Genomic DNA, 41,267 nt, shown 5'->3' with positions numbered 1-41,267 from the left:
TACCGTCGACGGCGCTGTACTCCGGTTATGACTTCGATTCTCTCCACCTTGGACACTCCTTTGCACTAGGTCTATGCCTAGGCCTTTGCTTCTACCAAGGTGTCCGGTTTAAATGGGGGCTACTACATAAGCTCACACCATCCGTGTCGCTGTATGCAAGCTACATAGAAGGACTGACCAAAGGTAAGAGAGCACCCGCCCAGACTTCCAATGGAGATCCCGTAATCAACGCAGGCGAAGCTCTGGAACCGTTCGAGACTAAACAGAGTGAAGTGGGCGTTAAGTTTGACCGAGGACAGCTGGGAGGCAGCCTCACGGTTTTCCGTAGCCGTACCCCCATAGCAGGCTTGAATTCCGATGATGTTTACAAAATCGTCGGCCACCAGGAAAACACCGGCGTTGAATTGATGGCCTACGGCAACCTCACCCGTGACCTCACCGTGCTCGGTGGCGTCAGCTTCCTGGACGCGGATGTGGACGGGAACGACGCCATTGGCTCACCGGAAACCCAGGCCAACCTGAACCTGGAATATCGGGTGCCTCAGCTACCGGATCTGGCGTTGGATGGCCGGGTGATCTACACCAGCTCGCAGTACGCGGACGAAGCCAACACCCAGAAAGTGGATGCCTGGACCCGGCTGGATCTGGGCGCCCGTTACCTGATCGCTCTCAATGATTCCATGTTCCTGACCCTGCGCGGACGGGTGGAGAACGTCACCGGCGAGGACTATTGGGCTTCCGCTGGCGGTTTTCCAGGTGCCGGCTATCTGACCATCGGAGCGCCTCGCACCGTCCTGGTGTCAGCAACCTTGAACTATTAAGCTCCCCTGACCCGACACCCAGGTGCCCCGCTGCGGGGCGCCCAGGCAGTTCCCCGTTATGAAAAAGAAAACCCTGACGCTCTGGTCCGCCATCCACAAGTGGACCAGCCTGATTTGCACCGCCTTCATGCTGATGCTGTGCCTCACCGGCCTGCCGTTGATTTTTCATGATGAAATCGACGCCCTGACGGACAGTGATGACTGGCAACCGGCCCATCCCGAGGGACCGATGCTGTCCCTGGACCGGATGCTGGACGCGGCGCTGGCCCAGCGGCCAGACGAAGTGCCCCTGTTCATGAGCTTCGACATCGACCGGCCGGTGGTCAATGTCACCACCGGCCCGACCCCGGACGCCGCCGCCGGCGACATGCACTTCGCTTCCTTCGATCGCACCAGCGGCGAGTTGGTACCGGGGCACGAAGGCGGCGTCATGGACTTCATTCTGCAGTTGCACACCGATATGTTCCTCGGCCTGCCCGGCATGCTGTTCCTCGGCGCCATGGGCTTGCTGCTGGTGCTCGCCATCGTTTCTGGCGTGGTGCTCTACGCTCCGTTCATGCGCAAGCTGGACTTCGGCACGCTGCGGACCAAGCGCTCAAAACGGCTCAAATGGCTGGACTATCACAATCTGCTCGGTATCGTCACCGTGGCCTGGCTCACCGTGGTGGGCCTCACCGGTGTGGTCAACACACTCGCCAATCCGATCCTGGAAACCTGGAAGAATCAGTCCCTGGCCGACCTCACCGCCGGCTACCAGGGCGCCGCCGTACCCACGCCGGAACAAATGGCATCGCTGGACGACGCGGTGGCCCAGGCTCGGCAGGCGGCTGCGGATATGACCTTGCAGTTCGTGGCCTTCCCCGGCGGCGACTGGTCCACGGATTACCATTACGCGGTGTTTCTGCACGGCAACACAGCGCTGACTTCTCACATCGTCACGCCAGCGCTGGTGGACGCCCGCACCGGAGCGTTCGCGGCCATGCGCGAAATGCCCTGGTACAACAAGACCCTGGCTCTGTCCGGACCACTGCATTTCGGTGACTATGGCGGTTTGCCGCTGAAAATCCTCTGGGCGCTGCTCGACGTGATCACCATCGTCGTGCTAATCAGCGGCCTTTACTTATGGCTCGCCCGCCGCTCCCCCGTCGCTGGCGCCGCGCACCGCCAGACACAAGCGCCCCCTACGGGAGGCGCCTCATGAGCCGGCTGTCACCCAAGCGGCGCCATAATACGCCGGCGCGCATCTTCGCGGTGCCAGCAATGATCGCCCTCACCAGCCTGATCGGCCTGATCGCGGCGCTGCTGGGAGACGGTGTCCTGGACGTGGTGTCGTGGGTGGGATTGGCGGTGCCGGTGGTGATGATCGGATGGGCGATGGTGAAGCGGCGCTGACCATGCCGGGCAGCCGCTGTGGGAATCCCCCGAAGAGCGGCCCTTGGTCTGGAACAAGGGCCGCGATTCCGGCGAGAAGGACTTCAATTAATTGAAAACGGTGAAGCTTTCCGCATTGATCCACAGGTGGGCAACCACGCTGGCGGCGTAGCCCAGAGCAATCACCGGGCTCCACTTCAGGTGCCCCATGAAAGTATAAAGGCCACGCGCCTGCCCCATCAGCGCCACCCCGGCGGCGGAACCGATGGACAGCAGGCTGCCACCGACGCCGGCGGTGAGAGTGATCAGCAGCCAGTGGCCATGGGACATTTCCGGTTCCATGGTCAGCACCGCGAACATCACCGGAATGTTATCCACCACCGCGGAAATGATACCCAGGGCAATATTGGCCCAGGTCGCGTTCCAGCCGGTGTAAAGTGCTTCGGACAACATGCCCAGGTAGCCCATGAAACCCAGGCCGCCCACGCACATCACCACGCCGTAGAAGAACAGCAGGGTGTCCCACTCGGCCCGCGCCACCCGGTTGAACACATCGAATGGCACGATGCTGCCCAGCTGCGACAGGCGCTTCTCGTCACCCCGGCGCAAGTAATGGCGGCGTTTTTTCTCCAGGGAACGCGGCAGGGTCCGGCGCAAGAAATAACCGAAGAACTGCAGATACCCCAGACCGGTCATCATCCCCAGCACCGGCGGCAGATGCAGCACGGAGTGACAAGCCACCGCGGTGGCCACGGTGAGCAGGAACAGGGCGATGATACGGCGGGCGCCGCGCTTGAGCTCGACCTCTTCCTTCACGCCGCCAGGCTTGTGGCTTTTGATGAACAGGCTCATCACCACCGCCGGGATCAGATAGTTGATCAGCGACGGGATCAACAGCTCGAAGAATTCGGTGAAGTGAATCAGGCCCGCCTGCCACACCATCAGGGTGGTGATATCGCCGAACGGACTGAAGGCGCCACCGGCGTTGGCGGCCACCACAATATTGATACAGGCCACATTGATGAAAGGTTTGTCCCCTTCCGCCACCTTGGTCACCACCGCGCACATCAACAGCGCGGTGGTCAGGTTGTCGGCCACCGGCGAGATCAGAAAGGCCAGGATGCCGGTGATCCAGAACAGCTGCCGGTAGCTGAAGCCCTTGCGCACCATCCAGGCACGCAACGCATCAAACACCCGGCGCTCGTCCATGGCGTTGATATAGGTCATCGCCACCAGCAGGAACAGCATCAGTTCGGTGAACTCGAGCAGGGTGTGGCGGAACGCATGCTCGGCCTCATCGGGCATGCCGGACTGGACGTAAACCCAGCCGATCAACGCCCAGATAATACCGGCGGCCACCAATACCGGCTTGGACTTGCGCATGTGCAGCTTTTCCTCCGCCATCACCAGGGCATAGGCGAGGACGAAGATGGTGAGGGCAACGAACCCGGCCACCGAGCCGGTCAGATCAAGGCCGCCAGTAGCGGCCAGGGCACCGGGAGCAAACAGCAGAGCCAGGATGGCGAACAGGATCCGGCCTGCTCCGCCGGGAAGAAATCGATATTGGGAGATGTCCAGAGGTCTCAACATGACAAGCCTTTCTGAATCAGAGATACGCGCACGGAAACAAAGCGGGGCGATGCTACCATGGATTGACGCATTCCAGTATTGATATGGGAACGTTCCGTAACGGAACCCGCCACCACGTCCACGGCCCCGGACGGGGATGAACTGATGAAATGGTTGTTGGCGATTGCAGTGTTGATCCTCGCTGTGCCGGCCCACGCCGACCACGAAGAACCTTTGCTGGTGGTACGGCACCGTTGGCATACCGGACTGGTGATACCCGCCGACAAACTCGTCCCTGACCTGCGGTTTCTGCGCGACCATCTGCCAGACAGCCGTTATTACGAGTTCGGCTGGGGCGACACCGATTTCTATCAACACGACAACAGTGCCCCGCGTCTGTTAAAAGCGCTGTTCTGGCCCACCGACAGCGTGCTGCACGTGGTGGCCCTGGAGCGACATCCGTCACAATTGCCGCACAAGGACCTGGCGGCGCTGTGCCCATCATCGGATCACTGGCACCAACTGACCCGGGCACTGGCGGCGGACTTTCGACGGAACGCGGACGGAACAGTGCGGACGGTGGGCCCCGGTTTGTATGGCGCCAGCCTGTTCTTCCATGCCGAGGGCACCTTCTGGCTCGGCCGCACCTGCAATCGCTGGAGCTCGCAACGGCTGCGGCAAGCCGGAGCGCCAATACGCGGGGCCCTCACCGCCGACGGCCTGATGCGCCAGCTCAAGGCACTGCCGGCAATCTGCGATACGCCCCTTAGCGGCCAACATTCCCGGGAAAATAATTAACCTTTTGGTTGACAATAAAAAAGATCACCCCTAAATTCAACCACATGGTTAACAATAAATCCGATACCCTTGATGCCGTTTTCCAGGCCCTGGCCGACCCCACCCGCCGCGCCATGCTGGCACTGCTCGCGGATGGCGAGCGCAAGGTGGGAGAGCTGGCGGCGCCCTTCTCGATGAGCCTGGCCGGCGCCTCGAAGCACATCAAGGCGCTGGAACAGGCGGGATTGCTGACCCGGGAAAAGCAGGGGCGCGTCCACGTCTGCCGGCTGAACGCCGACCCCATGGCCGGGGCCATGGACTGGCTGCGCCATTATCAGGCGTTCTGGAATGAACGGCTGGACGCTCTGGAGCAAGCCCTGCGCCAGAGTGATTGATCTTCAACCCGACCAAGAACGGCCTTTAAGGAGAACACCATGGACGATCACGCCAAGCTGACCCGGCCCGATACCCTGACACTGGAACGGCTGCTGCCCGGTCCTGTGGAACGGATCTGGGCCTATCTGACCGAATCCGGGAAACGCGCCCGCTGGCTGGCCGCCGGCCCCATGGGGCTGTTCACCGGCGGCTCGGTCACCCTGGAGTTTCACCATAATGACCTGTCGGAACCCGGCGACATCGCCCCTGAACGCCACGCCGACGCCGAGGGCGCGGTGCTGAAAGGCACCGTTACCCGCTGTGAGGCCCCGCGCCTTCTGGCATTCACCTGGGGAGAAGGCGGCTCGGAAGTGACCTTTGAGCTGACCCCCGAGGACGATCAGGTGCGTCTGCGAGTGACTCATCAGCGCCTGAGCGACAGCGAAAAAACCAGCGTGGCGACGGGTTGGCATACTCATCTGGCTATTCTTGTGGCGGAACTGAACGAGACCACACCGCCGTCATTCTGGGCATTGCACACTGAGTTGGAAGCCTGTTACCGGAAGCAATTATCGATGAATTGATTCCAGCGCGGACACCGTATTCGCTGGCGAGCCAGCTTCCCACAGCGGCGTCGTAATCCCCCGATGGGAAGCTGCTTGAGCGGCGAGTGAGTGGTTCAAACAGGCCAGAGTGTTGCGCGTATGCGGACGGTTTGACAACCGTGGCTCCTGATGGAGAGCAATCCTGTTTCCCTCCAGACCGCTACGACTCTTTCCGGGACCGTCGCTGGCGCTCCGCCTGCAACCAACGCTGCGCCAATAGCCGGCGGGATCCCGGATAGCTTTCCTCCATGACCCGCAGCTCGGCAATGCGATCAGTACGGAAGTGACGAAAATCCTCGCGCAACTCGCACCAGGCCGCCAGGATCCGGGCGCCTTCGAAAAATGCCAACGTCAAAGGCCAGACGGTACGCTCGGTTTCCCGCCCCTCCACATCCCGGTAGACGATCCGCAGCTTCAGTTCCTCACGCAAGGCGCGGCGCAATACGAACAGCGGCTCGCCGCGCCGGGGGGCGCTGGAGGGGCCGGCCCACAGCCCGGTGTCCTCCAGCACTTCACGCAACGTCGGCGGCACCGCCGTGGCGATCTTGTCCAGCGCGCTGTTGGCGGCATCAGCCAGTTCCTCATCGCCTTGCTGTCCGACCCAGCGTGCCCCAAGCAACAACGCCTCCAGTTCCACCGGACTGAACATCAACGGCGGCATGAAAAACCCTTTGCGCAGCAGATAGCCCACCCCGGCTTCCCCATCGATCGGCGCGCCCAGGGCGATCAGACTCTGAATGTCGCGATAGATGGTGCGGGTGGATACCCCGAGTTGCTCGCTGAGAGCGCCGGCGGTCACCGGCCAGCGATGTCGGCGCAAAGTGTCGATCAATACGATCAACCGCTCCGCTCTTTGCATGGTCTCAATCCTTGGAGCGGGCCTTGGAACGGCTATGCTCGATGAGATCCTCCACCACCGCCTGCTCCTGGCGCAGATCGGTCACCACCGGATCCCGGCCAGGCAGCAGCAGATTCAACAGCACCGCCAGCAGTCCACAGAGACTGATCCCCTGCAGGGTAAAGCCGCCGCCGCTGACCACCATGCCGCCGATACCGAACACCAGCGTGGTGGCGACGATCACCAGATTCCTCTGCCGCGCCAGATCCACCCCCGCCTTGATCAGGGTGTTCATGCCGACACTGGCGATGGAACCGAACATAAGAATCAGGATGCCGCCCATCACCGGCGCCGGGATGCTTTGCAACAGCCCTCCGAAGCGGGACAGGAAGGACAACGCGATGGCGAATACGGCGGCCCACACCATTACCCGGGGATCGAATACCCGGGTCAGCATCACCGCGCCTGTCACCTCCGAATAAGTGGTGTTCGGCGGCCCGCCGACCAGGGCCGCGCCCACGCTGGCGACGCCGTCCCCGAGCAGGGTGCGATGCAAACCCGGCTTGCGCACATAATCCCGGCCGGTGACATTGCTGATCGCCAGCACGTCACCTACGTGTTCGATGGCCGGCGCCAGCGCCACCGGCACCATGAAGATGATCGCCTGCCACTCGAATGTCGGCAGCACGAATTCCGGCGGCGCCAGCCAGGCACGTTCGGTAACCACGGAAAAGTCCACCATGCCCAGCATCACGGCGGAGAGGTAGCCGCACAGTACCCCGACCATGATCGGCAACAACCGGAAGAACCCTTTCGCCAGGGTGGCCACCAGCAAGGTAGTGGCCAGCGATACCATCGACACCGTTAGCGCCGGTCCGTAAGCAAACAGCCTCTCCTCGCCAGTGCCGTTCATTCCCATGGCCATGTTCACCGCGGTCGGCGCCAGACTCAGACCGATCACCATGATGATCGGCCCGGTCACCACCGGCGGCATCAATACATGCAGGAATCCCGGCCCGCGCCAGCGCACCAGCGCCGCCAGCACCACATAGACCACGGCGGTGACCATCAGCGCGCCCATGGTGGCGGGCAATCCCCAGGCCTGCACGCCATGAGAGATCGGCGCGATGAAGACGAACGAGGAGGCCAGGAACACCGGGATCGAGAAACCGGTGATACATTGGAACAACAAGGTGCCGACCCCGGCGGTGAACAGCGCCACGCTCGGGTCCAGCCCGGTGAGCAATGGCATCAGGACCAGCGCACCGAAGGCAACGAACAACATCTGCGCGCCCACCAGGACGGTGCGCGGCGCGAAGAATCCGGGAGTCGCGGACATGGTGTCTCCGTGACGTGATCGGTTAACGGGTACCGAAAATACGGTCGCCGGCATCACCCAGGCCCGGCACGATATAGCCGTCCTGGTTCAGCCCCTCATCCACCGAGGCGGTATAGATGTCCACGTCCGGATGGGCCTTCGCCACTTTTTGAATTCCCTCCGGGGCCGCCACCAGCACCAAGGCGCGGAGCCGTTCACAGCCCGCCGCCTTGAGCATGTCGATGGTGGCCATCAGGGAGCCGCCGGTGGCCAGCATCGGATCGATGATCAGGGCGGTGCGCTCATGAATGTCATGGGCCAGCTTCTCGAAATAGGCCACCGGCTGCAGGGTTTCTTCATTGCGATAAAGGCCTACCACGCTGACCTTGGCGCTGGGGATCAGCTCCAGCACGCCATCGAGCATGCCGATTCCGGCACGCAGGATCGGTACCACGGTGACCTTTTTACCCTTGATTCGCTGCACTTCCACTGGTCCGGACCAACCCTCCACGGTGGCCGGCTCCAACTCCATATCGGCGGTGGCTTCATAGGTCAGCAGGACCGCCAATTCACTGGTGATCTGGCGGAAACCACGGGTGCTCAATTTGTGCTGCCGCAACAGTCCCAGTTTATGCTTCACCAGCGGATGGGCAACTTCTTTCACACTCATCGAATGGAGGCTCCGTTTTCAGCGCTTTGGATAGGGGATACAGGCGGCTATTGTGTCGGGTTATCCGCCGCTGAACAAACCCCAAAGCCAGGCATGCCGGGCATTTGCGCTTTTCGGCCGGTCATTTTGACCGGGCATGACGTCGGTACTTTTGGCTATTAGCCAGCGCCGCTCCACGGTTGCTATAATCCGCGCCCATTGTCGATTTGACCTTGAAACCTCGCTGAAAGGACCGATTCATGGATTTTACCAAGGTACCCGCCGGGAAAGAGATTCCCGAAGACATCTACGTGGCGATCGAAATCCCGGCCAATGCCGACCCGATCAAGTATGAGATCGACAAGGACAGCAACGCCGTCTTCGTTGACCGCTTCATGGCCACCCCGATGTTCTACCCGGCCAACTACGGCTATATCCCCAACACCCTGTCCGAGGACGGCGATCCCCTGGACGTGCTGGTGGTGACCCCGTACCCGGTGGTACCCGGCTCCGTGATCCGCTGCCGCCCGGTGGGCATCCTGAACATGACCGACGAAGCCGGCAAGGACGCCAAGCTGGTGGCGGTACCGCACACCAAGCTGACCAAACTGTACGACAACGTCAAGGACATCAACGACCTGCCCGAGCTGCTGCTGGCCCAGATCAAGCACTTCTTCGAGAACTACAAGGATCTCGAAGCCGGCAAATGGGTGAAAGTGGACGGCTGGGACGGCGCCGAAGCCGCCAAGAAGGAAATCCTCAAGTCCGTGGATGCCTTCAACAGCAAATAAGAGTCCCAAGTCCGCGACCGGTCCCCTCCGGTCGCGGCCCCCTCCGCTGTCCGCCCCTCAATACCCCCTTTCCCGGAACTGCTTCGGCGTCTCCCCGCTCCAGCGTTTGAAAGCCCGGGAAAAATTCGCCACATCGTTATAGCCCAAGGCGTAGGCCACATCGCTGACCCGCTGATGGCGGTCCTTGAGCAGCGTCCGGGCCCGTTCATAAAGCACTTCGTCCTGGACTTGCCGGTAGCTTGACCCGGCCTGCTGGAGGTGCCGTTTCAGTGTCCGTGGCGACACCGCCATGCGTTCCGCCATGGCCGCCAGATCCGGTAACGGCGCCGCCGTATCGCGCAGCACCGCCCTGACCCGCTCGGCCAGCGGCCCCTCCTGTTCCGACCGCCAGCGGCTGACCTCCGCCTCGCATTGTTCCCGCGCCAGCGCGGCGGTCTGCGGATCCGCCAACAACGGCGCCACCGACAGCAGCGCTTGCGGCAAAACCAGGGCATCCTCATCCTGATTGAAGCGAACCGGCACCGGCACTTCCCCCCTCAGCGCCATGGCATGGGGTGGCGGCGGTTGCCGGAAGTGCAGTTCCGCGCCCTCCGGTACCGCTTCCAGCAACTGTTCCAGCATATGGATGAACCCCACCAGCATGGCCTCCACCACGAAGGCATGGATCCGTCCGGGGTCGGCCGTGGCCACCAGCGGGAAAATCACCCGGCTCTCCTCCCGGCGCCGGTCCATGTGCCAGAACGGCGCCCGCAGACCCAGATAGCGCCGGGCGGCATCGAGGCCATCACCAATCGTGGCACTGGAGAGCGCCAGCAGACCCACCGGCCCATGCAAGGTAATGCGCATGGCACGGGCATAGCGGAATCCCAGCCCGGCGGCGCCGGCCATGTCCAGCGCCTGTTCCGCGCAACGCTGGGCCTGTTCCAGCGGCACCCGGCACTGCGGCGCCAGCAGTTGCTCACGGCTGGCACCGACACCGCCCAACAAAACAGCGGGGTCCTTGCCCAGCCCCTTCATCACGTCACACAACAGCACCACATAGATGCCGGGGATACCGGCATCGAACCAGGCGCGGCCCGAAGTCACCACAGGTTGGCCCTCCACGACAAGACCCGTCGCCGCTACTGGAGCATATTGACGGACAACCCACATTGGCAGAATCGCCAGGAGAGCCCGATGCGATTGTTTTCCCGTCGACGTAGCGCATCACGCCAACCGATTAAGGTTCGGCGCATGAACTTCGACTTCAAAGGTCTGGAGAACGCCGGTTATTGGTATGGCAATGATCCGGTGGCCACCCATCTTTTGAATGTACTCTCCATCACCTTCCCCGACGGCGAGCGCTTTTTCGTCGACGCGGTGCGCGCTTTCCGCGACCGCGTCGACGACCCGCAACGGCAGAAGGACATCTCCGGCTTCATCGGCCAGGAGGCCATGCACTCCCTGGAGCACAAGGCTTTCAACGAATTGGTGGCGGGACAGGGTTACGACGCCCTGGTCGAACGTGCCTTGAACGTCACGCGGAAGCTGCTGGCCGGCGCCCGCAAGCACTTGCCGCCGGAGCGGCAACTGGCCGCCACCGCCGGCCTGGAACACATCACCGCGATCCTCGCCGACACCATTCTCGGCCACAAGGACGTGATCGAGAGCATGGATCCCTCCGTGCGCCCCTTATGGGTCTGGCACGCCATCGAGGAGACCGAACACAAAGCGGTGGCCTTTGATCTGTACCAGGACGTGGACGGCGATTATTGGCAGCGCCAGCGGGCCTTCCTGATCAGCACGGCTTATCTGATCACCTTCACCAGCTACTTCACCTGGCAGTTCCTCAAGCAGGACGGTGTCCACCGGCAACCACTGACGCTGGCCAAGGGCTTGTGGCGGCTGTTCGGTTACCGTGGCGTGATCAGTTCCACCGTCCCGGCCTGGTTCCGCTACCTGAGCCCGCGCTTCCACCCCTGGGACGACGACAACACCGACCTGGTGGCGCAATGGCGGGACACCCTGCCGGAGCCGGCGGTCAGTTCGGTGGCGTGAGAGACAGTGGACAATTGATAGTGGACAGTTGACAGCGAAAACAAAAGGCCAGACCTCTGTGGGGAGCTTGCTTGCAAGCGAATGGGATTCGCTCAGGCGTTTAGCCGTTTAGCAATATTCGCTTGCAAGCAAGCTCCCACAGAAACCGCGTGGATCACATTTTTTGCTTTCCCAAGATACTCACTTCAGAACCAGGTGGCGGGCAGGCTGATCAGTATCAGTGGCATCCACAGCCCCAGTGCCGCCAACGCCGCGCCGTCGGTTTTCGTGGCCAGAAAGACATGGTCCACATCGGCCTCGGGCTGGTCCGGATCGCCGTACAGAAAGGCGGCGGAGAAATAGCAGGCCGGCACCAGCGCCAGCCACGGCACCGGGGTGAACAGCCAGGCCAGAACCAGAGCACCGCCCTCGACCAGACGCCGGAAGCGCACGCTGTTCCAGAATCCGCGCAGCGCCACCATCGTCAGCAGCGCCACCGCCAGTGATATCACCCCCGGCCCTCGATCCAGATGCCATTCCGGAATCCCCGGACCGGACCAGGCCATCTCCACCGCCAGCAGCGCCACCACCATCGCCGATACGATCACGCCCCGGACCGGATGACGCAGCGTCCACAGCGGCAGAATGGAGGCCCGCCTTTTAGTGATCTCACCCGCCGCCCGGGACAGAAAGTGAAAGAACAGGAACCCCGCCAGGGCCCAGTAAAAAGCGGGATGCTGTTGCACCGCCAGTATGTTGGTGCCCTTCTGGCCGATCTCGGCGGCAACGAAAAATAAATACGGGTAGGAGGCGAGCCGGAACAGACGCGTGCAGACACTGCCCCGGTAGATCGGCGCGTGCCTGACGGAAAAGGGCTTGTCGTACTTCTTGTCCATCGGTGGCTTGTAGGGAATCATACGTGGGATCCTGGCGCGGTACTCCAGGTATTCGTCACCGAAGATGTCCACCAGTTGTTGATCTTCCTCCCACAGCCGATGCCGATAGGCAATGACCCAGAACGTCATCATCACCAGGGTGAACACGCCGTTATTGATGATCAGGCACAGCCCCAGATCCATGAAGAAATTGGAAAGGTGGAAGGGGTCGCGAACCCAGCGGTAGGGACCGGACCGGGTCAGCGTGGCGTTCTTCTCCAGATGACCTTTGGCCCAGACGTGCAGCCAGGCCGCCACGGCCATGCACACCGCGCCCGCTGAAAACGGCAACGGCGCCATGCTGTTGAGCCCCGCCAGGCCGATAAGCACGCCCCCCGCCACCAGATAGCTGCGCAGTTTGGTGCGCCGGACCGGGAGGTATTTTTCCCATTTATACTTATGCATCGAGGTTTTGGACAAAAGGACCTCCTGCTTGCCCCTCGTATTGACCGGATGGGCAGCACCCGGCGCGCCCTGTTCCGTCCGCGCCATGGATGCAGGCGCCGCCGACCATCAACACAACTGTCATGATCCTGCGGGACACTCCAGGGAAACGGCGCGCGCCGCCGACACATGAACGCCACGGTAGTGACCGATCCTGGTTGATTTCGGGGACAGCTTTATGACATCCCAAAAAAAGGACCGCCTCTTCGCCGCCGAGGAACAGGCCATCAGCGATTTTGATTTCGGCGAGAATACCGCCGCCGTTTTCGATGACATGCTTGATCGCAGCATCCCTCAATATTGGGAGCAACAGCGCATGATCGGGGAGCTGGCCCGGGAATTCGCCATTCCGGGATCCCGCGTCTACGATCTGGGGTGTTCCACCGGCACCACCCTTGGAACGCTGGATCAAACCGTGGCGGCGGACGTGGAGCTGGTGGGCTGCGATTACTCCCCGGCGATGCTGGAGCGGGCCCGGCACAATCTGGCCGAGCAATGCCTGTCCGGCCGCCTGCGCCTGGAATACGCCGATCTCAATGAAGGCGTGCAGGTGGAAAACGCCTCGGTGGTGGTCCTCAATCTCACCCTGCAGTTCGTGCGCCCACTTAATCGCGAAGGGCTGCTGCGTTCGATCGTGGAAGGGTTACGACCCGGAGGCGCCTTGATCCTGGTGGAAAAAGTGCTGGGCAACGACGCCTGCCTCAACCGTCTTTGGATCAAGCTGTACTACGAGATGAAGAAGCGTAACGGCTACTCGGAAACCGAAATCGCGCAAAAACGCGAAGCCCTGGAAAACGTCCTGATCCCCTACCGTCTGGACGAGAACCTCAAGATCCTCTCCCGCGCCGGCCTGGACAACGTGGATGTGTTTTTCAAGTGGTATAATTTCGCGGGTTTTCTCGGAACAAAGGCAGTTGACAGTTGATAGTGGACAGTTGATAGCGGCGCGAGACATGGCCGATTGATCTGAAAGCAAAGAGGCCGCGCCCAAAACTTGAGCGCGGCCTCTCTACTCCTAAACATTAATTCTCCGCTCTTTGCTGATACGCAAACAGGCTTTGCATCACCGCATTTTTCTTTTCGCTGTCAACTGTCCACTATCAACTGTCAACTGCTTTTCTACCCCTCCTGCAGCAACTTCCGGAGATCAATCAGGGAAGCGTTGGCGCGGGACAGGTAGTTGGCCATGACCAGGGAATGATTGGCGAAGACACCGAACCCCGAGCCGTTCAGGACCATCGGGCTCCACAGGGTTTCCTGGGTGGCTTCCAGTTCACGGACCATTTGCCGGAAGCTGACCGTGGCGTTCTTCTTGCGCAGCACATCGGCGAATTCCACTTCCAAGGCGCGCATCAGTTGCACCAGCGCCCAGGACGCGCCTCTCGCTTCGTAGAAAACGTCATCGATTTTCAGCCAGGGGGTTTTCACCACCCGTTCCTTGCTGTCCAACTGGGTCACCGGGGTGTCTTCCTCAGTGTCCAGCGTGGTGCGTCCGACGCTGCGGCTGAGATCCTGGCTGAGGGCCCCGAGCCGGTTCTGTACCTCATTGAGCCACGAATTCAGGTTATCGGCACGGGCGTAGAACCGGCCTTCACCGGAACGCAGGCTTTCCAGGTAACGCTCCAGCGCCCGGATGCCACGGCGATACTCGCTTTCCGTGGCGGGCATGGCCCAGCTGCGGGAGTCAAAGTTGAACTGCGGCTCGGCGATGGCAAGATTACGGTCTTCCTGGCTCTGGGACTGGGATCGGCTCATGTCCCGGCGCATCACCCTCACCATATCCCGTAACTGCACCAACACCCCGAACTCCCAGGCCGGCATGTTATCCAGCCACAAGCGATGCGGCAGAATGTCGTTGCTGAGATAGCCTCCGGGCTTGTCCAGCAGGGTGCTGGCCACGTGGATCACCTCCAGGGTCACCACCTCGCCGGGTTGCGCGCTGGCCGGAGCCCGCACCTCCTGGAGATCCGGCTCCCAGCTCCAGTACCAGCCGAGCAGTACGTCCACCAGAAGCAGGATCACGATCAACCACAGGGCGCCTTTCCATATCCGGTTATTGGCCGGGTCCAGCAACCGGTCGCCCATCTTCTGGGAGAACTTCTCATTACTCATCGGTGATCCCCACTTGCATCCTGTCAGGCCGGGAACGGCCTTTTGTATCATCTCGGAGTCCGCGCTCGGGACTCCACGGCATTGTGCGCCAATATAGCAGTCTTTGTCGCCAACGACAGGGCCCCGCCGCCGCTGAAGCGGTCTTTGCGTCCATTTCGGCATGGGGGCACAATGCGCTCTTCGCCGCCACCTGCCATCACCGCATGGAGCGTGTTAAAGCCCCTTTAATCCGCGACGTGCAGAGTGGGAACCGATTCGCGCCGACGGCCTCTATATTTACCCGGGGTATGCAGAAAATGGGTAATACCGGAGCCGTCAGCAGGTCGCGGCCCCGCTCTTTATATTTGGGGGAGACCGGACCAGGGACAAAACCGGTTATCTGGAGACATCAATGATACAACGCCTGCGTTCACTATTATCTCTTGTGCTGTTGGGGCTGCTCGCCAGCCCCGCGTTTGCGCTGTCCCTGGGCGGGGGAAGCAGCGGCGGTCTGGGCAACGACCAGCCGCCCACGGTGGACGAGGCGATCCAGGTGGTGGCGAATGCCGACTGGGATGAGCAAACAGTATTGGTGGGTTTCGAGCTTCTCGACGATGTCTATCTGTACCGCCAGCGCTTCGAGTTCATTCTCCGCGACACCAACGGCAATGTCCTGGATGATTTCTCCGGTTTCCAGATGCCGGCGGGCAAACCCAAGGTGGACCCGATATTCGGTGACGTCGAGGTGTTCTATCAGCGGCTGGAGGTGACCCTGCCGTTGCGCAGCGTGCCGTTGGCCGATACCGAACTGGAAGTGCGCTACCAGGGCTGCATCGAGGATTTGCTGTGCTACCCGCCGGCCAGCAAGACCTTTTCCTTCGAGGAGCCTCGTCCCGGCAAGTCCGCCATGGCGCTGAGCTCCACCGCTCCGGCCGCCGCGCCGACCGATTCGACAAGTGACGGGGGCTTCCTGGAGACGTTGTTTTCGGAGGACGCCAACGCCTTCAATCGCTGGATCTCCGGCCAGAGCCTGGGCCTGGTGATCGGGCTGTTCTTCGCCGGTGGTCTGCTCCTGGCGTTCACCCCCTGTGTGTTCCCGATGATTCCGATTCTCTCCGGTATCATCGCCGGGGAACAGCACCCCAGCGCCCGCCGCGGTTTCCTGCTCAGCAGCGCCTATGTGCTCGGGGTGGCGGTGCCCTACACCCTGGCGGGGCTGCTGGTAGCCCTGTTCGGGGCCGGGCTGAACCTTCAATTCCTGTTGCAGCAACCCGCCGCCATCATCACCAGTGTGGTCATTTTCGTACTGCTGGCACTGGCCATGTTCGGCCTTTATGAGTTGCAGTTGCCGGCGGCGCTGCGTGACCGGCTCAACCAGACCGGCCCGAAACGCAAAGGGCTGGTCGGTGCCGTCCTGCTCGGCATCATCTCCGCCCTGGTGGTGTCCCCCTGCGTCACCCCAATCCTCGCCGGCGCCCTGATCTACGTTGCCGGCAGCGGTGATGCTCTGACCGGTGCCGCCAGCCTGTTCGCTCTGTCCATCGGCATGGGCGTGCCGCTGATTCTGTTTGGCACCGGCGGCGGCCATTTGCTGCCACGGGCGGGCCTGTGGATGGAAGAGATCAAACGGTTCTTCGGCGTGGTCATGCTCGGGGTGGCTATCTGGCTGCTCGATCGCATCGTGCCGGCACCGGTGACCCTGGCGCTGTACGGTCTGTTGCTGGCGATTTACGGCGTGCAGTTGGGCGCCCTGGAACCGGTGAAAGAAGGCCGGTCCCGCCTGAAGCGGGGGGTTGCCCTGGTACTGACTCTGTACGGTGTGATTTTGCTGGTTGGCGCCGCTTCCGGCGCCCGCGACCCGTGGCAGCCGTTAGCGCACTGGCAGCAACCGGCAGCGCCGGTCACCACCACTGCCGGTCCCGAGCAACCCGCCGTGGCCAAGGACGATCACGGCCCCTGGCGCACACTTACCGGTCAGACCGCACTGCGCCAGGCCCTGGCGGAATCGTCCGGGACCGGACGGCCGGTGCTGGTGGACTTCTTCGCCGAGTGGTGCGTGGCCTGCAAGGTACTGGAGGAAACCACCCTGAGCCATCCGGACGTGCTGGCCACCATGAAGGGCTTCGATCTTTATCGGGTGGATATCACCGACATCAACAGCGAAAACCAGGCGATCATGACCGAATACAACATTTTCGGCCTGCCCAGCCTGGTGTTCTTCACCCCCGCCGGCGAGGAAGTTCCGGAATCCCGGGTGCTCGGCGAGATGGGACCGGAGCGCTTTATTCGCCATCTGGAGCAGACCGTGTTGCCGGTCACGTCGGGCTGATCCGCTTTGGCGGACTGGGCGCCGGGCTCGATTCGCGAGCGAGCTCGCTTCCCACAAGGAGCCACGGAGTCGCTGTGGGAAGCTGCTTGAGCAGCGAATGGTGTATTGCGTGTCAGTGGGCTGTTCCACAACCGTGGGCCACAGCTTGCTGGTACATGTAACGAATAGTGTAAAGTTCTTTTTTCGCCGGGCGATTCCCCCTAGACTGCAAACTTCGGGAAAAGCCCCGGCCTGATGCCGTTTTCCCTCCTGTTCACCGCAGATAACGACACATTCAGGGGTATCCATCTTGGCCACCATTCTGGTTCTGCACGGCCCCAACCTGAATCTGCTCGGCCAGCGCGAGCCGGACAAATACGGCGCCACCAGTCTGGCTGAGATCGACCAGGCCCTGCAGATCCGGGCCCGGAAGGCCGGCCATCATCTGCAGCATATGCAAAGCAATGCCGAATACGAATTGATCGAGCGCATCCACGCCGCCCGCGCGGAAGGCGTCGACTTCATTCTGATCAATCCGGCCGCGTTCACCCATACCAGCGTGGCATTGCGTGACGCTCTGCTGGCGGTGAGTATCCCGTTTATCGAGGTGCACCTTTCCAACATTCACCGGCGCGAAATCTTTCGCCATCACTCTTATTTCTCGGACATCGCCGAGGGAGTGATCTGCGGGCTCGGCGCCGACGGCTACCAATTGGCACTGGACGCGGCCATCCGCCGTCTGGGCACCGATGACGCCATCTGACTATTAACATCAACAGCTCTCAACAGGACTGGACATGGATATTCGAAAAATCAAGAAATTGATCGAGCTGCTGGAAGAATCCGGAATCGAAGAACTGGAAATCCACGAAAACGAAGAATCCGTGCGCATCACCCGGGGCGGCTGGCGCAACGCCGCGCCGGCACCGATCGCTCCGGTAGCGGCTGCTCCGGTGGCCCCGCAAACGGCCCCGGCTCCGGCGGCCGAACCGGAACCGGCGTCCCCGGCCGGTCATCTGGTCCGCTCACCGATGGTGGGCACCTTCTACCGGGCCTCTGCTCCCGGCGCCACGCCGTTCGCTCAGGTGGGCCAGAAGGTCAACGCCGGCGATGTGCTGTGCATCGTCGAAGCGATGAAAATGATGAATCAGATCGAAGCGGACAAATCCGGCACTATTGATGCCATCCTGGTCGAGGACGGCGAACCGGTGGAGTTCGACCAGCCGTTGTTCTCCATCGTTTAACGGAGGTCGAAATGCTGGAAAAAGTCGTCATTGCCAACCGCGGCGAGATCGCCCTGCGCGTGCTGCGCGCCTGCAAGGAAATGGGCATCCGCACCGTGGCGGTGTACTCCAAGGCCGACCGCGACCTGATGCACGTGCGTCTCGCCGATGAAGCGGTGTGTATCGGTCCGGCGCCGTCCACCGAATCCTATCTGAACATCCCCGCCATCATCAGTGCGGCGGAAGTGACCGACGCCGATGCCATTCACCCCGGTTACGGCTTCCTGGCGGAGAACGCCGACTTCGCCGAAAGCGTGGAACGCTCCGGCTTCACCTTCATCGGGCCGCGCGCCGACACCATCCGCCTGATGGGCAACAAGGTGTCCGCCATCGAGGCGATGAAAAAGGCCGGCGTGCCCACCGTCCCCGGCTCCAATGGTCCGGTGGGCGATGACCCGGAAGCCACCCAGGCGATGGCCGAGCAGATTGGTTACCCGGTCATCATCAAGGCCGCCGCCGGTGGTGGCGGGCGCGGCATGCGCGTGGTGGAACATGCGGACCAGTTGCTCAACGCGGTGACGCTGACCCGTTCCGAAGCCAAGAACGCCTTCGGTGATGCCACCGTGTATATGGAGAAATTCCTGCAGAAACCACGCCACGTGGAGATTCAGGTGCTCTCCGACGGCGCCGGTCACGCGATACATCTCGGTGATCGGGACTGCTCCCTGCAGCGCCGTCACCAGAAGGTGGTGGAAGAGGCGCCCGCCCCCAACATTCCGGCTCACCTGAAGGAAGAAGTGGCCCAACGTTGCGTCAATGCCTGTAAGGAGATCAACTACCGCGGCGCCGGGACCTTTGAGTTCCTGTACGAGAACGAGGGTTTCTATTTCATCGAAATGAACACTCGCGTGCAGGTGGAGCACCCGGTCAGCGAGATGATCACCGGCGTCGACATCGTCAAGGAACAGCTGCGCATCGCCGGCGGCGAAGGCCTGGCCTTGAAACAGGAAGACATCACCTTTCTTGGCCACGCCATCGAGGTGCGGGTCAATGCCGAGGATCCCAACACCTTCGTGCCCAGCCCCGGCAAGATCAGCTACTTCCATGCTCCCGGCGGCAATGGGGTACGGGTGGATTCCCACGTCTATGGCGGCTACACGGTACCGCCCTACTACGACTCGCTGATCGGCAAGATCATCACCTGGGGTGAAAACCGCGACGTGGCGTTTGCCCGCATGCGCAACGCTCTGGACGAGATCGTGGTGGAAGGGATCAAGACCAACGTGGCCCTGCACCGGGACAAGATATTCCGCGACGCCGCTTTCCAGGAAGGCGGCGTGGATATCCATTACCTGGAGAAGAAACTGGGTAATCATTAAGGCATCGCGGTCCTTTCTTGTATGGAGTCCTGTATGGAGTCCTGTATGGAGAGAACCGCTACAAAGCCGCTGTGGGAGACCAGTTCGCTGGCGAATTACCGGCCTCTGGCATTGACACATTCGCTTGCAAGCAAGCTTCCCACAGCGGCTTCGGAGCACAAACCGTGGGAGCCACCTTGGGTGCGTGTCCTTCAGCCCAGCAAATGCCGGACCCGCTCCGCCACCTCGCCGATCTCATGGGACGGCAGGTCGGCGGCATCCCGATAGCCCACCAACAATGCCTCCACCAGCTCATCCCGCAGATGCGGGCGATCTTCCTCGCAACGCAGGAAGTGCAGCCAGTTACGGCGCCGGGCCCAACGGGACATGGACCAGGGGCGCACCTTCATATCCAGCACGTCGATCAAACCGATGCGCAGACCGTCGATGACGATGTTGCCCGGATGCACGGAACGGAAAAAGACGCCCAAACGGTGCAGGCGGGCGATGAACACGCCCACCCGGTACATCAGTTGGGTGTCCACCTGCCCGCGAGCCAACATCTGGCGCAACGTCAGGCCCGGCATCGGCTGATACACCGCCACCGTATGCGGCTCGCCGATGATACGGTGCAGGCTTTCCACTTCCAGAGTGGGAATGCGTAATTGCGCCAGTTGCCGGGCGTGGCGGGCGAAGCGTACCGCCGCCGGGGACAGTAATTCGCGATTGAAGTAGCGTTTGCGCCGGAAGTACTTCAGATAGCGGCCATCACGCAGACGCAGCACCTTGATGCCGTGTCCGTCACGTTCGACCACTTCCGAGTGGCTGATCACGTCCTCCAACTGCTGACGACGGAGGGGATGAATCCTAATCATGGAAAAACGGCTCCTGAACCGTTTTAAAGGCGACCACCGCTATGGGGGCGCGAAAAGGGGAAATCAACGATGACCGTCAACGATAACGAGAGAAACGCGGCAGAATCGCCGGAGTGCGCGCCATATAGTCCAGATAGCGATGACCATACCGCTCCAGCATACGTTGCTCTTCCCTGGGCAACTGTAGCAAGTAAACCATTGTAAAGGTCAAAGCCGCGGCGGGGCCAGCCAGCCAGTTCTGTAACAGCAGCAATTGCGCCAGGGACCAAAGCAGCATGGCGGCGCAGGACGGGTGACGCAGATAACGGTACACCCCGCTATCCACTGGCCGTCGGGGACAACGGGTCAGATCCTCCTTGGCCCGCCAGAACAACCACACCGCGGCGCTGCCGAGCAGCAACCCCAGCCAGGCCACCTCATCCATGAACACAATATCGGCGAACTCAAACCAGGGCACCATCATGTCCAGGAAGGGAATCACCACCATGGTGCAGAACACCATGCCGACCAGGATGATTTGCTCCAGATCCGGCGAGGGGCGCGCCAGCGCGCGCGGACGCCGCAAACGCGGCATCGCGAACCGGTACAGCAAGGCGCTGGCGATCACCATCAGCACCAATATCAACTCGGCGGCATCTTCAGTCATAGGCTGGTCAGTCCGATAGACGAATCCGGATAGTACTCCTTAACGGCCGGTGAAAAAATAGCCGCTGTGCAAGTGCGAATGGCGGTGACGGCACACTCCGCCACGGCGCAAATTTTTCCGGTCGCCGTTATACTGCCGCTTCTCCATGGAGGTGTCATGACCTGGCAACAGCTACATCTGGCGTCCGACTCGCAACAGGCGGACGCTCTACAAGACGCACTGGAAACCCTGGGCGCGGTGGCGGTAACCCTGACCGACGGCGCCGATCAGCCGGTTTTCGAACCGCCGCCCGGCGCCCGGCCGCTGTGGCGGGCCACCGTGGTCACCGCCTTGTTCTCGGACCAGGACGACCTGCAAAACGTTCTCGAACGTCTGGATGCGCTGGGCCTGACGCCCCAGGATCATCGTATCGAGCGGCTTGAGGACCAGGTCTGGGAGCGGGCCTGGATGGACGACTTTGCCCCGATGCGCTTCGGTGAACGGCTGTGGATCGTACCCAGTTGGAGCGACCCGCCGGATCCGGCGGCGGTCAACCTGCGTCTGGATCCGGGCCTGGCCTTCGGCACCGGCACCCATGAAACCACCGCGCTGTGTCTGGAGTGGTTGGAGGCGGCGCCAGTGTCCGGCAAGCAAGTATTGGACGTGGGCTGCGGTTCCGGCGTGTTGTCCATCGCCGCCTTGCTACTTGGTGCCGGGCGGGCCCTGGGTAACGACATTGATGAGCAAGCGTTGCTGGCCAGTCGCGCCAACGCCGAGGCCAATCAAGTCGCCGACCGGCTCGATCTGTGTCCGGCGGACGCCATGCCGAGGGGTTTCCAGTGTGACGTTCTGGTCGCCAATATTCTGGCGGCCCCGCTGATCCAACTGGCGCCGACCCTGGCCGGATACTGCAAGCCCGGCGCGCTGCTGGCGTTGTCGGGCATCCTCGCCGAACAGGCCCGATCCGTGGCGGAGGCCTACCAACCCTGGTTCGATCTGTCGCCCATCGAGCAGCGCGGGGACTGGGTAAGAATAGACGGGGTTCGCAAGCTGTCCGCATAACAGTTGCGGCGGGATGGCATGATTCGGTAAAACTCCCTACACAGCCACTACACGAAAAATCCGACTCACGGACCGCCAGCGCATGACCGGCCCCTACAAGACCCGTTGCCCTCACTGCGAGGCGCAATTCAAGATCAGCGAGGAGCATCTGGCCCAGGCCAAGGGTGCGGTGCGCTGTGGTTCCTGCTTGCGCGTTTTTCAGGCCACCGAACACTTACTGGAAGGCCCGCCGCTGGTGCGGGAAGAAACGCCGGCACCGGCGGCGGACTGGTCGGCGGCACTCCCCGAGGAAGCACTCCCCGAGAAGACACCGGCTCCGGCCCCCTCAAGCCCTGACCGCATCCGCGCCGAAGACGACCGCCAGTTGCAACTGAGCGACAGCTTCCTGTCCCTGGAAAAGGAGGACCCGGTCCCCGATCTGGATCTGGAACTGGGCAACCATCCCCACGGGCAGACCGATGAATCCTGGGCCGAGGCTCTGCTGCAGGAACTCGAATCGGATCCCGAACCGGTCACCGCCGACACTAGAGACGCCGGCGCCCCCGCGACACCGCAACCCGCCCCGGCCGAACCGGAAGCGGCCGCGGACGACGCCTTTGAATTTCTTAACGGACCGGCCACCGCCCGTTCGGCGGCGCGGCGCGAACTGGACAGCCCTCCCCGCCGCAATCCGCTGGCGTTGTTGGGCTGGACTCTGGCGGTACTGCTGGCTCTGACGGTGCTGGCCGGCCAGTACCTGTTTTTCCATTTCGACACGCTGAGCAGGGATCCGCGCTGGCGCCCCGCTTTCGCCGAAGCCTGCGCGGTGGCCGGCTGCACCCTGCCGCCACGGGTGGATACCACTCAACTGCGGGGTACCAATCTGGTGGTACGCAGCCATCCACGATTCGACAATGCGCTGGTGGTGGATGCCCTGCTGTTCAATGAGGCGTCCTGGCCACAGCCGTTCCCGGAACTGGAATTGACCTTCATTGATCTGCAAGGCATGCCGGTGGCCCGGCGGCGCTTCCAGGCCGGCGAGTACCTGCGCGGAGAGTTGGCCGGGGCCGGGGCCATGCCGATCCGCACACCGATACACGTTTCCCTGGAAATCGTCGACCCGGGACACAAGGCGGTCAGCTACCATCTGAGACTGCTGCCGGCGGCCCAAAGGCCGGCGGCGCGGCTTTCCAACGTCCACTGAGCCGCATATCCCCGCTGCCGCCCTTTTCTCCCGGCGCCCGTGCCTCTATGATTGCCCCCCCCATGCCGGAGTCTCCACCCGGTGAACCCGTTCCGTCCAATCGAGGACCATCATGCGCATCGGCCCCCACGCCCTGCCCAATCCGGTGATCCTGGCCCCCATGGCCGGTGTCACGGATCGCCCGTTCCGGCGTCTGTGCCGGGAACTGGGCGCTGGCCTGGTGGTGTCGGAAATGGTGACCTCGGACACCCGCCTCTGGCAGTCGGCCAAGTCATCGCGCCGTCTTGATCACAGCGGCGAGCCTGGCCCGATCTCGGTGCAGATCGCCGGCGCCGATCCGCTGATGATGGCGGAGGCCGCCCGCGCCAACGTGGACCTGGGCGCCGAGATCATCGATATCAATATGGGCTGCCCGGCGAAAAAAGTCTGCAAACGGGCCGCCGGTTCCGCCTTATTGTCGGAGCCGGAGCTGGTGGCGCGGATTCTCGAATCGGTGGTGGCCGCCGTGCCGGTACCGGTCACCCTGAAAATCCGCACCGGCCCCACCCGCGACAACCGCAACGCGGTTCTGATCGCCCGCATCGCCGAACAGTCCGGCATCCAGGCGCTGGCCATTCACGGCCGCACCCGTGCCGACCGTTTCAATGGCGAAGCGGAATTCGACACCATCGGCGAGGTGGTCCGCTCCGTGGAGATCCCGGTTATCGCCAACGGCGACATCGATTCCCCACAAAAAGCGCAACGGATACTGCAAAGCACCGGTGCCGGTGGTATCATGATCGGCCGCGCTGCTCGGGGTAACCCCTGGATATTCCAGGATACGGTGCATTACCTGGAGCACGGTCGTTTAGCCCCGGCGCCATCGGTGGAAGAAGTACGCGCTCGCGTGCTCACTCATTTGAGTGACTTGCATGACTTCTACGGCACGTATTCCGGTGTGCGCATCGCTCGCAAACATCTGGGCTGGTACACCCAGAATTTGCCGGGCGGGGAGCATTTCCGGCGCGGATTCAACAACCTGGAAAAGGCCACCGACCAACGGCGGGCCATCGAGCAGTTTTTCCAACAGATCAGCGCCAGCAGTGACCGGTTGCGTATCGGTTGCTATGGCGGGGTGTCTGCCCGGAACAAAGACGGAGCATTGGCCGCATGACCCTTTCTTCCATGAAGACAGTCACTGCACGGACACTGACAGAAATGAACACCGCTGAATCGCGTAAACCGCATCTGACCCTCGCCCGCAGCGAAACCCACGATACACTGCGTAACTGCGTGCGACGGTCCATCACCGACTACTTCAATCAGCTGGATGGGGAAGCGGTCAGCGACCTGTACCAGATGGTGCTGGCGGAGATGGAAATTCCGCTACTGGAAAAAGTTCTGGAATACACCCGTGGCAACCAGACCAAGGCTGCTGAATTACTGGGCCTGAACCGCGGGACGCTGCGCAAGAAACTCAAGCAGTACGGTTTGCTGTAAGGATAACCCAGAATGCCGAGGGCAGTTCAGACTGCCCTTTTTTATTGAGTATCGCTAACACGCAACACGCTGGCACGCAACTGACAAACCCCGCTCCGCTGCTCCACACCAGGCGTGCAAGCGTGCAGCGTGTCGGCGTGCAAGCGTCACCAAAGGTGCCCCTCCCATGAGCAAGGTGGTAGAACGCGCGCTGATCAGCGTTTCCGATAAAACCGGTATTGTCGACTTCGCCCGGGCCCTGGCCAACCGGGGCGTGGAACTGCTCTCCACGGGCGGCACTTTCCGTGCCATCCAGGAGGCCAGCATCGCCGTTCGCGAAGTATCCGATTACACCGGCTTCCCGGAAATGATGGACGGACGGGTGAAGACCCTGCACCCCAAGGTGCATGGCGGCATCCTTGGCCGGCGCGGCCAGGATGATCAGGTCATGGCGGACAACGACATCCAGCCCATCGATCTGGTAGTGGTGAACCTCTACCCGTTCGAGCAGACCGTCGCCAACCCGGACTGCAGCCTGGAAGACGCCATCGAAAACATCGACATCGGCGGCCCCACCATGGTGCGCTCGGCGGCCAAGAACAATGCCCACGTGGGCATCGTCACCGACGCCGGCGACTACGCCCGCGTGCTGGAGGACATGAACACCAACAATGGCGCTTTGTCCGATGGGTTGCGCTTCGATCTGGCGATCAAGGCGTTCGAGCACACCGCCGCCTACGACAGCGCCATCGCCAACTATTTTGGCCGCCGGGTCGGCAACGGCAGCGCCGACTTCCCGCGCACCATCAATCTGAATTTCGTCAAGGCCCAGGAAATGCGCTACGGCGAGAACCCCCACCAGAAGGCGGCGTTCTACACCGAGCGGCGGCCCGGCGAGGCCTCCGTGGCCACTGCCCGGCAATTGCAGGGCAAGGAACTGAGCTACAACAACATCGCCGATACCGATGCCGCGCTGGAATGCGTCAAGTCCTTCACCAAGCCGGCCTGCGTGATCGTCAAGCACGCGAATCCTTGCGGCGTGTCGGTGAGCCTGGACGGCATCGGCAAAGCTTATGAGCTGGCTTTTCAGACCGACCCGGAATCCGCCTTCGGCGGCATCATCGCGTTCAATCGTGAACTGGACGCGGCCACCGCCAAGGCGATCGTCGACCGTCAGTTCGTGGAAGTGATCATCGCGCCCGCGGTGAGCGAGGAAGCCCTTGCCGTCACCGCCGCCAAGAAGAACGTGCGCGTGCTGGTGTGCGGCGAAATCAGCGGGCCGGCAAGCAGTGGCCTCGACTACAAACGCGTCAACGGCGGCCTGTTGGTGCAGGATCGGGACGTCGGCATGATCACCGAGGGGGATCTGAAAGTGGTCACCAAGCGGGCGCCGACGGAAGCCGAGATGCACGACCTGATCTTCGCCTGGAAAGTGGCCAAGTTCGTCAAATCCAACGCCATCGTCTACGCCAAAAACCGGCGGACGGTGGGTGTTGGCGCCGGCCAGATGAGCCGGGTGAACTCCGCCCGCATCGCCGCCATCAAGGCGGAACACGCCGGCCTGGAAGTGAAAGGCTCGGTGATGGCGTCCGATGCCTTCTTTCCGTTCCGCGACGGCATCGATAACGCCGCCGAGAACGGCATCCGCTGTGTGATTCAGCCGGGCGGCTCGATCCGCGACGAGGAAGTCATCGCCGCCGCCGACGAGGCCGACATGGCCATGGTCTTCACCGGCATGCGGCATTTCAGACACTGACGCTGGCACGCATGCACGCTACACGCACCACGCTCTTTTGCGTGCCAGCGTCGAGCGTGGTGCGTGAAAGCGACTCGAACGAAGTGAGAGACTCATGAAGGTCCTGATTATCGGTTCCGGCGGCCGTGAACACGCCCTGGCCTGGAAAGTGGCCCAGGCGGAGCATGTGGAAAAAGTGCTGGTGGCACCCGGCAATGCCGGCACCGCCCGCGAAGCCAAGTTGGAAAACGTGGCGGTGGATGTGCTGGATCTGCCCGCCCTGGCCGATCTGGCCGAGCGCGAGCAGGTGGCCCTGACCATTGTTGGCCCGGAAGCGCCGCTGGTGGAAGGCGTGGTGGATTACTTCCAGGAGCTCGGCCTGCGCTGCTTCGGCCCCAGCAAGGCAGCGGCCCAGTTGGAAGGCTCCAAGGCCTTCACCAAGGATTTTCTGGCCCGTCACCACATTCCTACCGCCGCCTATGGCAACTTCACCGATGTGGACGAGGCGCTGGCCTATGTTCGTGAACAGGGTGCCCCCATCGTAATCAAGGCCGACGGCCTGGCCGCCGGCAAAGGCGTGATCGTCGCCATGACGCTGCCGGAAGCGGAAGAGGCGGTGCGCGATATGCTCGCCGGTAACCGTTTCGGTGACGCCGGCCACCGCGTGGTGGTGGAAGAGTTCCTGGACGGTGAGGAAGCGAGTTTCATCGTCATGGCCGACGGCGAGCATATCCTGCCGATGGCCACCAGCCAGGACCACAAACGGGTGGGCGACGGCGACACCGGCCCCAACACCGGCGGCATGGGCGCTTATTCGCCAGCGCCGGTGGTCAGCGATGACGTGCACCAGCGCATCATGGATCAGGTGATCCGGCCCACCGTGGCCGGCATGGCCGCGGAAGGCATGCCCTACACCGGCTTCCTCTATGCCGGCCTGATGATCGACGCCGCCGGTCAGCCCAAGGTGATCGAGTACAACTGCCGCTTCGGTGATCCGGAAACCCAGCCGATCATGATGCGTCTGCAATCCGACCTAGCCGGGCTCTGCCAGGCCGCCCTGGATCGCCGCCTGGACCAGGTGGAAGCGCAATGGGACCCACGCCCGGCTTTGGGTGTGGTGCTGGCCGCCGGCGGCTACCCGGACGACTACGGCAAAGGGGACGCCATCGAAGGGCTGGACCAGGCCGATTCCGATCTGGTGAAGGTCTTCCACGCCGGCACCCGCGAGCAAGACGGCCAGGTGGTCACCAATGGCGGGCGGGTACTGTGCGTCACCGCCCTGGGTGACAGCGTCGCCGATGCGCAACGCAATGCTTACCGGGGGGTGGCCAGGATTTCCTGGAAAGACGCCTACCACCGTACTGATATCGGCTATCGCGCCGTGGCCCGGGAGCGCGGCTGACCCGGCTTTCACCCCCAATCTGGCGGTCATTCATTGATCGCCGCCACCCCGCGCAGGGAGCACCATGCCTGAATCGCTGCCGTTGTTTCTGCTGGCCGTCGCCATCGGCTCCTATATTCAGGCCGTCACCGGTTTCGCTCTCGGCATCTTCCTGCTGGCCGCCGTGACCCTGCTCCAACTTGGCTCGATCCCGACCACCGCCACCGCGCTGAACATCATGAATCTGGCCATGGGCGCGGTGGTGGCGGTGCCCCAACTAAGAAAGGCGGACGGCCGTATCATCGCGCAGAGCCTGATTGGCCTGGTTCCGGCCATGATCATCGGTGTGCTGCTTCTCAGCTATCTCAACAGCAATGCCCAGAATCTGCTCAAGGCGCTGCTTGGCGCCGTCATTGTCGCCGCCGGCCTGGTGCTGGTCTGCCGCCCGGATCCGCTGCCACGGCGTTCCTCACCGGCCGCTTTCGTCGGCACCGGTTTCCTCGGCGGGTTCTTCGGCGGCCTGTTCAGCGTCAGCGGCCCCCCGGTCGTCTATCAGCTCTATCGCCAACCGATCCCGGTCCAGACCATCCGCATCACCCTGCTGACGCTGTTCTCACTGGCGTCACTGGGGCGTTTGGTAGTGGTCGGATTGCATGGTGATCTGACCCTGGATGTGGTCAAGATCGGGCTGTTGTCGCTGCCGGTGGTGGCGGCGATGGCCTGGGTCGGCAACCGTTTCCCGCCGCCGGTCAGTGAGCGTACGCTGCGGCGCGGCATCTTCGTCCTGCTAATGCTGTCCGGCGGCGGCACCCTGCTGATGGCGCTGACCGCCTGACTCACTGCCTGCTCCAGGACCCTTATCACAAAACCGCGACCTATCCGGGAAAAGGCTTAAAGTAGCCGCTATCATCGGCCCTAACGCGACACCTCAAGACCGCTTGTCTCATCACAACCATAATGATCGTCGCCGGTGTATCGTCCGCTGCCGCTTCTGGCGCCGTGCGTTTGTTCAGGGGGGAAGTATGTCCATCACCACACCGGATCCGTCCCGGCTCGCCGAGTTTATTCCGTTCGACGGCCTCAGCCAGACTCACCTGCAGGCCATCCAGGGCCAGTTGGAAGTGCTGAATCTGCCCCCCGGTCGGATGGTGTTCAAACGGGGCCAGCACAGCGACAAGGCCTACTTTCTGGTGGACGGTGAACTGGATCTGATTGATGCCGGCTTCAGCGTGCGGCCGTTTTCCGCCGGCGATGACGAAAATTATCTGGCCCTGGACAACTGCGCGCCGCATACCGTCAACGCCATTACCCGCACCGGCGCCATCCTTTACACTCTGGATCGGGATAAGCTGGATCTGTTGATGGCCTGGACCGGCGCGGTCGATCTGTTGCCGCCGCCGGGACAGGAGGAGCAATGGGACTGGACCGACGCCCTGCTGGCGTCCGGCTTGTTCGCCCGCATCGCGCCGGCCAAGCTGCATACGCTGTTCATGCAGTTCAGGCCCCGGGAAGTGGAGATGGGCACCACCGTGGTCCGCGAAGGGGATGCCGGCGACACGTTCTACGTGCTCAAACAGGGGCAGGCCATGGTCACCCGTGGCCAGGGGCGCGGCACCGGTACCCTCGCCACTCTGGGACCGGGCCGTTTTTTCGGCGAAGACGCCCTGATCAGCGACCAGCCACGTAACGCCACCGTGACGATGACCAGCGATGGTGTGCTGATGTGCCTGGGGCAGGATGATTTCCAGGACATTCTGCAAGCCTCCGTGATCCGCCATCTGAATGAGGATACCCTCAACGACATGGTCCTCGACGGCGACCACGCTTGTATTCTGCTCGATGTGCGGTTACCGATGGAATTCCGGCATGACCGGACTCCCGGCGCCCGCAATATTCCGCTGGGCGAACTGAGACAAAAAGCCCCCGCCCTGGAGCGGGATTTCACTTATATACTGTGTTCCGCGGGTCGACGCAGCGAGTTGGGAGCCTATATCCTTTCCGAAGCCGGCCTCAATGCGTATGTGCTGGATCGGGAAACGAAGAAGGATGATGCCACCAAGGACGTTTTGGCCACGGAATAACACCCCTGGGCGGTGGCTGCCGCTGATATTCGGCCTGCTCTGGCTGGTCGCCGGCCGCGCCTGGGCGGCTCCCCCGCCGCCGTTCGTGATCAACAGCGAGCCGGACGATGCCCGCATTACCATCTATTCCGAATACCTGCCCGACCCGGACAATCATTATTCCCTGGAGGATGTGGTCAGCGGCGGCCTGGATCACCGGTTCCAACCAGCCTCCCGCTTCGTCGAACGGCTCGGGCTGAGCAACCACGACTGGTGGATTCGCGTTTCCATCCACAATGAGCTGTCCGATCAGCAGCGCTTCGCTCTGGTGATGGCTCCCCGTGCCTACCAGGACAGTCAGTTCTATGTTCCCGACGGCCCCCCCGGCACCACGCGCTATCGCACCCCGCTGCCAGATGAATCCTTTGTCCACCGCTACCCGATCCAGGTGCTCGATCTGCCCTTGGGCCAGCCGCGGGTCTTCTACTGGCGGGTGAATCCTCACGGTGAACTGGTCTATTCATTGACGCTCACCACCATGCAAAAAGCGCTCGGGGACAATCCTCTGTACGGCGTCTACTGGCTACTGATCGGCATGTTGCTGACCATGTCCCTGTACCATCTGGCTCTGGCCTTCATGCGTTCCGCCACCAGCCACGGCTACCACGCCCTGTTCGGCTTCTGCGTGGTCGGCCTTATCGTCGTCGGCGGCGGCTTCCTGGGCCATCAGGATGATCTCAGCAGTTGGGATCATCCATTGCGCCTCACCCTGCTCTCCGTGGCGCTGTTCGCCGCCTGCGGCGCCGGGCGCACCTTCGTCGACAGTCACCAGCACAGTCCCGCCCTGCACTACATCCTGCTGGTGCTGGGGGCTCTGGCCCTGGTGCAGATCCCGTTGCTGTTGATTCTGCCGTCACCAGCGGCGATGGGGCTGTGCAGCATCCTCGTTCTGCTGTCCGTTCCCTGTCTGGTCGCACTGGGTTATCAGGCCTGGCACCGGGAAGTGCCCGCCGGCGCCCTGTTCTTCTTCACCAGTATTCTGGTGGGCGTGCCGGTAGCCATTTTGTGCCTGGTAACCCTGGGCCTGCTGCATACCGGCCTGGATGTGCCACTGACATTGCTTCTGGTGTTCACCGTGGCGGGCAGCCTGCAAACCGCCGGTCTGCGTCTGCAGCATCAACGCCGCCAACGGCTCAGGGCGGAACAGTTACGCAATCAGGCCGTCACCGAGACCGTCGAGACCACCCGCCGCGAGACCCTGGCACGCATGGGGCACGACGCTCGCACCCCGCTCAGCGGCATCCTCGGCATGGCCGAATTGCTCGACGATACCCCACTGACCCCGAATCAGAAGGAGTGTGTCAGCGCCATCCACAACGCCGGCGAAAGCCTGTTGAAGATCATCAACGACGTACTCGAATATTCCCAGCTGTCCACATCGGGTACCGAGATCAGCCGCGAGGCTCTGGATGTGCACGAGCTACTGGTGGATGCCGTGGACCTGTTCCGGGAACGGGCCGAAGAAAAGCAGGTGGAGCTGATCACCCATGTGCACACCAATGTGCCAGCTCGCATGGAGGGGGATCCCGGACGCCTGCGCCAGGTGCTGACCAATCTGATTGGCGCCTTCATCCGCCAGGCACAGCATGGCGAACTGATCATTGATGTGTCGCTGGAACCCACCGGCCAGGCCGGCCAGGTGCGCTTTGAATTCGCTGGCACCGCTCTGCGCGCCGGCACCCTGCACGATCTGCGCGAAAACGGCGCCCGCCAGGACAGCAGCACCCTGAACCTGGCTATCGCCGAGCAATTGCTGGAAGCCATGGGCGGCCGCTGCGGACATCGCGACGGGCACAATCAGGAACCGGCCTACTGGTTCATCGTGCCGCTATCGGCGCTGGATGATCCGGCGCCCGATAATCCGGCGGACCGGGTCCCCCTGCTCGGACGCAGCATGCTGGTGGTGGATGATTCCACCACCGTCACCCGGGTGATCCGCCACCTGGCCCTGAGCTGGGGCATGCGTGTCACCGCCAGCAACGATCCACGCGAGGCGCTGGCCTCATTGCGCACCCAGGCCAATATCAACGAGCCCTACGACGTGGTGCTGCTGGACCACCAGATGCCGGGGATGACCGGGGTGCAACTGGCGGCACGGATCCACGAAGACCCGGTCATCACGCACTCGCCGGTATTGATCATGCTCACCGGCATCAGCAGTTCCCCCACCGATATGGACGCACGCAACGTCAGTATCCACCGGGTTCTGACCAAACCGGTGTCGGCGCCGCGCCTCAAACAGGTACTGAGCGAGGAACTGGGCCTGCAGCGCCCTTCAGCGCCACGCCAGCGCAGCGAAAGCCCTGACCCCGGACTACAGGTGCTGGTGGTCGAGGACCACAAGCTGAGCCAGAAGGTAATCCGCGGCATGCTCAATAAGCTGGGAATTTCTCCGGAACTGGCCGCCAACGGCCTCGAGGCCCTCAACCGCGCCACCCAGAAGCGTTACGACCTGATCCTGATGGACTGCGAAATGCCAGAGATGGACGGATTCGAGGCCACCCGCCGGATTCGTGCCCACGAGCGGGAAAATGGTCTGGTGGCGGTCCCCATTGTCGCCCTCACCGCCCATATCCTGCGCGAGCACCGGGAGCGCAGCCTGGCATCGGGAATGAACGCCCACATCCCCAAGCCGGTGGAACTGAATGTGCTTCGTGACGTACTGATTCGCTTTACCCGGCGCGGGGTGGAGGAATCCAGGGAAGAATCCTGACCCGCGCGAGGCGCGCCGCCGCGACGATGGCGAGCGTTGCCTGCTACACTATCGCCCCGGCCATACCGGCGTCCGCCACGGACATCCGCATGGCCGGCTTACCATCCGCCCCATGAGCATCGTGGAGAAGTCGTGATGACGGGTCGTCACCTGACGCCAGTGGACCAATTGCTTAGCCGCGTGGACAACGCGCTGCGCACCCTTACTCCCGGATCCACCCGGGCCTCCCGGCAGCCCGCCGCCCAATCCAGCGATGACGAAGCCGCCATCAAGGACCGGAGCGCCCCCCTGGACACCCGGCAGCAGCGCCATATCGCCGGTCTGATGCGCATCAACCACACCGGCGAGGTCTGTGCCCAGGCGCTGTACCAGGGCCAGGCCAGCACCGCCACCTTGCCCCACGTGCGTCATGCCATGGAGGAAGCCGCCCGGGAGGAGGAAGATCATCTGGCCTGGTGCGAGGACCGTATTCGCGAACTGGGCAGCGTGCCCAGCCGTCTGAATCCGCTGTTCTACGCCATGAGCTACACTCTCGGCGCCGGCGCCGGTCTGGCCGGAGACCGCTGGAGCCTGGGCTTTGTCTCGGAAACCGAACATCAGGTCGTGCGCCATCTGGAGCGCCACCTGTCCGAACTGCCCGCCGCCGATCACCGCACCCGTGCCATCCTTGAACAGATGCGCGAAGACGAGTTGAAACACGCCGTCACCGCCGAAGACGCCGGCGGCACCCCCCTCCCCACCCCGATCCGCCGCGTCATGACCCTGATGAGCAAGGTCATGACGTTCACCACCTACAGAATTTAGTGAACACAGTTGACAGTTGATAGTGGACAGTTGACAGCGAAAAGCAAAAGTACGCGGACCATGCGCTTTCTGTGGGAGCGTGCTTGCAAGCGAATCTTGCCAAACGCTTGAGCCAACCCCATTCGCTTGCAAGCAAGCTCCCACAGCGGCTAAAGATCACCTTTTTTGTTTTTCTGTTTGGTGTTCGCCGTCAACTGTCCACTATCAACTGTCAACTGCCCTTTTCTACATGTTCCGGCTGTAGAAAATCTCCAGCATCTCGGTTTGCAGGCGTTCCTTGATTTCGGCCAGTTCGACATCGTCGAATTCGTCGCTACCGGCACCGAACAGGTAGTTTTCGATGTCGAAGTCCTTGAGCAGCATCTTGGTGTGGAAGATGTTCTCCTGGTACACGTTGACGTCGATCATCTGGTAGGCGTTCTGGGTGTCCTCGACCAGGAAGTTCTGTATCGAAGTGATGTCGTGATCGATGTAGTGCTTGGTGCCGTCCAGATCCCGTGTCATGCCGCGAACCCGATAGTCGATGGTGACGATATCGGAGTCGAAGCTGTGAATCAGGTAGTTCAGCGCCCGCAGCGGCGAGATCACACCACAGGTGGACACATCCACATCCACCCGGAACGTGGAAATGCCGTTATCCGGATGGGATTCCGGATAGGTGTGGACGGTCACATGGCTCTTGTCCAGGTGCGCCACCACCGTGTCCGGCAACGGCCCCGGCGCCTCTTCGTCCCAGTCAGTACCGCTCGGCGGGGTCTCGTGTTCCGCGATCAGCATGGTCACGCTGGCGCCCTGCGGGTCGTAGTCCTGGCGGGCCACGTTGAGGACGTTGGCGCCGATGATGCGCGTCACGTTGGTGAGGATTTCAGTCAGCCGCTCCGCATTGTAGAGCTCATCGATGTATTCGATGTACTCCTTGCGATGCTGCTCGGTCTTCGCGTAGGCGATGTCGAAAATATTGAAGCTGAGCGACTTGGTCAGGTTGTTGAAACCGTGCACCGAAATCTTGGGATTGGGATCTTTTACCACCGCGTTTCCCCGTTGGCGGTCGTCACCGCCCATGGTTTTACTCACTCACTCCCGGATACGCCTGAGCGCACCGGGATCCGCAGGTTATTTGGCGCCGGCCCAGGCCCGTCCGGCGCCTCGTCGCCTTGGCGAAGGGTATCCGCTCAGGCTTCGATGGTATAGCTGTGGGTGACTTCCACACCACCACGGGTGAGCATGATCGACGCGGAGCAGTATTTCTCCGCCGACAATGACACCGCCCGCTTCACCTGCGCCTCCTTGAGATCCTCGCCGGATACCACGAAGTGCAAATGAATTTTTGTGAATACGGCGGGGACTTCGTCCTCCGCCCGCTCCGCGCTCAGCTCACAGCGGCAGCCCGTCACATTCTGGCGGGATTTACGCAGAATATGCACCACATCAAACGCGGAACAGCCGCCGACGCTCATCAGCAGGGTTTCCATCGGGCGCGGACCGCGATTCTGGCCGCCATGATCGGGCGGACCGTCCATAAGGATGGTGTGACCGGAACCGGATTCCGCCTGAAAACAAGCTTCGCCCTGCCATTCAACCACGGCTTTCATCACTTACTCCTGCTCGGCACCGGAGCGGCTCACCAGGCCCGCCCCCAAATGGGCGCGCAGATTACCACAGAGCGGCCCCGCGACCATACCCTTGGAGCCAGCTCATGGTCTCCTCGCCACCGCGTTGACCACCTCCGAACGCCCCCGACAGCGGACCGGTGTCACCCCTTTGCGCACTCGCGGGCTCCCACCCTTGGCAGCGATGTGAAAAACAGGCAATATCCTTGAGCTTAATCGGCTAAGACATTCTTCTGGCTTAAGCAGAGACCCCATGAGCGACGGCAACAAGATTATTCCCAATCTGGACCACTTTCTGGCCAACTGCCACCGTCGGCGGTATCCGGCGAAGAGCACCATTATCTACGCTGGCGATGAATCCGACGCCCTTTATTACATTCTCCGTGGCTCGGTCACGGTGATGATCGAGGACGACGACGGTCGCGAGATGATCATGGCGTACCTCAACGAAGGTGACTTCTTCGGTGAAATGGGCCTGTTCGAGAGCGACCCTTCCCGCTCCGCCTGGGTAAAAGCGAAGACCGAGTGCGAAGTGGCCGAGGTGAGCTACGCCAAATTCCGCCAGTTGACCCGGGAAGACGCCGACATTCTGTTCGCCGTATCGGCGCAACTGGCTGGCCGTCTGCGCGCCACCACCCGCAAGGTGGGCGATCTGGCCTTTCTGGACGTCACCGGCCGGGTCGCCGGCACCCTGCTGGATCTGTGCAAGCAACCCGACGCCATGACCCACCCGGACGGCATGCAGATCAAGGTCACCCGCCAGGAAATCGGCCGCATCGTCGGCTGCTCCCGCGAGATGGTCGGCCGGGTTCTCAAGAACCTGGAAGAACAGGGCCTGGTGTCCGTGAAGGGCAAGACCATGGTGGTGTATGGCACGCGCTAAGCGCGTGCCAAGTTGACAGTTGATAGTGAGCAGTTGACAGCCAAAAGCAAACAGAAAAACAAAACAGGTGATCTTTAGCCGCTGTGGGAGCGTGCTTGCAAGCGAATCTCGCCAAGCGCTTGAGCCAACCCCATGCGCGTGCAAGCACGCTCCCACAGAAAACGCATGGACTGGCTTTTGATTTTCGCTGCTAACTATTCACTGTTCACTATTAACTAGAAAAACAGCTTTTTCAGCGCCGCGCCGGGGTCTTCCTCGCGCATGAAGGCCTCGCCAACCAGAAAGCCGTGGATGCCGTTATCGCGCATCAGGCGCACATCGGCGCGGGTGTGGATGCCGCTCTCGGTGACCACCAGGTGATCGGCGGGCACTTGCGGGGCCAGTTCCAGGGTGGTGTCCAGGCGGGTTTCGAAGGTGCGCAGGTCACGGTTGTTGATACCCACCACTTCCACGTTCAGTTTCATGGCCCGCTCCAGTTCCTCTCCGGAGTGCACTTCCACCAGCACGTCGCAGCCGGCTTGCTGAGCGGCGTGATAGAGCTCGTCCATCTGCGCGTCGGATAATGCCGCCACGATCAGCAGAATAGCGTCCGCGCCCATGGCCCGGGTTTCGAACACCTGCCAGGGGTCAACGATGAAATCCTTGCGCAGCACCGGCAGCGACACCGCGTTACGGGCCGCGCGCAGATAGTCCTCATGGCCCTGGAAGAACTCCTGATCGGTGAGCACGGACAGACAGGCGGCGCCGTTTTCCTCATAGCGGCGGGCGATATCCACCGGGTCGAAGTTCTCACGAATAACCCCCTTGCTGGGAGAGGCTTTCTTGATTTCCGCGATTACCGCCGGCTTGCCCTCGGCCACGCGATCGTACAGCTTTCGATGGAACCCTCTCGCCCGCCGCTGGTTCTCCGCCAGCGCCCGCAGGTCCCCCATGCTGTAACGGCGCTTACCGTCGGCGATCTCCTGCTCTTTACGTTCGATGATGCGATCAAGAATGGTGCCGTTGCTCATGGCCGCTCCTGGCTGTCTGCGCGGGCCGCGCCGGCCCGCTTTCTTTATCGAGGGTGGTCAAGCCACTCCCATTAGAACGCTCCCGGCGGGGGATGTTCAAAGGCCTTACGTTAAATCCTGTTCAATCCGCGGCGTTCAATCCGCCGCTTTCAAGGCGCGGCAAAACTGGGCCAGTTCCCGCATGCGCTCGGCGGCTTCACCGTTATGAATCAAATCATCCGCCATCCGCACGCCTTCCGCCAGCGTGCGGGTCACCCCGGACACATAGATCGCCGCGCCGGCGTTCAGCGCCACCATGTCCGCGGCCTTGGCCGACACCGGTCCGGTACGTTTGCCGAACGCATCCCGGATCAGCGCCAGCGACGCCTTGGGATCGGTAACGTTCAGCCCCACCAGAGAATCGGACTCAATGCCCACGTCTTCCGGCGTGATCTGGAACTCCCGTACTTCACCATCCTTGAATTCCGCCACATGCGTGCGGCCCGCCAGAGTGATCTCGTCCAGGCCATCATGGCCATGCACCACCATCACATGCTCCGCGCCCAGACGCCCCATCACTTCGGCCATGGGCCGGCAAAGCCGGTCGGAGAAGACGCCCACCACCAGCCGTTGGACGGCGGCGGGATTGGTCATCGGGCCGAGAATATTGAACAGCGTGCGCATGCCCAATTCCTTGCGCGGGCCGATGGCGTACTTCATGGCGCTGTGATGACCGGGGGCGAACATGAACCCCACGCCGACCGCGTCAACGCACTGGGCCACCTGCTCCGGCGTCAGGTCCAGATCGACGCCGGCGGCCTCCAGCAGATCCGCTGAGCCGCTCTTGGAACTGACCGAGCGACCGCCGTGCTTGGCCACCCGGCAACCGGCGGCGGCGGCGACGAAGGCGCTGGCGGAGGACACATTGAACAGATTGGCGCCATCACCGCCGGTACCGACGATATCCACCAGATGGCGGCGGTTCTCGATGGTCACCGGTTTCACCAGCTCGCGCATCACCATGGCGGCACCGGTGATCTCGTCCAGGGATTCGCTCTTCATCCGCAGCCCCACCAGGAAACCGCCGATCTGAGCGTCGGTGGCGCCGCCGGTCATGATCTGGCGCATCACTTCGCGCATTTCCTCGGTGGACAGATCAATATGGTCCACCACCCGCGCCAGCGCGTCCTGAATATTCATGCTCATTGCCCCCCCTGCTCGAGAAAGTTCTTCAACATGGCGTGGCCATGCTCGGTCAGAATCGACTCTGGATGGAACTGCACCCCTTCCAGGGGCAGTTCTTTATGCCGCATGCCCATGATCTCTTCCATTTCGCCCTGCTCATTCCCGGTCCAGGCGGTGATCTCAAAACACTCGGGCAGCGTCTCCCGGGCCACCACCAGGGAATGATAGCGAGTGGCGATGAACGGGCTCGGCAGGCCGGCGAACACCCCCTGGCCGGTATGGTGCACCGACGAGGTCTTGCCGTGCATCACTTGCCCGGCACGCACCACCTTTCCACCGAACGCCTGCCCCAGGGACTGATGTCCCAGACAGACGCCGAGAATCGGCAGCTTGCCGGCGAAATGGCGGATCGCCTCCACGGAAATACCGGCTTCGTTGGGCGAACAGGGCCCCGGCGAAATCATCAGCCGATCCGCCGCCAGCGCTTCCATGCCGGCCAGATCAATCTGGTCGTTGCGGTGCACCAGCACCTCGGCCCCCAGTTCCTGCAGATACTGGACCAGGTTATAGGTGAAGCTGTCGTAGTTATCGATCATCAAGACCCGCATCAGCGTTCCCCCTCGTCCAGATTCAGCCCGCCCAGGGCCATGTTCACCGCGCGGAATACGGCGCGGGCCTTGTTCATGGTCTCTTTCCATTCCAGATCGGGCTGGGAGTCGGCCACCACGCCGCCGCCGGCCTGCACATAGAGCCGGCCGTCCTTGACCACCGCGGTGCGGATCGCGATCGCCATGTCCATGTCGCCATCGAAGCCGATATAGCCCACCGCGCCGCCGTAGACACCCCGTTTGGTGGGCTCCAGCTCGTCGATGATTTCCATGGCGCGGATCTTCGGCGCGCCGCTCAGGGTGCCGGCGGGGAAAGTGGCCCGCAGCACGTCCAGCGGCCCCAGTTCCGGACGCAGTTTGCCTTCCACATTGGAGACGATATGCATCACGTGGGAATAGCGCTCCACCGCCATTTTCTCGGTCAGCTTCACTTCCCCCGGTCTGGCCACCCGGCCAACATCATTGCGGCCCAGATCGATCAGCATCAAGTGTTCGGCCAGTTCCTTCGGGTCCGCCAGCAGCTCTTCTTCCAGCTCCCGGTCCCGCTCCGGTGTTGCGCCGCGCTTGCGGGTGCCGGCAATGGGCCGCACGGTAACCGTGTCGCCCTCGACCCGGGTGAGAATCTCCGGCGAGGAGCCGGCGATATGGAAATCTTCCAGGTCCAGATAGAACATGTAGGGGGAAGGGTTGAGATAGCGCAAAGCGCGATAAAGATCCATGGCCGGTGCCGGGAATTCACAGCTCATGCGCTGCGCCGGCACCACCTGCATCACATCTCCCGCCAGGATGTATTCACGAATCGTTTCCACCGCCTGGCCATGCCGGTCGCGGGGAAACTCGGAGACGAAATCCTCTTCCCCCACCGGTTCGCCATAGCGATGGTGGCCGGGCTCGGACAACGGCGCCCGCAGCTTCGCCTCCAACTCATCCAATCGGCGCAACGCCCGACCCTCGGCGTGGCTGTCCGCCGGGTCCACCTGCACGATCAGGAACAGGCTGCCGCGCAGGTTATCGAACACCACCACTTCCTCGGAGCGCATCAGCAGGATATCCGGCACGCCTAGCACGTCTTCCCCCGGCGCCGGCCCCAGACGCGGCTCGAAGTAACGCACGCTGTCGTAGCCGAAGTAGCCCACCAGCCCCCCGTTGAAACGGGGCAGACCGGGAATTTCCGGGGTGTTGTATTCCTGCCGGTAGGCCTCGATCCAGGCGATCGGATCCGGCACGTCCAACTGGCGTTCGCCGTCGGCGTCGGTAATCAGAATGCGCCGGCCGTGGATACGGATCACCTCCGCCGCCGGCAGGCCGATCATGGAGTAACGCCCCCAGCGCTCCCCACCCTGCACGGACTCGAACAGATAGCTGTAAGGCCCGGCGGCCAGTTTGCGATAGGCGGACAGCGGCGTGTCCAGATCCGCCAGCACTTCACGCACTACCGGTACGCGGGTGTAACCCTGGCGGGCATACTCATCCAGATTTCGTGGTGACATGGTGGTCCCCGATCTTGATACAGACGACAGATTGTAGACGGAAATAAAACGCGAGGGGTGCCGCTATCGGCAAAGGAAGCGGCAAGCGAAGAGCGTCACCATCGCCAGGCGGCGACGGAGCGGGGCAGGAACTTGATGTGGAGGTCGGTGCGGTTCACCGGCTTTCCTTCGACTTTTTGTGTTGAGACCGGATTCTAGGGCGTGCCGCGCCGGGGCGCAACACGCAGCCCGCTTACACGCAACACGCCGGCACGCTAACACGCTATTCGGGGCTAAAGCCGCTTCCCATGGGGGACTACGAAGCCGCCGTGGGAAGCTTGCTTGCAAGCGAATGGGCCAACGCCGGGGGTCGCATTCGCCAGCAAGCGGGTCTCCCACAGCCGCCCTGTCGCCACCTCTGAATTCATCTTCCCGCGCCCGCCCTTCACTTCACCTGCTGTTTGCCCAGCTTGCGGGCCAGGGTGCGGCGATGCATGCCGAGGCGACGCGCGGTTTCGGAAATGTTGAACCCGGTTTCCGCCAGGGTTTCGTGGATGCGCTCCCACTCCAGGGTCTTGATCGAGGTCGGGCGGCCCACTACTTCCACCTCGGTGCTGCCGTCGGCACGGTGAAACGCGGCTTCGATGTCGTCGGTGTTGGAGGGCTTGGCGAGGTAATGGCAGGCGCCGAGCTTCACCGCCTCCACCGCGGTGGCGATACTGGCATAACCGGTCAGCACCACGATCAGCATGTCCTCATCGTGGGCATGCAAGGCCTGGACGCAGGATAGCCCGGAGGCTTCCCCTTTCAGCTTGAGATCCACCACCGCGTACCGGGGTGAGTGGCTCTCCAGCAACGTCATCATCGATTCCATGCCATCGGCACTGATCACCGCGTACCCGCGGCGCTCGAACGAGCGGGCCAGGGTGCGGGCGAACGGAGCATCGTCCTCGACAATCAACAGGGTGTCCGCGCTGTCTTCATGCGGTTCAGGCTCGTTCACCATGCTCTTCCTCCAGGGCAATCGCTGATAATGGCAACGTCAGCGTTACTTCAGCGCCTTTGTGCGGCCGATTTC

General features: G+C 62.3%; 41 protein-coding genes (1 of these 41 cut by a window edge). 24 read left to right on the top strand and 17 right to left on the bottom strand.

Features of this window, described 5'->3' with window-relative positions; translation table 11 throughout:
• Positions 1-14: 14 nt before the first annotated feature.
• The 3 genes from E0L37_RS12155 to E0L37_RS12145 are packed head-to-tail and all read left to right on the top strand — an operon-like array spanning position 15 to position 2,213.
• Positions 15-821, top strand: coding sequence for a TonB-dependent siderophore receptor (locus E0L37_RS12155; protein WP_255433144.1), 807 nt, complete (start codon positions 15-17; stop codon positions 819-821).
• Between the two features lie 58 nt (positions 822-879).
• Positions 880-2,022: a PepSY domain-containing protein gene (locus E0L37_RS12150; protein WP_133491993.1), complete on the top strand. Its 1,143-nt coding sequence runs from the start codon at positions 880-882 to the stop codon at positions 2,020-2,022.
• Entirely contained in the window at positions 2,019-2,213 is a 195-nt protein-coding gene (locus E0L37_RS12145) for a hypothetical protein (RefSeq protein WP_133491992.1), read from the top strand. The genes E0L37_RS12150 and E0L37_RS12145 overlap by 4 nt, the downstream gene beginning before the upstream one ends.
• An 87-nt stretch (positions 2,214-2,300) precedes the next feature.
• On the opposite strand, the gene nhaD is transcribed toward E0L37_RS12145, so the two are convergent.
• Positions 2,301-3,782: a sodium:proton antiporter NhaD gene (gene nhaD, locus E0L37_RS12140; protein WP_133491991.1), complete on the bottom strand. Its 1,482-nt coding sequence runs from the start codon at positions 3,780-3,782 to the stop codon at positions 2,301-2,303.
• 144 nt (positions 3,783-3,926) lie between these two features.
• On the opposite strand from nhaD, the gene E0L37_RS12135 reads away from it, so the two are divergent.
• The 3 genes from E0L37_RS12135 to E0L37_RS12125 are packed head-to-tail and all read left to right on the top strand — an operon-like array spanning position 3,927 to position 5,497.
• A complete protein-coding gene (locus tag E0L37_RS12135; protein WP_133491990.1) occupies positions 3,927-4,559 on the top strand; it encodes a DUF2459 domain-containing protein in 633 nt (210 codons plus the stop codon).
• A gap of 44 nt (positions 4,560-4,603) precedes the next feature.
• Positions 4,604-4,933, top strand: coding sequence for a helix-turn-helix transcriptional regulator (locus E0L37_RS12130; RefSeq protein WP_133491989.1), 330 nt, complete (start codon positions 4,604-4,606; stop codon positions 4,931-4,933).
• Between the two features lie 39 nt (positions 4,934-4,972).
• Entirely contained in the window at positions 4,973-5,497 is a 525-nt protein-coding gene (locus tag E0L37_RS12125; RefSeq protein WP_133491988.1) for an SRPBCC family protein, read from the top strand.
• A 181-nt stretch (positions 5,498-5,678) separates the two neighbouring features.
• Here the strand turns inward: E0L37_RS12125 and E0L37_RS12120 are convergent, their stop codons facing one another.
• From E0L37_RS12120 to upp, 3 genes are read right to left on the bottom strand one after another with little or no spacing between them, the layout of a single operon-like run.
• Complete coding sequence (locus E0L37_RS12120) at positions 5,679-6,377, bottom strand: YafY family protein (protein ID WP_133491987.1); 699 nt, start codon at positions 6,375-6,377, stop codon at positions 5,679-5,681.
• Positions 6,378-6,381: 4 nt separating this feature from the next.
• Positions 6,382-7,695: a uracil-xanthine permease family protein gene (locus tag E0L37_RS12115; RefSeq protein ID WP_133491986.1), complete on the bottom strand. Its 1,314-nt coding sequence runs from the start codon at positions 7,693-7,695 to the stop codon at positions 6,382-6,384.
• A gap of 22 nt (positions 7,696-7,717) precedes the next feature.
• Complete coding sequence (gene upp / locus E0L37_RS12110; RefSeq protein WP_133491985.1) at positions 7,718-8,344, bottom strand: uracil phosphoribosyltransferase; 627 nt, start codon at positions 8,342-8,344, stop codon at positions 7,718-7,720.
• Between the two features lie 239 nt (positions 8,345-8,583).
• Here upp and ppa point away from each other — a divergent pair, with 239 nt between their 5' ends.
• A complete protein-coding gene (gene ppa, locus E0L37_RS12105) occupies positions 8,584-9,114 on the top strand; it encodes an inorganic diphosphatase (protein WP_133491984.1) in 531 nt (176 codons plus the stop codon).
• 57 nt (positions 9,115-9,171) lie between these two features.
• Here ppa and E0L37_RS12100 read toward each other — a convergent pair whose 3' ends face one another.
• The gene (locus E0L37_RS12100; RefSeq protein WP_133491983.1) at positions 9,172-10,203 is read right to left on the bottom strand and encodes an AraC family transcriptional regulator; all 1,032 of its coding nucleotides are present in this window, start codon (positions 10,201-10,203) and stop codon (positions 9,172-9,174) included.
• Between the two features lie 87 nt (positions 10,204-10,290).
• Between E0L37_RS12100 and E0L37_RS12095 the strand changes: the two genes are divergently transcribed.
• Positions 10,291-11,151, top strand: coding sequence for a metal-dependent hydrolase (locus E0L37_RS12095; RefSeq protein WP_133491982.1), 861 nt, complete (start codon positions 10,291-10,293; stop codon positions 11,149-11,151).
• Positions 11,152-11,336: 185 nt separating this feature from the next.
• On the opposite strand, the gene E0L37_RS12090 is transcribed toward E0L37_RS12095, so the two are convergent.
• Positions 11,337-12,485, bottom strand: a complete 1,149-nt coding sequence (locus tag E0L37_RS12090) for an isoprenylcysteine carboxylmethyltransferase family protein (protein WP_159660069.1) — start codon at positions 12,483-12,485, stop codon at positions 11,337-11,339.
• 202 nt (positions 12,486-12,687) lie between these two features.
• Here E0L37_RS12090 and cmoA point away from each other — a divergent pair, with 202 nt between their 5' ends.
• Positions 12,688-13,434, top strand: a complete 747-nt coding sequence (cmoA, locus tag E0L37_RS12085; RefSeq protein WP_133491980.1) for a carboxy-S-adenosyl-L-methionine synthase CmoA — start codon at positions 12,688-12,690, stop codon at positions 13,432-13,434.
• 194 nt (positions 13,435-13,628) lie between these two features.
• Here cmoA and E0L37_RS12080 read toward each other — a convergent pair whose 3' ends face one another.
• A complete protein-coding gene (locus tag E0L37_RS12080; RefSeq protein WP_133491979.1) occupies positions 13,629-14,621 on the bottom strand; it encodes a DUF2333 family protein in 993 nt (330 codons plus the stop codon).
• Between the two features lie 391 nt (positions 14,622-15,012).
• Here E0L37_RS12080 and dsbD point away from each other — a divergent pair, with 391 nt between their 5' ends.
• The 4 genes from dsbD to accC all read left to right on the top strand — a co-directional run bounded on the left by dsbD (position 15,013) and on the right by accC (position 19,510).
• A complete protein-coding gene (gene dsbD, locus E0L37_RS12075; RefSeq protein WP_166643056.1) occupies positions 15,013-16,929 on the top strand; it encodes a protein-disulfide reductase DsbD in 1,917 nt (638 codons plus the stop codon).
• 289 nt (positions 16,930-17,218) lie between these two features.
• Complete coding sequence (gene aroQ, locus E0L37_RS12070) at positions 17,219-17,671, top strand: type II 3-dehydroquinate dehydratase (protein ID WP_133491977.1); 453 nt, start codon at positions 17,219-17,221, stop codon at positions 17,669-17,671.
• 34 nt (positions 17,672-17,705) lie between these two features.
• Positions 17,706-18,152 carry an acetyl-CoA carboxylase biotin carboxyl carrier protein gene (gene accB / locus E0L37_RS12065; RefSeq protein ID WP_133491976.1) on the top strand — a complete coding sequence of 149 codons (447 nt, stop codon included), beginning with the start codon at positions 17,706-17,708 and terminating at the stop codon, positions 18,150-18,152.
• Positions 18,153-18,163: 11 nt separating this feature from the next.
• Positions 18,164-19,510 carry an acetyl-CoA carboxylase biotin carboxylase subunit gene (accC, locus tag E0L37_RS12060; protein ID WP_133491975.1) on the top strand — a complete coding sequence of 449 codons (1,347 nt, stop codon included), beginning with the start codon at positions 18,164-18,166 and terminating at the stop codon, positions 19,508-19,510.
• A gap of 191 nt (positions 19,511-19,701) precedes the next feature.
• On the opposite strand, the gene E0L37_RS12055 is transcribed toward accC, so the two are convergent.
• Together E0L37_RS12055 and E0L37_RS12050 are read right to left on the bottom strand one after the other, a co-directional pair.
• On the bottom strand, positions 19,702-20,364 hold the full coding sequence (locus E0L37_RS12055) for a toluene tolerance protein (RefSeq protein ID WP_133491974.1): 663 nt from the start codon (positions 20,362-20,364) through the stop codon (positions 19,702-19,704).
• Between the two features lie 76 nt (positions 20,365-20,440).
• Positions 20,441-21,010: a methyltransferase gene (locus E0L37_RS12050; protein WP_133491973.1), complete on the bottom strand. Its 570-nt coding sequence runs from the start codon at positions 21,008-21,010 to the stop codon at positions 20,441-20,443.
• A gap of 156 nt (positions 21,011-21,166) precedes the next feature.
• Here E0L37_RS12050 and prmA point away from each other — a divergent pair, with 156 nt between their 5' ends.
• The 10 genes from prmA to coq7 all read left to right on the top strand — a co-directional run bounded on the left by prmA (position 21,167) and on the right by coq7 (position 33,445).
• Complete coding sequence (gene prmA / locus E0L37_RS12045; RefSeq protein ID WP_133491972.1) at positions 21,167-22,051, top strand: 50S ribosomal protein L11 methyltransferase; 885 nt, start codon at positions 21,167-21,169, stop codon at positions 22,049-22,051.
• 82 nt (positions 22,052-22,133) lie between these two features.
• The gene (locus E0L37_RS12040) at positions 22,134-23,234 is read left to right on the top strand and encodes a zinc-ribbon and DUF3426 domain-containing protein (protein WP_133491971.1); all 1,101 of its coding nucleotides are present in this window, start codon (positions 22,134-22,136) and stop codon (positions 23,232-23,234) included.
• A gap of 112 nt (positions 23,235-23,346) precedes the next feature.
• The gene (gene dusB / locus E0L37_RS12035) at positions 23,347-24,387 is read left to right on the top strand and encodes a tRNA dihydrouridine synthase DusB (RefSeq protein WP_133491970.1); all 1,041 of its coding nucleotides are present in this window, start codon (positions 23,347-23,349) and stop codon (positions 24,385-24,387) included.
• Positions 24,384-24,713: a DNA-binding transcriptional regulator Fis gene (gene fis / locus E0L37_RS12030; protein WP_370450527.1), complete on the top strand. Its 330-nt coding sequence runs from the start codon at positions 24,384-24,386 to the stop codon at positions 24,711-24,713. Before dusB ends, fis begins: the two co-directional genes overlap by 4 nt.
• A 166-nt stretch (positions 24,714-24,879) precedes the next feature.
• Positions 24,880-26,448: a bifunctional phosphoribosylaminoimidazolecarboxamide formyltransferase/IMP cyclohydrolase gene (gene purH / locus E0L37_RS12025; protein ID WP_133491969.1), complete on the top strand. Its 1,569-nt coding sequence runs from the start codon at positions 24,880-24,882 to the stop codon at positions 26,446-26,448.
• Between the two features lie 94 nt (positions 26,449-26,542).
• Entirely contained in the window at positions 26,543-27,829 is a 1,287-nt protein-coding gene (gene purD / locus E0L37_RS12020) for a phosphoribosylamine--glycine ligase (RefSeq protein WP_133491968.1), read from the top strand.
• Positions 27,830-27,893: 64 nt separating this feature from the next.
• Complete coding sequence (locus tag E0L37_RS12015; RefSeq protein WP_133491967.1) at positions 27,894-28,643, top strand: sulfite exporter TauE/SafE family protein; 750 nt, start codon at positions 27,894-27,896, stop codon at positions 28,641-28,643.
• 187 nt (positions 28,644-28,830) lie between these two features.
• Positions 28,831-29,889, top strand: a complete 1,059-nt coding sequence (locus tag E0L37_RS12010) for a cyclic nucleotide-binding domain-containing protein (protein ID WP_133491966.1) — start codon at positions 28,831-28,833, stop codon at positions 29,887-29,889.
• The gene (locus E0L37_RS12005) at positions 29,855-32,641 is read left to right on the top strand and encodes a hybrid sensor histidine kinase/response regulator (protein ID WP_133491965.1); all 2,787 of its coding nucleotides are present in this window, start codon (positions 29,855-29,857) and stop codon (positions 32,639-32,641) included. Before E0L37_RS12010 ends, E0L37_RS12005 begins: the two co-directional genes overlap by 35 nt.
• 132 nt (positions 32,642-32,773) lie before the next feature.
• The gene (coq7, locus tag E0L37_RS12000) at positions 32,774-33,445 is read left to right on the top strand and encodes a 2-polyprenyl-3-methyl-6-methoxy-1,4-benzoquinone monooxygenase (RefSeq protein ID WP_133491964.1); all 672 of its coding nucleotides are present in this window, start codon (positions 32,774-32,776) and stop codon (positions 33,443-33,445) included.
• A gap of 225 nt (positions 33,446-33,670) precedes the next feature.
• On the opposite strand, the gene speD is transcribed toward coq7, so the two are convergent.
• On the bottom strand, positions 33,671-34,507 hold the full coding sequence (speD, locus tag E0L37_RS11995; RefSeq protein WP_133492005.1) for an adenosylmethionine decarboxylase: 837 nt from the start codon (positions 34,505-34,507) through the stop codon (positions 33,671-33,673).
• A gap of 110 nt (positions 34,508-34,617) precedes the next feature.
• Positions 34,618-35,037, bottom strand: a complete 420-nt coding sequence (locus E0L37_RS11990) for an OsmC family protein (protein ID WP_133491963.1) — start codon at positions 35,035-35,037, stop codon at positions 34,618-34,620.
• A 271-nt stretch (positions 35,038-35,308) separates the two neighbouring features.
• On the opposite strand from E0L37_RS11990, the gene crp reads away from it, so the two are divergent.
• Positions 35,309-35,938 (top strand): cAMP-activated global transcriptional regulator CRP, encoded by a 630-nt coding sequence (gene crp, locus E0L37_RS11985; RefSeq protein ID WP_014993366.1) that lies wholly within the window; start codon positions 35,309-35,311, stop codon positions 35,936-35,938.
• Between the two features lie 215 nt (positions 35,939-36,153).
• Here crp and trpC read toward each other — a convergent pair whose 3' ends face one another.
• From trpC to E0L37_RS11955, 6 genes are all read right to left on the bottom strand, one after another.
• A complete protein-coding gene (gene trpC, locus E0L37_RS11980) occupies positions 36,154-36,948 on the bottom strand; it encodes an indole-3-glycerol phosphate synthase TrpC (RefSeq protein WP_133491962.1) in 795 nt (264 codons plus the stop codon).
• 135 nt (positions 36,949-37,083) lie between these two features.
• Positions 37,084-38,127 carry an anthranilate phosphoribosyltransferase gene (gene trpD / locus E0L37_RS11975; protein WP_133492004.1) on the bottom strand — a complete coding sequence of 348 codons (1,044 nt, stop codon included), beginning with the start codon at positions 38,125-38,127 and terminating at the stop codon, positions 37,084-37,086.
• A 2-nt stretch (positions 38,128-38,129) separates the two neighbouring features.
• Positions 38,130-38,720 (bottom strand): aminodeoxychorismate/anthranilate synthase component II, encoded by a 591-nt coding sequence (locus E0L37_RS11970; RefSeq protein ID WP_133491961.1) that lies wholly within the window; start codon positions 38,718-38,720, stop codon positions 38,130-38,132.
• Positions 38,720-40,210 carry an anthranilate synthase component I gene (gene trpE / locus E0L37_RS11965; protein ID WP_133491960.1) on the bottom strand — a complete coding sequence of 497 codons (1,491 nt, stop codon included), beginning with the start codon at positions 40,208-40,210 and terminating at the stop codon, positions 38,720-38,722. The genes E0L37_RS11970 and trpE overlap by 1 nt, the downstream gene beginning before the upstream one ends.
• Before the next feature lie 424 nt (positions 40,211-40,634).
• On the bottom strand, positions 40,635-41,195 hold the full coding sequence (locus E0L37_RS11960) for a response regulator transcription factor (RefSeq protein WP_133491959.1): 561 nt from the start codon (positions 41,193-41,195) through the stop codon (positions 40,635-40,637).
• Positions 41,179-41,267, bottom strand: the 3' portion of a protein-coding gene (locus E0L37_RS11955) for an ATP-binding protein (protein WP_133491958.1). Its footprint extends 1,261 nt past the window's final position; only the last 89 of its 1,350 coding nucleotides appear in the window; the start codon falls outside the window, past its right edge; the stop codon is at positions 41,179-41,181. The genes E0L37_RS11960 and E0L37_RS11955 overlap by 17 nt, the downstream gene beginning before the upstream one ends.

Source organism: Alcanivorax sp. 24, from assembly GCF_004360225.1.
Taxonomy (GTDB): Bacteria; Pseudomonadota; Gammaproteobacteria; order Pseudomonadales; family Alcanivoracaceae; genus Alloalcanivorax; species Alloalcanivorax xiamenensis.
The sequence above is the reverse complement of the archived record's forward strand: the minus strand, read 5'-3'. Positions and strand labels throughout refer to the sequence as shown.

Bases quoted from the DNA above. Each gene is read 5' to 3' on its own strand.
- trpE (WP_133491960.1), bottom strand. From the start codon at position 40,210: ATGTCACCACGAAATCTGGATGAGTATGCCCGCCAGGGTTACACCCGC.
- E0L37_RS12135 (WP_133491990.1), top strand. From the start codon at position 3,927: ATGAAATGGTTGTTGGCGATTGCAGTGTTGATCCTCGCTGTGCCGGCC.
- E0L37_RS12150 (WP_133491993.1), top strand. From the start codon at position 880: ATGAAAAAGAAAACCCTGACGCTCTGGTCCGCCATCCACAAGTGGACC.
- dsbD (WP_166643056.1), top strand. From the start codon at position 15,013: ATGATACAACGCCTGCGTTCACTATTATCTCTTGTGCTGTTGGGGCTG.
- cmoA (WP_133491980.1), top strand. From the start codon at position 12,688: ATGACATCCCAAAAAAAGGACCGCCTCTTCGCCGCCGAGGAACAGGCC.
- nhaD (WP_133491991.1), bottom strand. From the start codon at position 3,782: ATGTTGAGACCTCTGGACATCTCCCAATATCGATTTCTTCCCGGCGGA.
- E0L37_RS11960 (WP_133491959.1), bottom strand. From the start codon at position 41,195: ATGGTGAACGAGCCTGAACCGCATGAAGACAGCGCGGACACCCTGTTG.
- E0L37_RS12115 (WP_133491986.1), bottom strand. From the start codon at position 7,695: ATGTCCGCGACTCCCGGATTCTTCGCGCCGCGCACCGTCCTGGTGGGC.
- purD (WP_133491968.1), top strand. From the start codon at position 26,543: ATGAAGGTCCTGATTATCGGTTCCGGCGGCCGTGAACACGCCCTGGCC.
- E0L37_RS12145 (WP_133491992.1), top strand. From the start codon at position 2,019: ATGAGCCGGCTGTCACCCAAGCGGCGCCATAATACGCCGGCGCGCATC.
- crp (WP_014993366.1), top strand. From the start codon at position 35,309: ATGAGCGACGGCAACAAGATTATTCCCAATCTGGACCACTTTCTGGCC.
- E0L37_RS11970 (WP_133491961.1), bottom strand. From the start codon at position 38,720: ATGCGGGTCTTGATGATCGATAACTACGACAGCTTCACCTATAACCTG.
- accB (WP_133491976.1), top strand. From the start codon at position 17,706: ATGGATATTCGAAAAATCAAGAAATTGATCGAGCTGCTGGAAGAATCC.
- E0L37_RS12015 (WP_133491967.1), top strand. From the start codon at position 27,894: ATGCCTGAATCGCTGCCGTTGTTTCTGCTGGCCGTCGCCATCGGCTCC.
- E0L37_RS12050 (WP_133491973.1), bottom strand. From the start codon at position 21,010: ATGACTGAAGATGCCGCCGAGTTGATATTGGTGCTGATGGTGATCGCC.
- E0L37_RS12130 (WP_133491989.1), top strand. From the start codon at position 4,604: ATGGTTAACAATAAATCCGATACCCTTGATGCCGTTTTCCAGGCCCTG.
- fis (WP_370450527.1), top strand. From the start codon at position 24,384: ATGACCCTTTCTTCCATGAAGACAGTCACTGCACGGACACTGACAGAA.
- E0L37_RS12080 (WP_133491979.1), bottom strand. From the start codon at position 14,621: ATGAGTAATGAGAAGTTCTCCCAGAAGATGGGCGACCGGTTGCTGGAC.
- E0L37_RS12010 (WP_133491966.1), top strand. From the start codon at position 28,831: ATGTCCATCACCACACCGGATCCGTCCCGGCTCGCCGAGTTTATTCCG.
- speD (WP_133492005.1), bottom strand. From the start codon at position 34,507: ATGGGCGGTGACGACCGCCAACGGGGAAACGCGGTGGTAAAAGATCCC.
- E0L37_RS12125 (WP_133491988.1), top strand. From the start codon at position 4,973: ATGGACGATCACGCCAAGCTGACCCGGCCCGATACCCTGACACTGGAA.
- E0L37_RS12005 (WP_133491965.1), top strand. From the start codon at position 29,855: ATGATGCCACCAAGGACGTTTTGGCCACGGAATAACACCCCTGGGCGG.
- E0L37_RS11990 (WP_133491963.1), bottom strand. From the start codon at position 35,037: ATGAAAGCCGTGGTTGAATGGCAGGGCGAAGCTTGTTTTCAGGCGGAA.
- E0L37_RS12120 (WP_133491987.1), bottom strand. From the start codon at position 6,377: ATGCAAAGAGCGGAGCGGTTGATCGTATTGATCGACACTTTGCGCCGA.
- prmA (WP_133491972.1), top strand. From the start codon at position 21,167: ATGACCTGGCAACAGCTACATCTGGCGTCCGACTCGCAACAGGCGGAC.
- E0L37_RS12095 (WP_133491982.1), top strand. From the start codon at position 10,291: ATGCGATTGTTTTCCCGTCGACGTAGCGCATCACGCCAACCGATTAAG.
- upp (WP_133491985.1), bottom strand. From the start codon at position 8,344: ATGAGTGTGAAAGAAGTTGCCCATCCGCTGGTGAAGCATAAACTGGGA.
- E0L37_RS12040 (WP_133491971.1), top strand. From the start codon at position 22,134: ATGACCGGCCCCTACAAGACCCGTTGCCCTCACTGCGAGGCGCAATTC.
- dusB (WP_133491970.1), top strand. From the start codon at position 23,347: ATGCGCATCGGCCCCCACGCCCTGCCCAATCCGGTGATCCTGGCCCCC.
- trpD (WP_133492004.1), bottom strand. From the start codon at position 38,127: ATGAATATTCAGGACGCGCTGGCGCGGGTGGTGGACCATATTGATCTG.
- accC (WP_133491975.1), top strand. From the start codon at position 18,164: ATGCTGGAAAAAGTCGTCATTGCCAACCGCGGCGAGATCGCCCTGCGC.
- purH (WP_133491969.1), top strand. From the start codon at position 24,880: ATGAGCAAGGTGGTAGAACGCGCGCTGATCAGCGTTTCCGATAAAACC.
- E0L37_RS12055 (WP_133491974.1), bottom strand. From the start codon at position 20,364: ATGATTAGGATTCATCCCCTCCGTCGTCAGCAGTTGGAGGACGTGATC.
- trpC (WP_133491962.1), bottom strand. From the start codon at position 36,948: ATGAGCAACGGCACCATTCTTGATCGCATCATCGAACGTAAAGAGCAG.
- ppa (WP_133491984.1), top strand. From the start codon at position 8,584: ATGGATTTTACCAAGGTACCCGCCGGGAAAGAGATTCCCGAAGACATC.